A 57,671-nucleotide genomic window follows, 5' to 3' on the forward strand; every position below is an offset into this window, starting at 1 on the left:
TCACTGCCAGCATGCCGCTTTTCTGGAAGCGACCCAGCAGGCGGCTGATGGTTTCGACCGTTAAACCGAGGTAGTTACCGATATCGCCACGGGTCATCGTCAGGCGGAATTCGCGAGGTGAGAATCCACGTTGGGCAAAACGACGAGACAGATTGTAGATGAATGCCGCTAAACGTTCTTCTGCATTCTTCTTCGACAACAGCAGGATCATATCCTGGTCGCCTTTGATCTCGCCGCTCATCAGACGCATCATCTGCTGACGCAGATTCGGCATTTTGCCGGACAAGTCATCCAGGGTCTCGAATGGGATTTCGCATACCATTGAGGTTTCCAGGGCCTGCGCGAAGCTTGGGTGATGACCGCTGCCAATGGCGTCAAAACCAACCAAATCGCCTGCCAGATGAAAACCGGTAATTTGCTCATCACCTTGCTCGGTAATGGTGTAGCTTTTAATCGTTCCGGAGCGGATAGCATAGAGTGATTTAAGCTCATCACCTGCTTTAAAGAGCGTCTGCCCCTTTTGGATAGGCTTTTTGCGCTCAATGATATTATCGAGCTGGTCCAGCTCGTGCTCGTTAAGTGTGAACGGGATGCAAAGCTGGCTGATGCTGCAATCCTGGCAATGGATAGCACAACCGCCAGACTGAATGCGCCGTATAATTCGCTTTTCCGGGATCATAGGTCTGCTCAAGCCGTAATTGATATTTGTCAATTTTAACATCTTTTTGGTGAGCACGTAAGCCTGAGGTACTCCCAATAGAGAATAATTCAGGTATAAATGGGGTGAATGTTTTTTATGTGCCTGATTATCCACATTTTATCTGCGGTTGCTTTATATGGAAGTGTGATCAATAGGGCATTAATTGCCTGGATTCTAGAGCAGCAAATAACCTTCGTGACGCAATAACCACTCTTTTCGCTGCACACCACCCGCATATCCTGTCATGGTACCGTTGCGTCCAATCACACGATGACAGGGAACAACAATGCTAACTGGGTTAGAGCCGTTTGCTGCTCCGACGGCTCTGGCGGCACCGGGACGCCCCAGTTGTTCGGCCAGTTGCCCATAATGCATCACCTGACCACAGGGGATCGTGCGTAGCGCTTGCCAGACTTCCCGCTGAAACGGGGTGCCCGCGGTAGCGGTTTCCAGCGTATTAATAATGCTCAGATTACCCGCAAAATACTCTGACAGTTTATCGCTCAGCCCACCGGGATTTTTGGCGGCAATGCGCTGATAGCCTTCGGCGCGATAGTGAATATTCAGCAGTTGTTCCATGCGATCGCTATGCTGCTCCCACTCGACGGCGCGCAGGCGAAATTGTTCATCGCAGATGATCCAAAGTGGGCCTAGCGGTGTTGCGATGGAGTCTTCAAGTAAATTAAGCATCCGTTTCTCTCAATTCAGGCGGGACAATACCCGCGCTAGTCAGCGGGTTACACCATATCATGCCATGGATATTCGCAGCTATACCCCCTTAGATCCAATAAAGGACGCATTAGATACTCCGGCATATTATTGGAAATAACCGTAAACCGTTGTCGGTATAATAGTGCGCGGTTATGATAATGGCCGTCGCAAAATGCTGGAGGATGAGACATGAACCCTGATGACGCATCGTTGTTTCTGGACGCTATGGGAGATGTTGAACCGCTAAAAGGCCGCTCTGAAATCCATTGGCAGCCTTCACGCAATCTCCGCGCGCCAGCACGTATCGACACGCTGCAGCTGGATAATTTTCTCTCGACGGACTTCCTGGATATTGTACCGCTGAGCGAACCGCTGGCGTTTCATCGCGAAGGTTTACAGCAGGGTGTTACCGACAAATTGCGTAGCGGAAAGTACCCCCAGCAGGCCAGCCTCAATCTCCTGCGCCAGCCGGTTGAAACGTGCCGTCAGATGTTATTCAGTTTTATACATCAGGCCCGGGAGGAGGGGCTGCGCAATGTGCTCATTATTCACGGCAAGGGACGAAACGATAATTCCCATGCCAACATTGTGCGTAGCTATATGGCGCGCTGGTTGACGGAATTTGATGACGTGCAGGCCTACTGTAGTGCACTGCCACACCACGGTGGCAGCGGGGCATGTTACGTTGCGCTACGCAAAACGGCGCAGGCAAAGCAAGAAAACTGGGAGCGACACGCGAAGCGTAGTCGCTAACGAAAGCAACCTCAGGCCGCCAGTACCCGGTTTCTGCCTTCGTTCTTGGCTTTGTATAAGGCATCGTCCACGCGTTTGAATAATTCATCGATGCTTTCATTCGCTTCATGTCGTGCCACGCCAATACTGACGGTAAAGCGGGGCAGTCCAGGCAGGCTGACTCTGGCCACCGTCGCACGTATCGTTTCTGCAAGATTAAGGGCAACGTCGAGAGGCGTACGTGGCAGGAGCAGCACAAACTCTTCACCTCCCCAACGGAACACCAGATCGTCCTTGCGCGCGCAGGCTTCCAGCGTGCGTGCCAGCGCACAAAGCACGTCATCCCCTTTTAAATGACCAAAGAGATCGTTAATGCTTTTAAAACGATCGGTGTCGATCAGTAGCAGGCTGTAGTCCTGGGTCAGCGACATGATGTGCGATTGCTCTGGTTCGGTGACGTGATAAAAATGTCTGCGGTTGAGTAATCCGGTTAACGCGTCATGCAGAGCAGCCCGTTCCAGTTCCTGTTCGAGGCGTTTTTGTTCGGTAATATCATGAACGATGCACAGCATCAGCTTATTACCGTAAATCTCGATTGGGCCTGCGTAGGTTTGCACGTGGCGAGTGGTGCCATCGGCAAGTTTGTGGACAAAATGCAAGGGCTTATGGCCTCCAGGCAGCTGCGCTATTTTATGCATCACCGGCAGGATATGACGCCCCAGCATATTGATTTCCCAGGTATGCTTTTGACACATCATGTCGAGGCTATAGCCATAGAAGTTAAGGGCGCTGAGGTTCGCATCGACAATCAGGCCATCGCGGGACGGATCGATGAGCAGCATTGGCGCCGAGTTTGTCAGGAAAAAACGGGCGTAGAACCCCTGTTTTTTACGCTGATAGTTGGCGGAACGGCTGGCTTTTAGTCCCTGAGCTGCCGGGGTTTCAATGCCTTCAAAAAGGATGACATCACCACACTCTGCCAGCTCCCTGATAGACAGACGACAGGCCTGTGCGATTTCCTCTCCCTCCCGGGAAACCGTAAGAATTTCTACGATATCATGATGATTTTTCAGGTCGCTGAGATACATGGTTAAATCAGCCTGGGCATGGGTCGAGAATAATCCCTTTCTGAGTCGGGAAAAATCCGCAGCCTGCATGATTTCCCGTGCAACGGCATTGGCGAACATCAGTTCTTCGGTATGTGGCGAAACGATCCAGACCGGAATGGTTAATAAATCCAGTGAATGCAGTTCGTTTATGCTCATCGATAATCCCGTTATCTTCATTGGCTGTGTTACCGACTGACTGGCAAATAATAGTCATTATTCAGTCTCACAAGGGTATTGACTGTCGGTGAGACAAAGGTTGTACGGCCAGTTTCGGTTTTACGTTGCTTTCTACGTGCATTAATTCATGGATCTGGTGTGCGGGAAGTGGCTTAGCGAACAGGTAACCTTGTAGTACTCTGCATCCCATTTGGGTTAGCAGCATTTCCTGCTCCTGCGTCTCAATGCCTTCAGCCACAACGCACATATTCATAGAGTGGGCTATGTCAATAATAGTAGACACGATTTTTGTGTTTTTGCTGTTCTCACTAATATCTTTGACAAATAGTCTGTCGATTTTTAATTCCTGCGCCGGGAGCGACTTTAACATCAGTATATTTGAATAACCAGTGCCGAAATCATCAATAGAAATGGTGATGCCGAGAGCAGAAAACGCATTCAACACGTCCACGCTGCGTTTTAAATCTTTAAGGGCTGTAGTTTCCGTCAGTTCCAGCGTTAATTGCGTCGGTGATAGCTGATATTGCGTGAGGGCACTGCAGACAATATCGACAATATCATGCTGTTCAAACTGGACGGATGAAAGATTAACGGCGAGAGTCCACTGGCTATGGCCTTGTGACCTCCATTGGTGTAACTGAAAACAGGCTTGATGAATCACCCAGGTGCCGACGGGAATGATCAGACCCGTCTCTTCGAGCGCAGGAAGAAATTCAGCGGGTAACAATATGCCGCGTTCGGGGTGATGCCAGCGGAGGAGTGCCTCAAATCCGGCCAGCGTATGATCGCCAGCGGTATATTTGGGCTGATACCATAACTCAAATTGATTGCGCTCAAGCGCTTGTGACAGCTCCTGTAAAAACGTGGGGGGCGTATCTGCGATCGTCTCCATTTCAGGGGTATAAATCGCCCAACCGTTTCTGCCTGCCTGTTTGACATGGTACATCGCCATATCGGCCTTCACTTTTAACTCATGCAGCGTTGCGCCATGTTCGGGATAAATACTGCTCCCTGCGCTTAACGAAACCCGAAGGGTATGGCCACATAGCGCAAACGGCTCTTTGATAACATCGGCAATACGGGTCAACAGGGTGGAGACGGCAACTGTGTCGCTGTTAGGGACCAGCAGAATAAATTCATCACCTCCCAGTCTTGCGAGCGTCATCGTGTCATCAAGACAGGTATAGATGCGCTGGGTACTGGCGATCAGCAGTTGATCGCCAATGTGATGACCCCAGGTATCGTTGACAACTTTGAACCGATCGAGGTCGATAAAGACCAGTGCAAATGGGTATTGATGCTGTTTTGAGTACTGCAGGCAGGTCTGTAAGCAGGCATCAATCTGGGTACGGTTGGCCAACCCAGTCAGCGGATCAAAGTGGACCTGATGTTCAAGCTGGCAGTTCAACTGGTGTAAATTATCCGCCAGACGGGACGTGCGCAGTTGGGAATCCACCATCGAAATCACCAGCATAATCCCCAGTATGACCAGAGTGACAGCACTGACCCAGATGGAGAGTTCCAGCGTGCTAATTCCCTCGTGCGTGGTGTGTCCGAAGTGAGTGAAGGTTGCCGCGCCCATCCCGGTGTAATGCATAGAAGCAATAGCCAGCGCCATAATGAGTGCGGCAATAAGGCGGTTAATCAACACGCGACGGGTATTTTGGCGTAAATGAAAGGCCAGCCATAAGCCCACGCCCGACGCCACAATGGCAATGACCATCGAAAGCAGAATCAGCGTGATATCCCAGATAATCGCCACATGCTCAATAATGGCCATCATGCCGACGTAGTGCATCGCCACCACGCCAGTGCTTAATAGACTGGTGGCGGCGACAAGGCGTTTTGTTGATAACGTCTGACCGGAAATGGCGATATTGATGGCCAATGTCGCGCTAACAAGGGCAATAAGGAAAGAGCACGCGGTGAGCAAGAAATGGTAGTTTATCGGCATGCTCATTTTCATGGCCAGCATACCAATAAAATGCATTGACCAGATCCCCATACCCAGTGTTGCACCACCGGATAACCGCCAAAAGGTCGATTCTCGCCGACTGGAGATCGCCACTTTTCCCGCACTGTCGAGAGCAATAAAAGAGGCAATAAAAGCGACCACAAAGGAAATCCCAATCAGTACCGGATCCCACGACACGTGCAACATCGTACTACCTATATATAAAAAACCGTGATGTTAAATCTAGCAGGTTTTGTCAAGTTAACCCGATAAAACCAGGACTGTTCGTATTTTTTAACCTCGGGCATGAGTTTGAGCCGTTATAACATGGAAAATGCCCGATGTTCGCTTGTGTAATCATTCATGAAATTTATCATTTGCCTGTTTTGTGTACGCTGCGTGCTCTTCATCACAATAATCTGCCTGTGGGGGCAGTGAGTGAGGTTACCAGAGTAAAACGCTGCATTAATGGAAATTGTAAGTGCAATGATGTGCCTTAAGTGAAAAGAAAGTAGGGTCGAATTGAATATTCAGGTTTCCGCATAAGCGAATGGTAATCTGCATCACAACTGCTATAAAAATTACTACCCGCATTCGCGTTATTTCTTGGTGAGCAGGATTAAAATGTTAAATAATATTAGCGTCAGGACGTTTATTATTTCATTTCTGATATTAACGCTGTTTGTTCTCAATGTGATGGAGCTATTATTATCAGCAGGGCTTAATATCATTATATATACCAACGTAGTGAGCTTTGTTTCGATATCGTGTCTGTGGTGGTATATGACGAAATATCTCGTCGTACCAATCAATACCGTGAAAAAGAGCATTGAGGAGGTTACTTCAGGGAATCTGGCGATCAGCATTCCTGAGTTTGGTAATAACTGTGCGGGTCGCCTTATCCCCGGCATTAACAGTTTATCGAGTAATATTTCCTCGTTAGTCAGTGAAATCCGCACCTCTTCGCGCACGGCGATGACGCTCTCTGAACAGCTTGCAGAGCGCAGCGCAGAACTCTCGGTTAAAACAGAACAGCAGTCAGGGGCCTTGACGCAAACCGCTGCCAGTATGGATGAGATAGCCATCAGCACGCGAAATAATGCGGAGAATACGCAACTGGCCAGCGCCCAGGCGAATATCGCCACACAATCCGCCCGTCAGGGGGCGAATTAATGGTACAGGTCGCAACCAATATGCACTCGATCACCGAATGCGCACAGCAGATGACGGAAATAATTGCGCTGATTGACGGCATTGCCTTTCAGACGAATATTCTGGCATTGAATGCGGCGGTGGAATCAGCGCGAGCAGGCGAGCACGGTAAGGGATTTTCTGTGGTAGCGGGAGAGGTGAGAACGCTGGCTCATCGCAGTGCAGAAGCAGCAAAGAATATTAAACGGCTGATTGACGAAACGCATTACAACGTCCGCGAAGGGGCGGCCGTTGTCCGTGAAGCAGAAAAAAATATGCAGGATATTGTGGGCGGTGCCGGGCAATTAAACCAGTTGATGGGGGAGATATTAACCACCACGCGGGAGCAGGAGAAAGGTATCGTTAAGATTACCCAGGCCCTGGCTGAGCTGGAAAGCGTGACTCAAAGTAATGCGGCCATGGTCGATGAGTTATCGGGTTCATCAGGCATTCTGAAAAATCAGGTGAATGACCTGCAGTCGCGAACACATAAATTTAATTTAAGTAATGCCTCATCACCTGAATTATTCGCGCAACCACGTGGCGCGGCAACGCCACCGGGTCTAAGTCGACGGGGTAAATACGGTCATTCGTTCTAGCCCTGTTGCCACCAGCGCCGACGTTGTCGGCGTTTTCATTTCATTTAACTTTTCTGAATCATTTCAGCACAATGGGATAAAGAGATATTGCTTAACATATTCTGCAGGCTAGACTAACGAAAAAGCTGAATGACTGTGGAGGCGATGTGGAAGCCATTAAGGGAACGGACGTTAATGTGCCGGATGCCGTGTTTGCCTGGCTACTTGATGGTCAGGGGGGAGTAAAACCGCTGGAAGATAACGATGTTATCGACAGTCAGCATCCCTGCTGGTTGCATCTTAATTATACCCATTCAGATAGCGCGCAGTGGCTGGCGACAACCCCTTTGCTTCCTAATAATGTGCGCGATGCACTGGCAGGTGAAAGTACACGACCGCGCGTCAGCCGGATCGGGGAAGGTACGCTGATTACTCTGCGCTGTATTAATGGCAGCACTGATGAGCGTCCTGACCAGCTGGTAGCGATGCGTTTATATATGGATGAGCGTCTGATTGTCTCGACGCGTCAGCGTAAAGTACTGGCGCTGGATGATGTAGTCAGCGATCTGCAAGAAGGTACGGGGCCAAATGACTGCGGCAGCTGGCTGGTGGATGTCTGTGATGCGTTGACCGATCATGCCAGTGAGTTTATCGAACAGCTGCACGATAAAATTATCGATCTGGAAGATAATTTACTCGATCAGCAAATCCCACCGCGCGGCTTTCTGGCGCTGTTACGTAAGCAACTGATCGTCATGCGCCGTTATATGGCGCCACAGCGGGATGCCTATGCGCGCCTGGCGAGTGAACGACTGCCGTGGATGACTGACGATCAGCGACGCCGGATGCAGGATATCGCCGACAGGCTGGGAAGAGGGCTGGATGAGATAGACGCCTGTATCGCCCGGACCGGTATCATGGCGGATGAAATTGCGCAGGTGATGCAGGAATCTTTGGCTCGCAGAACCTATACCATGTCGTTGATGGCGATGGTTTTTCTGCCCAGCACATTTTTAACCGGATTGTTCGGCGTTAACCTTGGGGGTATTCCCGGCGGTGGCTGGCAGTTTGGTTTCTCATTGTTTTGTATTCTGTTAGTGGTCCTGATTGGCGGTGTTACTTTATGGTTGCATCGTAGTAAATGGTTGTAACAACAACGTTTTTTACCACCTTTTGGGAGTGAAAACGCTTAAAATTTTGAGCGAGGTCAATAAACCATCTACCCATTCGGGGCAATATCTCTCTCGCAGGTGAATGCAACGTCAAGCGATGGGCGTTGCGCTCCATATTGTCTTACTTCCTTTTTTGAATTACTGCATAGCACAATTGATTCGTACGACGCCGACTTAGATTAGTCGGCTTTTTTTTGCCTGCAGGAAATCAGCGTCTACCCTAAAAGAGTCAACCTGAATGACTGGAGGGGATATGACCTGTCTAATGCTATTGCTGCAGTTGCCCACATTCAACACCGACTCTGTACCAACCGACCCGGTACCCATTCCCGACCCGATCCCCCGTCCGCAGCCGATGCCGGATCCTCCACCGGATGAAGAACCGATTAAAATGTCGCATCGCAGGCGCAGATCTGCGAGGATACGCGCCTGCTGATTGTGAGTTTTTACCGCGAGATTAAACTGTGACCGCTTTTTCTACCCTGAATGTTTTACCTGCTGCTCAACTCGAGAATCTTAACGAGCTGGGTTATCTTGAAATGACGCCTGTTCAGGCCGCTGCGCTGCCAGCTATCCTGGCAGGAAAAGATGTTCGCGTGCAGGCAAAAACCGGCAGTGGCAAAACGGCCGCGTTTGGTCTTGGGCTGTTACAGCACATTGATGCCGCGCTGTTCCAGACGCAGTCGCTGGTCCTGTGCCCCACGCGTGAACTTGCCGACCAGGTGGCTGGCGAACTGCGTCGCTTAGCGCGTTTTCTACCGAACACCAAGATTTTAACCTTGTGCGGTGGGCAACCGTTCGGCGCACAACGTGATTCTCTGCAGCATGCGCCGCATATTATTGTCGCCACGCCAGGCCGCTTGCTCGACCATTTGCAAAAAGGCACCGTCTCGCTGGAAGCCCTGAATACGCTGGTAATGGACGAAGCCGATCGCATGCTGGACATGGGTTTTAGCGATGCTATTGATGACGTGATCCGTTTTGCGCCTGCATCACGCCAAACATTACTGTTTTCGGCAACCTGGCCGGAAGCCATTGCCGCGATCAGTGGCCGTGTGCAGCAAAATCCGTTAACCATCGAAATCGATACGGTTGATGCGCTGCCAGCAATTGAACAACAGTTTTTTGAAACGTCCACACACGGCAAAATTTCACTGTTGCAAAAGTTGCTTAGCCAGCATCAGCCCGCATCGTGCGTTGTCTTCTGTAACACCAAAAAGGATTGCCAGGCCGTGTGCGATGCGCTGAATGCTGCGGGGCAAAGTGCGCTGTCATTGCATGGCGATCTGGAGCAGCGCGATCGCGATCAGACGCTGGTCCGTTTTGCTAACGGTAGCGCGCGCGTGCTGGTGGCAACCGATGTTGCGGCGCGTGGTCTTGATATTAAATCGCTCGAACTGGTGGTGAACTACGAACTGGCATGGGATCCGGAAGTACATGTACACCGTATTGGACGCACTGCGCGAGCAGGCAATAGCGGTCTGGCGATCAGCTTCTGTGCGCCAGAAGAGGCCCAGCGAGCTAATATTCTTTCTGAAATGTTGCAATTAAAGCTGAACTGGCTGCCTGCGCCAGGCAACGGTCCGGTCGTGCCGCTTGAGGCCGAAATGGCGACGCTGTGCATTGATGGCGGTAAAAAAGCAAAAATGCGTCCGGGCGATGTTCTGGGTGCATTGACCGGTGATATTGGTCTGGATGGGGCCGACATCGGTAAGATTGCCGTACATCCGGCGCATGTTTACGTGGCGGTTCGTCAGTCTGTTGCGCATAAAGCGTGGAAGCAGCTACAAAGCGGTAAGATTAAAGGTAAAACCTGTCGGGTTCGCCTGTTGAAATAAATGCCAGTTGGAGTGCCTGTTGGCGCTCCGCTGATCTGGCCTACAGGCGCTTAAGCGCGGTGTAGGCCATCCGGCATTATCTGGATTACTTCACTTCCACCACGTTCAGACGTAACTCATCCAGTTGGGTATCATCTTCTTCTGGCTGCCAGCCTGCAGGTTGCAGCGGGATCTCTTCGCGATCGAACGCTAAGTCGCCGCCGTCCACGACTTCTGAACCGTGCTTGATACCTTTAAAGTCGAACAGATTGATATCGCTAAGATGTGAAGGCACCACGTTCTGCATCGCGCTGAACATGGTTTCAATACGACCCGGGTAGCGTTTGTCCCAGTCACGCAGCATGTCGGCAATTACCTGACGTTGCAGGTTCGGCTGTGAACCGCACAGGTTACACGGAATAATCGGGTAGCCTTTGGCTTCGGCAAAACGCTCGATGTCCTTCTCGCGGCAATAGGCCAGCGGACGAATGACGATATGCTTACCGTCATCGCTCATCAACTTCGGCGGCATGCCTTTCATTTTTCCGCCGTAGAACATGTTTAAAAACAGCGTTTGCAGGATATCGTCGCGATGATGTCCCAGCGCAATTTTCGTGGCGCCGAGCTCGGTTGCTGTGCGGTACAGAATGCCGCGACGCAGACGGGAGCAGAGAGAGCAAGTGGTTTTCCCCTCCGGGATTTTGTCTTTGACGATCCCGTAGGTGTTCTCTTCGACAATTTTGTACTCAACGCCCAGCTGTTCCAGATACTCCGGTAAAATATGCTCCGGGAATCCAGGCTGTTTCTGATCCAGGTTAACCGCGATCAGAGAAAAACTGATCGGGGCGCTTTGCTGCAAGTTGCGCAGGATCTCCAGCATGGTGTAGCTGTCTTTCCCACCGGAAAGGCACACCATAATGCGATCGCCATCTTCAATCATGTTGAAGTCGGCAATCGCTTCGCCCACGTTACGGCGCAGACGCTTTTGTAATTTGTTCAGATTGTATTGTTCTTTCTTGCTAATATCTTGATTTTGCGACATTTAATAGAGGCTCAATTCATAGTGTGGCATCAGAAGAGTATGCATCACGCCGGATTGTCCGGCAAAAGAAGTCTGATATAAAAACTGTGGCGTGTATGGTACGGATAAGCGGGAAAAATGTCAGCACATTTAGGTCAGGAATCGCGGGGGAAAAGAGGGATAAATGAAAAGCCCGCAGCGATGTGCGGGCCTGACTGCTTAGCGGACTACCAGAACCGAACACTCCGCATGACGCACCACGGCTGCAGCGTTGGAGCCGAGCAGGTAAGTGGTAATATCAGGTCGGTGCGAGGCAATAATCACCATATCTGCGGGCAATTTCCTGGCAAGCTCCAGAATTTTATCTTTTGGCGAACCTTCAACAACATGAACTTGAATTCTGTCTGCCGGGATATTGAACTTCTTGATCATCTCTTCCAGTTGAGATTTCGCTTCGGCTTTCAGCTCGTCCATGGCCGGTAACTCTGCCGAGTAGGCCAGTCCAAGAGAAGCATAATAGGGCAACGACGGAATAACGGTCAGAAAATGAACCTGTGCATCGTCAATTTTTGCCTCTGCTTCAACATGGGCAATAACGCGTTGAGTTAATTCTGAGTCTGAAATATCGATGGGTACAAGAATCGTTCTGTTCATAAAACCTCCTGTTTAAGTATCCTCCTAAAGCTTACCGCGTAATGGCACTTTATGTACAATGACAAAGATCACATTTTGGCATCACTTTATTTTAATTTCAGGGAACTTGCCTTTTATAACGCCATCGTAAAATCGGCCTTTAGAGACCACAGTAAGGAAATCACGAAAAATACGTGCCGGAACAGGATGGTATTGCAGGGGTTGCAGATGGTGAAAACGAATTTCTAGCGTGCTGGAGGATTCGTCATAACCGACGGATGCAATACGAGATGATTTGACGGGGTGATGATTCATTGCAGGTATCCTCTACCACAGACTTTAATGCAAGATATCATCTATCAGCGGGATGTTTTAACGCAACAGATATAATGTTTTGATCTACATAAAACGGAATTGTGATACGGGGAAACGGGAGTAGCCCGCTGTTTCCAGCGGGCTGACAGATTAGAACTGGTAAACCATACCCAGTGCTACAACGTCATCGGTAGAGATGTCATTTTGGGTGTAGAAGTCTTTGTCTTCATCCAGCAGGTTGATTTTGTAGTCAACGTAGGTAGAGAAGTTTTTGTTGAAGTAGTAAGTCGCACCTACAGAGGCATATTTAACCAGATCCTGGTCGCCATCAGATCCGTTTACACCCAGATCCTTGCCTTTAGACATCAGGAAAGAAACTTCCGGACGCAGGCCAAAATCGAACTGGTATTGCGCGGTCACTTCAAAGTTCTGAGTTTTGTTGGCAATAGTGTTATCACTGCCGTCTGAGCCACCGTAAGGGGTCATATTACGGGTTTCGGAGTACATGGTTGCCAGATAGATGTTGTTCGCATCATATTTCAGACCAGCAGTCCAGGCATCAGCTTTGTCGCCACCAGCGGTAGAATGATTAACCTGCTCATTTGTACGGTCAGAAGAGGTGTATGCTGCACCGAAGCTTACGCCCATACCTAAGTCATAGGTAGAGGAGATACCGAAGCCGTCACCGTTGGAGTTCTTCATGTTACGATCGGCGCCACCGTTGTTAGTGCCTTCCTGCTCTGGTGACTGATTTTCGTTCGTGCCCTGGTACTGCAGAGCCACGTTCAGACCGTTAACCAGACCGAAGAAATCGGTATTACGGTAGGTGGCTACGCCGTTAGCACGACCGGTCATGAAGTTGTCTGCTTTGGTGTAGGAGTCGCCGCCGAATTCCGGCAGCATATCGGTCCACGCTTCAACGTCGTACAGTACGCCGTAGTTACGACCGTAGTCGAATGAACCGTAATCGCCAACTTTAATACCCGCGAAAGCCAGACGCGTCCAGGAATCGCCTTTGTCACCTTCGGTGCCGTTAGCCTGAATCTGATATTCCCACTGGCCATAGCCAGTAATCATATCGTTAACCTGAGTTTCGCCTTTGAAGCCCATACGCATATAAGTCTGATCGCCATCACTGTTAGCGTCATCAGAAAAATAACGCAAGCCATCAACTTTACCGTAAAGGTCTAATTTATTGCCGTCTTTATTATAAATTTCAGCAGCGTGAGTAGCGCCTGCAGCTAACAGGGCAGGAATTACGAGAGCCAGTACTTTTCTGTTCATTGAAATAATCCTTTAGTTTTTATATTTACCTGCAACTACCCATGTAGGGTGTTAAAGCATGCTAAAGGAGAAGTTCCGTAAAGAGATAAATATCAATTGTTACGCCTTAAGTAAAACCTTAAGCAAATAATTCTATGGAAATAGTGATAATTATGGTGAATGGATTGGTTGTTAGATATATAAAATAAAAATTATACAAGTTAATTTCGTTGAGATATTCTGCGCGGGTTATATGCCTTTATTGTCACTTCTTGTTTTTCGTTGGGGTATTCGTCTCAGGACTGATTAGCCAGCGAATAAATTGACAAGCCCGAACAACTGTTCGGGCTTTTTTTTATCCTCGGTTAATACTTAACGACACGTATTAATCGGTACTGCTTTTTTCTGCTTTCCCTGCCAGTTGCGCCAGGAAGTCATAGCGTTTTTGCAAATCAGCGGTCGCATCCTTCCACAATTGCTCAGCTACTTCCGGCTGCTGTGCGTTCAGGCGACGGAAGCGCTGCTCGTTCATCAATGTCTCAGCCAGCGCGTCTGACGGTGGGCGAGAGTCCAGAGCCAGCGGGAGTTTACCTTCGTCAGCGCGACGCGGATCAAAGCGATACAGTGGCCAGAATCCGGTGGCGGTGAGCTGGCGCATCTGATCGTGGCTCAGGGCGAGATCGTAGCCGTGCTCTTCGCAAGGACTGTAGGCAATAATCAGCGATGGGCCAGGGTAAGACTCCGCTTCCTGAATCGCTTTCACCGTCTGGTTCAACTGGGCTCCCAGTGAGATCTGCGCGACGTAAACATGACCGTACATCATCATACTGACGCCAAGATCTTTGCGCGCTTTTCGCTTACCGTGTTCGCCAAATTTAGTGACGGCACCGAGCGGTGTCGCTTTTGATGCCTGTCCGCCGGTGTTGGAATAACACTGGGTATCCAGCACCAGAATGTTGACGTTCTCGGTCAGGCTCAGGACGTGATCCAACCCGCCAAAGCCAATATCGTAAGCCCAGCCATCGCCGCCAATCAGCCAGATTGACTTCTCAACCAGCGCGTCGGCATCGGTTAATAACTGCTGTGCACCGTCAACACCTTGCAGATGCTGGCGCAGTGCCGCGACCTGCTCGCGACGAACCTCTGGGGTAGCTTCTGCGTGCAGGGCGTCATTCAGTTCTGCCGGGATCTTATCGGCAAACTGTTCCAGCAGACGCATGACGCGTACGCGATGTTGATCCACCGTCAGGCGGAAGCCCAGACCAAACTCGGCGTTATCTTCAAACAGTGAGTTTGCCCACGCAGGCCCGCGACCATTGGCGTCGGTGGTATACGGTGTTGAAGGCAGGTTACCGCCATAAATCGACGAACACCCGGTCGCATTAGCGATCAGCATACGGTCGCCATATAACTGGGTGAGCAATTTGATATACGGCGTTTCACCACAACCCGAACAGGCGCCGGAATATTCAAACAGCGGAGTAATCAACTGGGAGGTACGAATATCAATACGTTCCAGTTTAGTGCGATCAATCTCCGGCAGATTGAGGAAGAAGTCATAGTTCACTTTTTCTTCTTCAACATGCTCAAGGCGGGACATCATATTGATGGCCTTGATTTCTGGATTCTGTCTGTCTTTCGCCGGGCAGACTTCGACGCACAGATTACAGCCGGTGCAATCCTCAGGCGCAACCTGTAGAACATATTTCTGACCGCGCATATCGCGTGATTTTACATCCAGAGAATGCAGGCTGGCAGGGGCGTTTTCCATTGCTTCAGGGGAAACCACTTTGGCACGGATAGCCGAGTGCGGGCAGGCGGCAACGCAGTGGTTACACTGCGTACAAAGCTCTTCTTTCCAGATTGGGATCTCTTCGGCGATATTGCGTTTTTCCCAACGCGTAGTGCCCATCGGCCAGGTGCCGTCTGGCGGCAGCGCTGAGACGGGGAGGGCGTCGCCCAGACCTGCAAGCATCGCTGCGGTGACGGTTTTCACGAAATCAGGCGCAGCATCAGAAACCACTGGCGGACGGTTGGCGCTGTGCGGATCAACCGGCTGGAGTGCCACTTCGGCGACCGACTCACGCGCCAGGGCCAGCGCCTGCCAGTTACGTTCAACCAGATCCTGACCTTTGCTGCTGTAGCTTTTGGCGATTGCACCTTGTAGTTCCGCCAGGGCGCTGTCGCCGGGTAGAATTTGCGTCAGGTGGAAGAACGCCATCTGCATCACGGTGTTGATGCGTGCTGCGAGACCGCATTCGCGGGCAATTTTCGCAGCATTGATCACGTAGAATCGCGCTTTCTTCTGGTTCAGAACCGCCTGAACTTCCTGTGGCAGGCGCGACCACACTTCATCCACGCTGTACGGCGTATTGAGCAGGAAGATGCCGCCAGGTTTCAGGCGTTCTGCCATTTGATATTTATCGATAAACTGCAGCTGATGGCAGCCGACAAAATCTGCCTGCGAAACCAGATACGCCGAACGAATAGGCTGCTCGCTGACGCGCAGGTGGGAAACCGTCAGCCCACCGGCTTTTTTCGAGTCATAGACGAAATAGCCCTGCGCATACCACGGTGTAGAGTTACCGATAATCTTGATATTGTTTTTGGTGGCCGACACGCTACCGTCACTACCCAGCCCGTAAAACAGGGCTTCGAGCTTAGCGGTGCCGGGCAGGGTGTTTTCCGGCAGCGGCAGAGACAGATTGGTAACATCATCATAGATACCGACCGTGAAACGTGGTTTAGGCTTAGCGCAATTCAGTTCGTTAAACACCGCCATCACACAGTCCGGGCCAAACTCTTTCGAGGAAAGGCCATAGCGCCCACCAATGACGCGCGGTAACGTTTCACGCTCACCGCAGTTAAACGCTTCGGCCAGCGAGGTCATGACATCCAGATACAACGGCTCAGCCTGTGCGCCAGGCTCTTTGGTGCGATCCAGAACGGCAATACTGCGTGCTGTGTCTGGTAATGCCTGCAGTAAATGTCGGGCAGAGAACGGGCGGAACAGGCGCACTTTCAGGACGCCGACTTTTTCGCCGCGGGTCAGTAACTCTTCCACGACTTCTTCACAGGTGCCAATAGCGGAACCCATTAAAATAATGACGCGTTCCGCCTGTGGATGACCATAGTATTCAAACGGTTGGTACTGGCGGCCTGTCGCCGCAGCGAAATCGTTCATCGCCTGTTCGACGTTTTCGTAAACCGCGTTGTACCACGGGTTAGTGGCTTCGCGTGACTGGAAGTAGGTATCCGGGTTCGCCGAGGTCCCGCGAATAACCGGATGCTCCGGATTCAGCGCGCGCGCGCGATGGGCATCAATTTCCCCCTGCGGCATCAGCCCGAGGATGGTGTCATCGGCCAGCGGCACGATTTTATTGATTTCATGCGAGGTGCGGAAACCATCAAAGAAATGAATAAAAGGGACGCGGCTTTTCAGCGTGGCGATGTGCGAAATCAGAGCGAAATCCTGCGCTTCCTGAACGCTGCTGGCACACAGCATGGCACAACCGGTCTGACGAACGGCCATTACGTCGGAATGATCGCCAAAGATCGATAGCGCGTGGGTAGCGATGGTGCGTGCAGCAACGTGCAATACAAACGGTGTCAGCTGACCGGCCAGTTTGTACAGCGTCGGGATCATCAGCAATAAACCCTGCGATGAGGTAAACGACGTAGAGAGCGCACCGGTTTGCAACGCACCGTGAACGGTCGCTATTGCGCCACCTTCCGACTGCATTTCCACGACGCGTGGGGTATCACCCCAGACGTTTTTTAACCCGTTACCGGCCCAGGCATCAGCCTGCTCTGCCATCGTCGAACTTGGCGTAATCGGGTAGATGGCGATAACCTCGCTGGTACGAAATGCTACCGAAGCAACCGCACCATTACCGTCAATTGTGATCATACTGACACCCTTACATTGCGCAAAAAGAGGGACTCGCCAAATTATGCAAGTCCTGTAGTTATCCTTTTATTTTAGCAAAAGCCCAACATGCTCATTTTCGCTTTTGTGTCCTGGGAATAACCAGAATGAATGTTTTGATCAAAGGAGCGGGCAAAAAATTGCCAGAAAATGTAAACAGGGCGCATAAATGCGCATCTTGCCTCTCGACGTCAGTGTTTCTGCTGCCTATTATTTATGGCTGTGTCGTTGGGTTAATTTTCAGAGGGGAGTGAGATGCGCGCAGCGTTTTGGGTAGGGTGTGCCGCGTTATTATTATCGGCTTGTAGCAGTGAACCCGTTCAGCAGGCAACGGCCGCGCACGTCGCGCCTGGCATGAAGGCCGCAATGTCCAGTACTGGTGAAGCTAATTGCGCCATGATTGGCGGTTCGCTCTCTGTTGCTCGTCAACTGGATGGTTCAGCCATCGGGCTGTGTGCACTACCCAACGGCAAACGCTGCAGTGAGCAGTCGCTTGCCGCCGGAAGTTGTGGAAGCTATTAAGCCACTACGTTTACTACATTAAGTCTGCCAGTTTATACGTCAGCGTTTGCTCTGCTGTCGCCAGTGTTAACTGATCAGCAGTCAGATCTACCTGTGCGCCTTGCTTAAACATGTCGCTGACGATCCCGTCGAGCGCGTTAAGCTGTGGATCGGCGCACATCATACGAGTCATCGCCATATCTTTTACCTTCAACTCGCCGTCTGACAGCTTGCCCTGACCGTGGAATTGATTGCACATCTTTCCCGATACCGTCATGTTTTCGCCAAAACTCAATTCGGGTGGGTTGTTGGCGACAGTAACGGGTTTACCATTCACGCTCTGCAAAACGAAACGGTGATGCTGTAACTGTTCGCGGTTAACGGAAACTTTTCCATTGCTCACACAACCAGCCATCAGCATGCTGAGCGCAATCAACGTGACAACTTTCTTCATTTAATTTCTCTACGTTCGTGACGGGGATACATTCAATATAATAATAATACTGACTGTTTTATCATCGGTGATTATCTGAAAATGCTCCCCAGAAGCCAGGGGAGCACAGATATTAGAAGAGGGCGTTTGGGCAGGCTTCGCCTTTAGCGATTTGTGCCAGGTTCTGCAGCGTTGTTTCAGAAATACTGGTCAATGCTTCAGCCGTCAGGAACGCCTGATGCCCGGTGAACAGCACGTTATGACAGGCAGACAAGCGACGGAAAACGTCATCCTGGATCACATCGTTAGACTTATCTTCAAAGAACAGATCGCGTTCATTTTCATACACGTCCATACCCAGAGAACCAATTTTTTGGTTTTTCAGCGCATCAATAGCGGCCTGTGAGTCAATAAGAGCCCCGCGACTGGTGTTGATGATCATCACGCCGCTTTTCATCTGTTCAAAGGCTTCTTCATTGAGCAGATGATAATTTTCCGGCGTTAACGGGCAGTGCAGGGAAATGACATCCGACTCAGCAAACAGCGTTTTGAGATCGACATATTCAACGCCTAATTCAAGAGCCGCAGCGCTTGGATAAGGATCGAACGCCAGCAGACGCATACCAAAGCCCTTCAGGATCCGCAGTGCGGCAATACCAATTTTACCGGTACCGATCACCCCGGCGGTTTTACCGTACATGGTAAAACCGGTCAGCCCTTCCAGAGAAAAGTTGGCATCACGGGTGCGTTGATACGCACGGTGAATACGACGGTTCAGCGTCATCATCATACCAATCGCATGCTCTGCAACCGCTTCTGGCGAATAGGCCGGTACGCGCACGACCTGTAACCCCAGCTCTTTGGCGGCGTCCAGATCGACGTTATTGAATCCGGCACAACGCAGGGCGATGTATTTCACGCCATGCTTTTTCAGTTCTTCCAGAACTGGTCGGCTGCCATCATCGTTGACGAAAATACACACGGCTTCACAGCCATGGGCTGTTTTGGCTGTTTTCTCCGTCAGCAGAAAGTCAAAGAATTCAAGTTCAAAACCAAAAGCCTCGTTAACCTGTTGCAGGTACTTCTTGTCGTACTGTTTTGTACTGTAGATGGCGAGTTTCATAAGACTTTCTCCAGTGATTTTGACGTCACATTAATTCAATTCAAATTATTTTACAAAATCTAAAAAATTATTGATAGTCATAGACGTAATGAATAATTCGACGCATTTGTTGTTAGTGTGGGCAGGTTACTCGTTTTCAACAAGCGTTTTCATATAAACCAGACGGCATGAGACTTCTGAGTGATTTTTTATCCCCAGTTACGACAAACCGCTTACCGATTATTCATCGTATCAGAACCATATTCTCAGGGAGGAATCTGCACGACTTTCGCGATCGGTTGATAAGGAAAATGCAAGTAAGTGCAGCCATTAACTCTCACTGGAGGATGGTTTTTTATGATACTTACACCAGCAAATAAAAACCTTTGTGAACGGGTTCTGAATGCGTTTGAAACAGGCTCTGCCGAGGGTGACTACTCGGTGATCTCGATATTTCATGATGGCCCGCACGGGATTCGACAAGTGACCTATGGCCGTTCGCAAACCACGGAGTACGGTAAATTACAGGATCTGGTGACCCGATATGTTAACGCGAACGGGTTGTTCAGCGCCGATCTTGCCCCGTTTGCGTCATTGATTGGAAACACGCCGCTGGTCGACAACGATCAGTTTAAGACCTTACTGCGGCGGGCGGGGCGCGACGATCCGCTAATGAAAAAGGTTCAGGATCGGTTTTTTGATGAGCGATATTTCGTTCCCGCACTGAACTGGGCGCAGTCTTTTGGCTTCAAAGATGCGCTTTCTATGCTGGTGATCTATGACTCTTTTGTCCATAGCGGGAGTATTTTATCGTTCCTGCGAGCCCGGTTTCCTGAGATTCCTCCTGCCAGCGGAGGTGATGAACGTACATGGATTTCCCAATATGTTAATGTGAGAAACGAATGGCTGGCCAATCATAGCAACCCTGAGCTTCATCCTACCGTCTACCGGACAAAATGTTTGCGCTTTGAAATTGACCGCGGCAATTGGGATCTCTCACAGGTTCCGATTAATGCGAATGGCATACTGGTTGGGCCGTCACCTGAAATATCAATGAGTCCGACAGCCACACTGCCGACTGAGCAAACCGTTGTACCGTTTCTTGGTGCGGTGACTGAAGACAATGGGAGAACAACGGCAGCAATCATTATGCCTGCCTCTGGTTTCACCGCTAATGCCGCATCAATCGCTATCGACGAATGGCACTTTTTCGGTGAACAGCGCTATAACCGCAGCGGTGGCATTGTCCATTCCGGGAACAAAGAGGGTGAGGATGGTTGGTGGCAACGCGTAGGTCTGTATTGGGCGAAGATTGGTCGGGACGATCTGGATGGACGCGATCATGACTGGCCGTGGTCGGCGGCGTTTATTTCATGGGTGATGCGCCAGGCTGGTGCGGGGGATCGCTTTTCTTACTCAGCTTCCCATGCGACGTATATCAGCAAGTCAATCCGCGACCGAAATCAGGGTAACGCCATGGCGTTGTACTGGGGATACCGATTGAAGGAACGTAAACCGCAGATAGGGGATTTAGTGTGCTGGGACAGGGATCCTGACAAGGTGGTTGATTACGATCATCAGCATCTTGGCAACTACAGCAGCCACACCGACTTAGTTGTTTCTGTTGGTACCGATGAAATTGACGTTATCGGCGGTAATGTCGGGAATTCGGTAACTCGACGCCCGCTGACGCTCACCGCTGAAGGTTTTCTGTCTGACGGTGCGCAAGGCGGCGAAACGCTCTTTGCCATCATGGGATGTCGCGTTAACGTATGATGAGACGGGTAAATGTGAGACTGGTTATCTAAAAGTCAGCTAAACCACATCCAGACAGCTACGCTTATACAGGTATCAGATATCGGGAGGGGTTATGCTAACTCACTCTGAAGCAAAACGTTGGGCCACATTAATGCTTAAGGCAGCATTATGCGATGGTATGAAGTCTGAAGAGATTTCCCGGCAGGTGCATCTTGTCTGTGATCATCATGGCAAGGAGTGTCTTGAAGAACTTATAGAGGAAATTCTGATAGAGGCCGGTCGTATAGGACCTAAACACAGCGATGGACAACTGAGACATCATTGATGTCTACATTTTTCCGCTCCTGTGTTGAAATCATTCCTGACGGCACGCGTAACAGCGTGCCATATCAAACTCTCATCTATCTTATTGAATTAAAAATTATTTTCCGAATAATTCACTGTTTATAAATAATCTGAATGTTTTGGTGGCACCTATTCTTAATGTGGGCATGCTTAGCTAAACATGCCACAATACAAGCCGAAACCGGCTTAAATTTTTGCTAAATCAGGATATTAACTACCCATGAAGGGTAAATATAAAGCCGTATTGGCGCTACTCTTATTGCTGACCCTTGTGCCGCTGACGTTGTTGATGACGCTGGGTCTGTGGGTACCTACGCTGGCGGGCATCTGGTTGCCTGTCGGTACGCGCATTGCGATGGATGAGAGTCCGCGGCTTACCCGGCACGGACTGCATATTCCCGAACTCCGCTACCTGGTCGATGATTGCCCGCTAGCGCGTATCACTCAGGCCGATTTGTCGCATCCCAGCCGTTGGTTACTAAACGTCGGCAGTATTGAACTGGATTCCGCCTGCCTGGCCAAACTGCCGCAGACGGAGCCATCGCCCGCTGCGCCAAAAACGCTGGCAGAATGGCAATCTATGCTGCCCAACACCTGGATTAACATCGATAAACTCATTCTTTCTCCATGGCAGGAGTGGCAGGGCAAGCTGTCGCTCTCGCTGACGTCTGCCATTCAGCAGGTGAGTTATCAGGGTGAAAAGGTCAAATTCCAGGGGCGTCTGCACGGGCAAAATCTTACGGTAAGCGAACTGGCGGTTGCGGCCGTTGAGGGGCAACCGCCGGTGAAACTGGTGGGTGAGTTTACCATGCCGCTGGTGCCCGACGGGCTGCCGGTGGAGGGGCATGCGGTTGCGACCCTTAGCCTGCCGCAGGAGCCAACGCTTGTAGATGCGGAGCTGGAATGGCGCGAAAACAGCGGGCAGTTGATCGTGATGGCGCGGGACAATGCCGATCCGTTGCTGGATCTCCCATGGGAAATCACCCGCCAGCAGCTGACTATCAGCGACGGACGCTGGAACTGGCCCTATCAGGGATTTCCGTTAAGTGGTCGGCTGGGCGTGAAAGTTGAAAACTGGCAGGCCGGAGTGGAAAACGCGGTAGTGAGCGGGCGTTTGAACATTCTGACGCAGGGCGATGCGGGCAAGGGAAACGCGGTGTTAACCCTTGGTCCAGGCACGCTCAGCATGGATAACAGCGATATGCCGCTGCAGTTAACCGGCGAGGCGAAGCAAGGCGACCTGATTTTTTACGCGATGCTACCTGCTAAGCTTAGCGGCAGTCTGAACGATCCGCAGCTGGCTTTTGAGCCAGGCGCGCTGCTGCGTTCCCGTGGACGGATTATTAACTCGCTGGATATTGACGAAATCCGCTGGCCGCTGGCCGGTGTCAAGGTGACCCAGCGTGGAGTGGACGGGCGCTTACAGGCTATTTTACGCGCTCATGAAAACCAGATGGGCGGCTTTGAACTGCATCTCGATGGTCTGGCTAATGATTTCCTGCCTGACGCCGGTCGCTGGCAGTGGCGATATTGGGGCGAAGGCAGTTTTACGCCGATGCATGCCCGCTGGGATGTGGCGGGCAAGGGCGAATGGCACGACAATACCATCAAACTTTTTGATCTTTCTACCGGATTCGATCATCTGCAATACGGCACCATGAAAGTGGAGAATCCGCGTCTGGTAATGGATGAACCGATCGTGTGGGTGCGGGACGCGGCGCAGCCGACCTTTAGTGGCGCGCTGTCGTTGGACGCCGGAAAAACCACCTTCTCCGGGGGCAGTACTCTGCCGCCTTCAACCCTGAAGTTCAGCGTTGAAGGGACCGACCCGACGATATTCCAGTTCAAAGGGCAGCTGCACGCTGGCGCAATTGGCCCGGTCCAGTTGAACGGTCGCTGGGACGGGATCCGCCTGCGTGGTCAGGCCTGGTGGCCAAAACAATCGCTCACCGTCTTCCAGCCGCTGGTGCCACCTGACTGGAAGATGAACCTGCGTGAAGGTGAACTGTATGCCCAGGTTGCTTTCTCCGCCGCCCCGGAACAGGGTTTTGAGGCCGGCGGTCATGGGGTATTAAAAAGCGGTAGCGCCTGGATGCCCGATAACCAGATTAATGGCGTCGATTTTGTGCTGCCGTTCCGTTTTAGTGAAGGGGCATGGCAACTGGGCACGCGTGGGCCGATTTCATTACGCATTGCGGAAGTGGTGAATCAGGTTACGGTGAAAAATATCACCGCCGATCTGCAGGGCGGCTATCCCTGGAGTGAAGATAATCCATTACTGTTGAGCGATGTCAGCGCCGACTTGCTGGGTGGCAAGGTGGTGATGCAACAACTGCGTATGCCGCAGCACGATCCGGCATTGGTGCGGGTGCAGGATATCTCTTCCAGCGAGCTTATCAGCGCGGTTAATCCCAAACAATTTGCCATGTCCGGCCCGGTCAGCGGCGCACTGCCGTTATGGTTAAACAATGAAAAATGGATTATCAAAGACGGCTGGCTGACCAACCCGGGACCGATGACGCTGCGTATCGACAAAGACACAGCGGATGCGGTAGTCAAAGATAATATGGCGGCTGGTGCAGCGATTAACTGGCTCCGCTATATGGAAATTACCCACTCCTGGACAAAAATTAATCTGGATAACCTCGGCGTGTTAACCATGCAGGCTGCCGTCACCGGTAATAGCCGGGTGGATGGCAAAGTGGGAACGGTGAATTTGAATTACACCCATGAAGAAAACGTCTTTACGTTATGGCGCAGTTTGCGTTTTGGCGACAATTTACAGGCATGGCTTGAGCAAAATGCAGCGCTGCCCGAAACCCATTGCCTGGAAGGCAAGGAATGTGAGGAACAACAATGAAAACTATCGCGGCCATGCTGGGATTGCTGGCGTCATCTTTGCTGGTAGGGTGCACCCCGCGCATTGAAGTTGCAGCGCCGAAAGAACCCATCACCATCAATATGAACGTCAAAATCGAGCATGAGATCCATATCAAAGTCGATAAAGACGTCGAGAGCCTGTTGAAATCACGTAGTGATTTATTCTGAGGTGACGATGAAAAAACAGCTAAAAGTGACCATATTGCTGCTGAGCTTGTTGAGCGCTAACGCCTTTGCCCTGACTCTGGCAGACGCCAGAACCCAGGGGCGGGTGGGTGAAACGCTCAACGGCTACCTTGTGGCATTGAAGACAGATGCTGAAACCCAGACGCTGGTGAGTGAGATTAACAAGGCGCGTAGCGCCAGCTACCAACAGCTGGCCGAAAGTAACAATATTCCCGTCGATGAAGTAGCAAAAATGGCAGGTCTTAAGCTGGTGGCTCGCGCTAAACCAGGGGAATACGTACAGGGTATTAACGGGAAGTGGTTGAAAAAGTAATCTGAATTTTAATCAATTGGGACGTATCAGGCAGGCAATGGCTAATTGACCCACTATAATTGAACCAACAAATTATCAAGGAGTGATGATGACGCTTTATCAGATAAAGCCTGCCTTTCAGGCCCTTTTACGCCCGTTCATGTTCTGGTTATACAAAAAAGGCGTCACGGCTAATCACGTTACCCTTGCCGCGATGGCGCTTTCTTTTGTGACCGGCGCGGTGCTGTTTCTTTTCCCCCACCCCGAACTCTTCGTGCTGCTGCCTATCGTATTGTTTGTGCGCATGGCGCTCAATGCGCTGGACGGCATGTTGGCGCGGGAATGCAATCAACAATCCCGCCTGGGAGCGATCCTGAATGAAACCGGGGATATTCTCTCCGACCTCGCGCTGTATCTGCCCTTTATGCTGCTCCCTGGCAGCAACGCGCTGCTGGTGCTGGTCATGCTGTTTTGTGCGCTAATGACGGAGTTCTGCGGCGTGCTGGCGCAAACGATAAATGGCGTACGCAGCTATGCCGGGCCGCTGGGCAAAAGCGACAGGGCGCTGGTGTTCGGTGCATGGGCTCTGGCGCTGGCGCTGTGGCCGCAGCTGGTGCAGTGGAACAATATCGTTTGGGGCATTGCCACAGTATTGCTGCTGTGGACGGTCGTTAACCGCTGCAAGAGTGCATTACGTGAAGAGGGGGCAAAATGATGCTGCTGGAAAAATCGCTGGCGGTGATTTTTGCCCTGCTGCTGATTGCGACGCTGGTGAACGGTCTGCTGGTATGGCGGCGTCCGGATAAAAACTGGCGCGAGCTGACGCTGCGTATTCGCACCTGGTGGGTGATCATTGTTCTGTTTTCACTGGCTATCTTAAGCCCGCATTGGCTGGCGTTGACCTTCTTCGCGCTGGTGAGCTTTATGGCGTTAAAGGAGTTTTTAACGCTGGCCCCGTCGCGCCAGACCGATCGTATGCCGCTATTGTGGATGTTTATTGCTATTCCTGTTAACTACTGGCTGATTGGCATCAACTGGTACGGCATGTTTGTGGTGTTTATCCCGGTATATGCATTTTTATTCTTGCCTGTCCGCATGGCGATCGCCGGCGACACCCAGGGATTTTTACGCTACGCCTCCCAGCATCACTGGAGCCTGATGACCACCGTATTTGCGTTCAGCCACGTGGCATTTTTGCTGGTGCTGCCCGCGGACGGCAAGCAGACCGGCGCGCTGCTGGTGCTTTTCCTCGTCGGCTTAACGGAATTCAACGACATTGCGCAATACCTGTGGGGCAAATCAATGGGCCGCATCAAGGTGATCCCAAAGGTCAGCCCCAACAAAACGCTGGCGGGACTGGTCGGCGGTGTGGCGACCACCACGCTGGCGGCGGCGCTGCTGGGACCGCTAATGACGCCATTAAGCATACCGATGGCGATGCTGGCAGGGTTTATTATCGGGATCAGCGGCTTCTGTGGCGATGTGGTGATGTCGGCTATTAAGCGCGACATTGGCGTGAAAGACAGCGGTACGCTGTTGCCCGGTCATGGCGGTATTCTCGATCGGCTGGATTCACTGATTTTCACCGCCCCGGTGTTTTTCCACTTCATTCGCTACTTTTACTACTAACTTATGATTAATTCATTTCTGCGAACGCTGTTTACGCTGTGCATCGTCTGGCCGGTGATCTGGCTGTGGCTTGGGCTGCGCGTCAAACACCGGGATCGATTGCCGAAGCAAGGGCCGGCGATCGTGGTGGCGAATCATAACAGCCATATGGATGTTTTTGCGCTGCTGTCGCTGTTTCCGCTGCGCCGTCAGGGGGCCATCCATCCGGTGGCGGCGGCTGACTATTTTCTGCGTAATAAATGGATGGCCTGGTTTGCTCTCAATATTCTCAACATTATTCCGATTACGCGTCAGGGGGGCGAAACCAACCCGCTGGCGCAGTGTGAACAAGCATTACGCGACGGCAAAATCTTGATCCTTTTCCCGGAAGGGACGCGTGGTGAACCGGGACTACTGGCCCCGCTGAAATCCGGTGTCTGGCATCTCAGCCAGCGCATGCCGGAAGTGCCGATTATTCCCGTCTGGCTGCGCGGCACGGAGCACGTGATGGCGAAGGGGAATCGTATTCCTCTGCCGCTGTTTATTGACGTCAACATTGGCAGGCCGTTGGCCGCCGATAGCGATAAACACGTTTTCATGAACGATCTCAGGCAGCAGTTGTTGCTGCTTCAGCAACAAATCACAGGACAGCACCCTCATGACTAACACTCGAGTGCCGGATGAACGCCCGTTTTTGACCAGCGACAACACCGCGCTGTTTTTCCGCCACTGGCCGGCATTAGCGGCAGGTTCTGCGCCCAAAGTGATCGTCCTGTTTCATCGCGGGCACGAACATTCCGGGCGTTTGCAGCACATTGTGGATGAACTGGCGATGCCGGACACCGCGTTCTATGCCTGGGATGCGCGTGGTCACGGGCAGTCGCCGGGCCAACGCGGCTATAGCCCGTCGCTGGCGCGTTCGGTGCAGGATGTCGACGAGTTTGTGCGTTTTGCCGCCGCCGACAGCCAGGCCGCAATGGAAGATGTGGTGGTGGTGGCGCAAAGCGTGGGTGCGGTGCTGGCGGCGACCTGGGCTCATGATTATGCGCCTTCTATTCGCGGGCTGGTGCTGGCGTCACCTGCGTTCAAAGTCAAATTGTATGTGCCGTTTGCCCGTCCGGGGCTGGCGTTAATGCATCGCCTGCGCGGCCTGTTTTTCGTCAACTCCTACGTCAAGGGCAAATACCTGACGCACGATCCTGAGCGTGTGGCGAGCTTCAACCAGGATAAACATATCACCCGGGCGATTGCGGTGAATATCTTGCTCGATCTCTATAGCACTGCGGAACGTATTGTCAGCGATGCCAGCGCCATTACCTTGCCGGTACAGCTGTTGGTTTCCGGGGACGATTTTGTGGTACATCGCCAGCCGCAGATTGATTTTTACCAGCGCCTGAGAAACCCGCTCAAAGAACTGCACGTGCTGCCGGGGTTTTATCACGACACGCTGGGCGAGAAGGATCGGCATCTGGCGTTTGACAAAATGCGCGATTTTATCGATACGCTGTACGCGATGCAGCCGCAGCGTTTTGATTACACTCACGAAGACCGCTGGAGCCCCGGTGCGGATAGCTGGCGGATGCTGAGCGGCGGGCCTGCGCCGTATTCGCTCGACGATATTGCCTACCGTGGCCTGCGCTATGGGATGAAATTACTCGGGACGCAATCAACGGGCGTTCGTCTGGGATTTGAGACCGGCTTTGATTCGGGCAGTACGTTGGATTATGTCTATCGCAACCAGCCTCAGGGCAGCAGCGCGCTGGGGCGCTTGATTGACAAAAACTACCTGAACAGCGTCGGCTGGAAGGGGATCCGCCAGCGTAAGGTGCATTTGCAGATGCTGATCCGCCAGGCGGTGGCGCAACTTGCAGAGCAGGAAAGCGCGGTGCATGTGGTCGATATCGCCGCTGGACACGGGCGCTATGTGCTCGACGCACTGGAAGGCGAAGCGGCGGTCAATTCGATTTTGCTGCGTGATTACAGCGAACTGAACGTTAAGAAAGGCAGCGAGATGATCGCCAGCCGCGGCATGGCTGAGATTGCCCGTTTCGAGCAGGGCGATGCCTTCAACCGCGAGCAGCTGGCGTCGCTGGAACCTCGTCCCACGCTGGGTATTGTCTCGGGTTTATATGAACTCTTTCCCGAGAACACGCTGGTACGCAATTCGCTCGCCGGTCTGGCTGACGCGATAGCCCCGGGAGGCGTGCTGATCTACACCGGCCAACCCTGGCATCCGCAGTTAAAAACCATCGCCTGGTCGCTGACCAGCCACAAAGATGGCAAAGCCTGGGTGATGCGCGTGCGTACTCAGGGAGAAATGGATGCGCTGGTGCGAGAAGCCGGTTTTGATAAGTGCACGCAGCTGATTGATGAATGGGGGATTTTCACTGTCTCCATGGCGGTTCGGCGTGGGGACTGAACGTCGTAAGGTGCTGGTACAGGCGGTTGGCTGGTTATTGTTGCTGGCTCCTTTTTTCTTCCTTACCTATGGCAAGGTTAACCAGTTTACGGCCTGGCAGGACGCGCAGCATGATAACGTCGGCAGTATCGTGTTTGACTGGGAGTCCGCCATTCCCTTTCTTCCGTGGACCATTCTTCCTTACTGGAGTCTGGATCTGTTTTACGGGTTGTCGCTGTTTGTTTGCGCTACGCGCTTTGAACAGCGGCGGCTGGTGCTGCGTCTGATACTGGCATCGGTTATCGCCTGCGCCGGTTTTTTGCTGTTCCCGCTTCAGTTTAGTTTTACGCGTCCTGAAGTCAGCGGCGCGGCAGGCTGGCTGTTTGCCCAGCTTGAACAGTTCGACTTGCCCTACAACCAGTCGCCGTCGCTGCATATTATTCTCTGCTGGCTGCTGTGGCGACATTTCAGTCATCGCCTCAACGGCGGCTGGCGCAGGCTGTGCGACGCTTGGTTCTTACTGATTGCCGTGTCGGTACTGACCACTTGGCAGCATCATTTTATCGATATCATCACCGGTCTGGCGGCAGGCATGCTGATTGACTGGATGGTGCCGGAACAACGTCGCTGGCGCTGGAGCAAACCGGATGCGGCGCGATTAAGGCTGATGCGCCGCTATCTGTTGGGGGCCGTGTTGTGCCTTATCGCTGGCATATGGTTGACGCCCTGGCTGCTGTGGCCTGCCATATCGTTGTTGATGGTGAGCTACGGCTATGGTGGATTCGGCGCAGCGACTACGGGGAAAGATGAGCAGGGCCGACTACCGCCCGCCGTGTATGGGTTGACGCTGCCGTGGCGAATCGGAATGTGGCTGTCGATGCGCGGGTTTACCCGCCATCTGCCGCCGGTGAGTCAGATAGCTGCAGGCGTGTTCCTCGGCAGCTTCCCGCGCCGCGCTCCTGAACAAAATGCGCTGCTGGACCTCACCTTTGAGTTTGCGCGTGGGCGTGCTACTGCTATGCGAGCTTACTCTTGCGTACCGATGTTGGATCTGGTGATCCCGGACGACGGCGAATTACAACGGGCTGTGGACAGGCTGGAAACGCTGCGTAAAGAGCAGGGGACGGTGCTGGTTCACTGCGCGCTGGGGCTGTCGCGCAGTGCGATGGTGGTTGGCGCGTGGCTGTTGCAATATGGTCATGTAGCAACGGCGGAGCAGGCGGTGGCGTATATTCGCGCGCGTCGGGCGCAGGTGGTGCTGACGGATAAACATCTGGAGATGCTGCAACAATGGCAACAAAAAGTGACAGTGTAACAAATGATGAGGCGCTGCAACGCGATTTGCTGCGACACACGCTGGCAAGCTGGCGCTTCATTCTGATTTTTAGCATCCCGCCGATGGTGTGGCTGATTTTTGTCGCGCAGTCAGGTGTGCTCCGCGCGGTTATTGCGCTGCTGTGTGCCTGCGTCTGGTTTGGCTGCTGGCGACTGTGGCTTGACGATCGCTACTTCTCGCTGCTCACTGAGCAAAACAACGCGCAGGCCGGAGAGGCTCTTTATGTTATCTGGCGGCGCGACAGGCTGAGGACTCTAACCCTGGTCGAGCGTCAGGCGGGGGCGTTGACGCAGTTTCGGCGCACGCTTTATTGGGTTGTTGCGTTGTGGGTGGCCTGGCTGATAGTGCTGGTATAGCGTTTGCAGCAGCGCAATAGTTGCCACACGACGCAGTGTTGATACTGATATATTCCCCCTCCGGTGTCTCCTGGAGTGAAATCATGTGGCTTCTCAAGTGGTATGTCTGGAATCGTTGGGTATTCAAACTGTTAAGCCGGGATGTCGCGGAGCCGGAACAATTTTTGCGCCATTGTTGGGAAGAGAATGTGGCGAAGTGCAGGGACTATGCAACCATCTGGCGTGATATTAATCGCATTCACGGCAAGCAGATGCGGGCAAAGAAGTAAGTGTGGATAAGAAACCCTCCCACCGGATGGTGAGAGGGTGAATCATCAGGCAGCAACGACGCTGTCGATAGCGGCTTTGGCATCGGACTGCGCTTTGGAAGCCACTTCCGGACCGTAAGCGATACCTTCAGCGAACACGAAGTTCACGTCGGTGATGCCGATAAAGCCCAGGAAAGTAGACAGATACGGAGTCACCAGGTCGGTCGGTGTATCTTTATGGATACCACCACGGCTGGTCACGATCACTGCGCGTTTACCGGTTACCAGACCTTCCGGGCCTTTCTCGGTATAACGGAAGGTAACGCCAGCACGGGCAATCAGGTCGAAGTAGTTCTTCAGCTGCGTCGGGATGTTGAAGTTATACATCGGCGCGGCGATAACAATCACGTCATGGGCTTTCAGCTCAGCAATCAGCTCATCGGACAGCGCCAGCGCTTCCTGTTGACGCGGCGTCAGCGGCGTGTCGCTCGGACGCATCGCACCCACCAGTTCGCCATCCAGCACTGGAACAGGATTTGCCGCCAGGTCACGAACGGTGATTTCGTCAGCAGAGTGCTTTTCACGCCACTGTTCAACAAAATAATCAGACAACTGACCAGACTGAGAGTACCCTGCCAGAATACTGGATTTGAGAACTAATACTTTGCTCATGGGTGTTTCCTTTTATGTGTTTGAAGGGGGATATGCCCCGTTGCTTGTTGACACTCTATTCACAATCCTGCCGCAGTGATAGCGCAATATATCGAATCCTATGTTCGAAATTATTGAACAACACATGAAAAGCGCCGATGTGGTAATCTATACCTATCATCTTAAAGAGATTTAACCCGGCAGAGCACTGCCCTCTAACGCTATGACAGAACAACAAAAAATCACCTTCGCTATGTTGCAGAACCAGCTGGAATCGTTGATGCTGCGCGACAGACAGCGTTTTGCCCGCCGTCTGCACGGCGTGAAGAAGGTTAAAAATCCTGATGCACAACAGGCCATTTACCAGGAGATGGCGAAAGAGATTGAACAGGCAGCCGGTAAAGTTGTGCTGCGCGAAGCGGCGCGACCGGACATTAGCTACCCGGAAAACCTGCCCGTCAGTCAGAAAAAACAGGACATCCTGGAAGCCATTCGCGACCATCAGGTGGTGATTGTTGCCGGGGAAACCGGCTCTGGTAAAACCACCCAGTTACCGAAAATCTGTATGGAACTGGGGCGCGGGGTGAAGGGGCTTATCGGTCATACCCAGCCGCGTCGTCTGGCGGCGCGCACCGTAGCGAATCGTATCGCCGAAGAGTTGCAAACCGAACCGGGCGGCTGTATTGGCTATAAGGTGCGGTTCAGCGACCATGTGAGTGATAACACCATGGTTAAGCTGATGACGGACGGTATTCTGCTGGCTGAAATTCAGCAGGATCGGCTGCTGATGCAGTACGACACCATCATCATCGATGAGGCCCACGAACGCAGCCTGAACATCGACTTTCTGCTCGGCTATCTGAAAGAACTGCTGCCGCGTCGCCCGGATCTCAAAATCATCATCACTTCGGCGACCATCGATCCGGAGCGTTTTTCAAAGCATTTCAATAACGCGCCAATTATCGAAGTGTCCGGGCGAACGTACCCGGTAGAAGTGCGCTATCGCCCGATTGTCGAAGACGCGGACGACACCGAACGCGACCAACTGCAGGCCATTTTCGACGCAGTGGATGAACTGGGACGTGAAAGTCAGGGCGATATCCTGATCTTCATGAGCGGTGAGCGCGAAATTCGCGATACCGCCGATGCGCTGAATAAGCTGGATTTACGTCATACGGAAGTGTTGCCGCTGTATGCGCGCCTCTCTAACAGTGAGCAAAACCGCGTGTTCCAGTCGCACAGCGGACGGCGCATCGTGCTGGCGACTAACGTGGCGGAAACCTCGCTGACCGTGCCTGGCATCAAGTACGTCATTGACCCGGGCACTGCGCGTATCAGCCGCTACAGTTTCCGCACTAAGGTCCAGCGTCTGCCGATCGAGCCGGTGTCACAGGCTTCTGCCAACCAGCGTAAAGGCCGCTGCGGTCGTGTATCGGAAGGGATCTGTATTCGTCTGTATTCCGAAGACGACTTCCTGTCGCGCCCGGAGTTTACCGACCCGGAAATTCTGCGTACCAACCTGGCGTCGGTTATTCTGCAAATGACCGCGCTGGGGTTGGGCGATATTGCCGCGTTCCCGTTCGTTGAAGCGCCGGATAAACGCAATATTCAGGACGGCGTGCGCCTGCTGGAAGAGCTGGGTGCGATCACTACCGATGAGCAGCAAACAGCGTATAAACTGACTCCGTTGGGCCGCCAGCTGTCGCAGCTGCCGGTGGACCCGCGCCTGGCTCGAATGGTGCTGGAAGCGCAAAAACATGGCTGCGTGCGCGAGGCGATGATCATTACCTCGGCGCTGTCCATTCAGGATCCGCGCGAGCGCCCGATGGACAAACAGCAGGCGTCCGACGAAAAGCACCGTCGTTTCCACGACAAAGAGTCCGATTTCCTCGCATTTGTGAATTTGTGGAACTATCTCGGTGAGCAGCAAAAAGCGCTGTCGTCGAATCAGTTCCGCCGTCAGTGCAAGCTCGACTTCCTCAACTATCTGCGCGTGCGTGAGTGGCAGGATGTATACACCCAGTTGCGTCAGGTGGTGAAAGAGCTCGGCATTCCGGTTAACAGCGAACCCGCTGAGTATCGGGAGATCCACGTCGCGCTGCTGACCGGTTTACTGTCGCATATTGGGATGAAAGATGCCGATAAGCAGGAATTTACCGGCGCGCGTAACGCCCGTTTCTCGATCTTCCCTGGTTCCGGCTTATTCAAAAAACCGCCAAAATGGACGATGGTTGCTGAGCTGGTGGAAACTAGCCGACTGTGGGGACGTATTGCCGCGCGCATCGATCCCGAGTGGGTGGAGCCGGTCGCCCAGCATCTGATCAAACGCGCGTACAGTGAACCGCACTGGGAGCGCGCGCAGGGCGCGGTGATGGCGACAGAAAAAGTCACCGTCTACGGTTTGCCGATTGTCGCCGCCCGTAAGGTGAACTACAGCCAGATAGACCCTGCGCTGTCGCGCGAACTGTTTATTCGTCATGCGCTGGTGGAAGGCGACTGGCAAACGCGCCATGCGTTTTTCCGCGATAACCTCAAGCTGCGGGCGGAAGTGGAGGAGTTAGAACACAAATCACGCCGCCGCGATATCCTGGTCGATGATGAAACGTTGTTTGAGTTTTACGACCAGCGCATCAGCCATGATGTGGTTTCTGCCCGTCATTTTGATAACTGGTGGAAAAAGGTCAGCCGCGAGACGCCGGATCTGCTCAACTTTGAAAAGAGCATGCTCATCAAAGAGGGCGCGGAGAAAATCAGCAAGCTGGATTACCCGAACTTTTGGCATCAGGGCAATCTCAAGCTGCGGTTGAGTTATCAGTTTGAACCCGGCGCTGACGCCGACGGTGTGACCGTACATATTCCGCTGCCGCTGTTAAATCAGGTCGAAGAGGCCGGGTTTGAATGGCAAATTCCGGGGCTGCGTCGTGAACTGGTGATCGCCCTGATTAAATCGTTGCCGAAGCCGGTGCGGCGTAACTTTGTGCCCGCGCCAAACTACGCGGAAGCGTTTTTAGGCCGCGTGACGCCGCTGGAACTGCCGTTGCTGGACTCGCTGGAACGTGAACTGCGCCGGATGACCGGCGTTACTGTAGACCGCGACGACTGGCATTGGGATCAGGTGCCCGATCACCTGAAAATCACCTTCCGGGTGGTGGACGATAAAAACAAGAAGCTGCAGGAAGGGCGTTCGTTACAGGCGCTGAAAGACCTGTTGAAGGGCAAAGTTCAGGAGACGCTGTCGGCGGTGGCGGATGACGGTATCGAACAGAGCGGGCTGCACATCTGGAGTTTCGGTCAGTTGCCGGAAAGCTATGAGCAAAAACGCGGCAACTATAAAGTCAAAGCGTGGCCAGCGCTGGTGGATGAACGCGACAGCGTGGCTATCAAATTGTTTGATAACCCGCTGGAACAACAGCAGGCGATGTGGAGCGGTTTACGCCGCCTGTTGTTGCTGAATATTCCGTCGCCGATTAAGTATCTGCACGAGAAGCTGCCGAACAAAGCCAAGCTGGGGTTGTACTTTAACCCGTATGGCAAAGTGCTGGATTTGATTGATGACTGCATTTCCTGCGGTGTGGATCGGCTGATCGACGCCAACGGCGGCCCGGTATGGACGGAAGAAGGTTTTGCCGCGCTGCACGAGAAAGTGCGTGCCGAACTGAACGACACCGTGGTGGAGATTGCCAAACAGGTCGAACAGATCCTGACGGCGGTGTTCAATATTAACAAACGCCTGAAAGGTCGCGTGGATATGACCATGGCGCTGGGGCTTTCGGATATCAAAGCGCAAATGGGCGGGTTGGTCTACCGTGGATTCGTCACCGGTAACGGCTTCAAGCGTTTGGGCGATACGCTGCGTTATTTACAGGCGATTGAAAAACGGCTGGAGAAACTGGCTATCGATCCGCACCGCGATCGCGCGCAGATGCTGAAAGTGGACAGCGTGCAGCAGGCCTGGCAGCAGTGGTTCAATAAACTGCCGCCTGCGCGTCGCGAAGATGACGATGTCAAAGAGATCCGCTGGATGATAGAAGAGCTGCGCGTCAGCTACTTTGCCCAGCAGCTTGGCACGCCGTATCCGATTTCGGATAAGCGAATCCTGCAGGCAATGGAGCAGATTACGGGTTAACGCAGTGCTGGAACGTAGGCCGGATAAGGCGTAGTCGCCATCCGGCATCTGTACCCGGTAAAGAATAAACTCCAGGAGTCATGAACATGAGACAGTTTCCGCCACTTTCCTCTACCACCCTTGCGGCGATTAACACCGTGGGGCAATGGCTGGCGCAAAATGATTTCGCTGAAAATATCACGGTTCAGGCAGATTGCGTGATTCTGGCCGGGAACGCAGTGATCCCGACTATCGATGCAGCCTGTCGGGTAGCGAAAGAGCAACAGGTTCCCTTGCTGATTAGCGGCGGTATCGGTCACTCCACAACCTTTCTGTATGCCGCTATCGCTCAGCATCCACGCTACCACACGATTCGTACTACCGGTCGCGCGGAAGCGGCGATCCTTGCCGATATCGCGCATCAATTCTGGCACATTCCCGGTGAGAAAATTTGGGTGGAGAATCAGTCTACTAACTGTGGGGAGAACGCCCGGTTTAGCTGTGCGTTACTGCGCCAGGCGGCCCAAACCATGGAGACCGTCATCGTGGTGCAGGACCCGACCATGCAGCGCCGCACCATGGCGACATTTGAACGCGTCACGCGTGACGATCCGCAGGCTCCGCGTTGGCTCAGCTTCCCCGGTTTTGTCCCTGAGTTGACTGAGCAGGGCGACGGCGTGGATTTTGCACCGACCGCCGAAGGTCTATGGTCGGTTGATCGTTACCTGTCTCTCATTACTGGTGAGCTTCCGCGTCTGCGTGACGATGAAGCCGGCTATGGGCCCCGTGGCCGTGATTTTATTGCGCATGTGGATATCCCGCAGGTCGTTGAGGATGCGTGGTTACATCTGCAACACGACGTCGCGCTGATTGACTTATTGAACAGCCGTTCTTTGTAATCTCCGCTGCCCGTTTGTGGTTTTTTTTGTGCAAACGGGCATTCATCCCGCCATTTTTTTCCCTTCACGACGACGTTGCCTGACGCTTTTATGAAGCGGCTCACAGAACCACCATCGCAGTGGCAATGTGTTATGCATGATTGATATTAATTAACAATAGTTTTACTTGTTAAAAACAAATCAATCACAGGAGAAGCGCATGTCAGTACCCGTACAGCATCCTATGTATATCGATGGGCAGTTTGTGACCTGGCACGATGACGCCTGGATTGATGTCGTCAATCCGGCGACGGAAGAGGTGATTTCCCGTATCCCTGATGGCCGTGCCGAGGATGCGCGCAAGGCTATCGACGCCGCACATCGCGCCCAGCCTGAATGGGAGGCGCTACCCGCCATTGAACGCGCCGCCTGGTTACGCAAGATTTCGGCCGGGATCCGTGAACGCGCCGGTGAAATCAGCGCGCTGATCGTGGCAGAAGGCGGAAAAATCCAGCAACTGGCGGATGTCGAAGTCTCGTTTACCGCCGACTATATCGATTACATGGCGGAGTGGGCGCGTCGCTATGAAGGTGAGATCCTGCAGAGCGATCGTCCAGGCGAAAACATCCTGCTGTTTAAACGCGCCCTTGGCGTGACCACGGGCATTCTGCCGTGGAATTTCCCGTTTTTCCTGATCGCCCGTAAGCTGGCTCCCGCCTTGCTGACGGGGAATACCATCGTCATTAAGCCGAGCGAGTTTACGCCGAACAACGCCATCGCCTTCGCCAAAATTGTCGATGACATCGGTCTACCGCGCGGGGTGTTTAACCTGGTGCTCGGACGTGGCGAAACGGTGGGGCAAGAGCTGGCCGGGAACCCGAAAGTGGCAATGGTCAGCATGACCGGCAGCGTGGTGGCCGGTGAGAAAATCATGGCGGCAGCGGCGAAAAACATCACCAAAGTGTGTCTGGAGCTGGGCGGCAAAGCCCCGGCGATTGTGATGGATGATGCAGATCTTGAGCTGGCCGTGAAGGCGATTGTTGACTCCCGCGTGATTAATACCGGGCAGGTATGTAACTGCGCCGAACGCGTGTACGTCCAGAAAGGCATTTATGACCAGTTTGTTAATCGCCTGGGCGAGGCGATGAAAGCCGTACAGTTTGGCAATCCGGCGGAACGTAATGACATTTCGATGGGGCCGCTGATTAACGCCGCAGCACGGGAGCGCGTGGAGCAGAAAGTTGCGCGCGCAGTGCAGGAAGGCGCCCGCGTGGTGCTGGGTGGCAAAGCGGTTGAGGGGAAGGGCTATTACTACCCACCAACGTTGCTGCTGGATGTGCGTCAGGAAATGGCGATTATGCACGAAGAGACATTTGGCCCGGTGCTACCGGTGGTGTCGTTTGACTCGCTGGATGAGGCCATTGCGATGGCCAACGACAGCGACTACGGTCTGACCTCATCGATTTACACGCAAAACCTGAACACGGCGATGAAGGCGATTAAGGGGCTGAAATTTGGCGAAACCTACATCAATCGCGAAAATTTCGAGGCGATGCAGGGCTTCCACGCGGGCTGGCGTAAGTCCGGGATTGGCGGGGCAGACGGTAAGCATGGTCTGAACGAATATCTGCAAACGCAGGTGGTTTATCTGCAGTCCTGAGTTTTTCTGCCCTAAATCATTCGCGTTTTATGGCGGAGGTTTCCCTCCGCCAGCGCTTTAGAGCTTGATAAATTTATCCAGTGTACGAATCAGTTGGGTGACAAAACCGTATTCGTTATCGTACCAGGCGACGGTTTTTACCAGTTGCAGATCGCCCACTTCGGTAATCTCAGTTTGAGTGGCATCAAATACCGAACCAAAATGAGATCCAATGACATCGGATGAGACAATTTCCTCATCGGTATAGCCGAATGATTCGTTATTCAGCGTCGCCATTTTCAACGCGTCGTTGATCTCCTCGGCGGTGACTTTTTTGCTTAAAACAGAAACCAGCTCGGTGACGGACCCTGTCTTAACCGGCACGCGCTGGGCATGGCCTTTCAATTTTCCGCTCAGCGCCGGAATAACCAGACCGATGGCCTTCGCCGCTCCGGTGGTGTGCGGAATGATATTCTCTGCCGCCGCGCGTGAGGCGCGTAGATCTTTACCTCGCGGGCCATCAACCAGCGATTGCGTGCCCGTATAGGCGTGAATGGTGGTCATGGTGCCAAGCTGAATACCGAAGTTATCGTGCAGTGCTTTCGCCATCGGTGCCAGGCAGTTAGTGGTGCACGACGCGACAGAGATAATCTGATCGCTTGCATCCATCGTGTCGTCGTTGACGTTAAAGACAATGGTCTTCATATCACCGGCTGGGGCGGAGATCAGGACTTTTTTAGCACCGGCATCCAGGTGGGCTTGCGCTTTTTCTGTCGAGGTATAAAAGCCGGTACATTCGATGATTATCTCTGCGCCCGTGGTTTTCCACGGGATGCTTTTGGCCTCTTTTTCAGCGTAAACGGCAATTTTTTTACCATCGACAATCAACGCGTCTTCGGTAAAGTCGACGCTCCAGGGGAACGGGCCGTAGTTTGAATCGTGTTTTAACAGATAGGCGAGAATTTTTGGCGAGGTCAGATCGTTAATGGCAACAACCTCCACGCTGCTTTTGACTTCCAGCAGTCGACGCAATACCAGACGACCGATACGACCAAAACCGTTAATGCCAATCTTACTCATGGTTTTCTCCTGTCAGGATGAAGCGGTACGACATATTTTCCCTACCAGGCATAGTCCAGTCAGGCTACAGGGGCAATAGCTGTTTTTGCGGTTAAACGTAACTGACTGAAAAGGGATGAACAAAAGTTAATGAATTTTTAACAAAAGCTGGTTATGTTGACGCATTATTGTTTTTACTCAGGAAGTGTTATGGGGAATAAGTATTCAGGCCTGCAAATTGGCATCCACTGGCTGGTCTTTTTGTTGGTCATTGTGGCCTACAGTGCCATGGAGTTTCGTGGGTTTTTCCCGCGCAGCTATCGTCCCTGGTTCAACATGGTGCACGTGTCTTGCGGCATCACAATTTTAACGCTGATGGTGGCGCGTCTGCTGGTCAGACTTAAGTATCCGACCCCGCCAATTGTGCCAAAGCCGAAACCAATGATGACCGGCATGGCGCATCTTGGACATCTGGTTATCTATCTGCTGTTTATCGTACTGCCGATTATTGGTCTGGTGATGATGTACAACCGGGGTAATCCGTGGATCGCCTTTGGCATCGTCATGCCGCATGCGGCAGAAGCCAACTTTGATTTAGTGGATATGCTGAAATCCTGGCACGTGACGCTGGCAAATCTGGGCTATTTTGTCATTGCTCTGCATGCCGCCGCCGCTTTACTTCATCACTATTTCTGGAAAGATAATACGTTGCTACGCATGATGCCGCGCAAGCGCTCCTGACTTCGCGCCCCGCAAAAGCGGGGCATTTTTTTAGCTGATTATTTTAGCAGGGCATTTCTTCCCGTGTGCACTACCTTTGTGTAATACGCTAATCGTTATAATTCAGGTGAATAGCAATAGCGCGACAAAAAGCCGCTTGATCAACTGCGCAGATAAAACTACTGTATATAAATACAGTTAATGTCGGACGAGTAATCATGTTGTTTCTCACGCCTGCGGATCCCCGCGAAATATTTACGATCCCCTTGTTTAGTGACCTTGTTCAGTGCGGGTTTCCCAGCCCGGCTGCGGATTATGTTGAGCGGTGTATCGATCTGAACGAACTGATGATTCAGCATCCCAGCGCTACGTATTTCGTGAAAGCGGCGGGGGATTCGATGATTGAGGGAGGAATTGATAACGGTGATTTACTGGTGGTCGACAGTTCTGTAACGGCTACGCATGGCGATATCATCATCGCGGCAGTCGATGGTGCGTTCACGGTGAAACGCCTTCAGCTCCGTCCAACGGTGCAGCTTCTTCCCATGAACAGCGCGTACGCTCCGATCGTACCTGGCAGTGAAGAGTCACTGAATGTGTTCGGCGTTGTCACGTACGTTGTGAAGGCTCTGCGCTGATGTTTGCTCTGGTTGATGTTAATTCATTTTACGCCAGCTGTGAGACGGTCTTCCGGCCCGATCTCATTGGCAAACCCGTAGTGGTACTCTCAAACAATGATGGCTGCGTCATTGCCAGCAGTGCAGAGGCAAGAGCGCTTGGCGTCCAAATGGGAGCGCCGTATTTCAAACAAAAGGATCTGTTCCGGCGCTACGGTGTGACGTGCTTTAGTTCGAACTACGAGTTGTATGCGGATATGAGCCGCAGGGTGATGTCGATCCTGGAAGAAATGTCCCCGCGCGTGGAGATGTACAGTATTGATGAAGCGTTTTGCGATTTGACGGGAGTACGAAACTGCAGGGATCTTACCGATTTTGGCCGGGATATGAGGACTAGCATTTTACAGAAAGCCCATCTCACGGTGGGGGTCGGCATCGCCCAGACCAAAACCCTGGCAAAGTTAGCAAACCATGCAGCTAAAAAGTGGCAACAGCAGACGGGCGGTGTGGTGGATCTCTCGAACAGTGAGCGCCAGCGTAAACTGATGGCCGCGCTTTCGGTTGAGGAAGTCTGGGGAGTGGGTCGCCGTATCAGCAAGAAACTGGACGCGATGGGCATTAAAACAGTACGCGATCTGGCTGAGGCCGACATTCGTTTTATTCGCAAACATTTCAGCGTAGTGCTGGAGCGCACCGTACGTGAACTACGTGGCGAACCTTGCCTGGGTTTTGATGAGTTTGCGCCGGTGAAACAGGAAATTATCTGCTCACGATCGTTTGGCGAGAGGCTTACGGATTACAACGCCATGCGGGAAGCGATTTGCGCCTATGCCGCACGTGCGGCAGAAAAATTGCGTGGGGAACACCAGTATTGTCGGTTTATCTCTGCATTTATTAAAACCAGCCCGTTTGCACCGAATGAACCTTATTACGCTAATAGCGGATCGGTAAATTTGCTAACCCCCAGCCAGGATAGCCGGGATATTATCAATGCGGCAACGCATTGTCTGGACGCCATCTGGCGAGAAGGTCTGCGTTATCAAAAAGCTGGCGTGATGTTGGGGGACTTTTTCAGTTCTGGCGTGGCGCAGCTGAATCTTTTTGATGAAAATGCCCCCCGGCGCAACTCAGTGGAGCTGATGACGGTGGTGGATCGACTAAATAAGAAAGGACGAGGAACGCTCTGGTTTGCCGGGCAGGGTATACAACAGCCGTGGGCGATGAAGCGAGATATGCTCTCACCGCGTTACACCACGCGTTTTACTGATTTGCTGCGGGTGGGATAATAAATAGGCTTTTTACACGCATTATTGAATGGGGGAGCCTTTTTATTCACCTGATATTCAGGTCACACAGCGCCGCAGCATATCACTGGGCAATTGAGAGAATAAGACCGCTGAATAACAGCGGTCTTATGGTTTTTATTTGGGGCCTAATTCCTGCGATTCTTTTTCAGTAAGTTCAACCTCACGATACCAGCGAGGATGATGTTTCTTCGCCCAACGCCGACTTACTTTCCCTTCGATCATGCCTTTAATTGAACCTTTCACCCAAAACGCCATATACATATGGATCAGAATGGCGTGGATCAGCACAATGGCTGCTGTCGCGTGGATTAACAAACTCCAGCGAACGAAGGCAATCGAAAAATAATGGGCAAAATAAGGCCGCCAGATAATCACTCCGGTAACCAGTAATACCAGAATCAGGCTCATGATGCTCCAGAACATCATTTTCTGACCTGCGTTGTATTTCCCCACGTCAGCAACTTTATGCTCATTGCCTTTAAGCACCTCGACAATCCCTTTAATCCAGGGGAGATCCTGTTTATCGGGAATGTTGTGATGCACAAAGCGGACAAACATAAACATCAGCACGACGAAGATCATCACCCCAAAGAACGGATGCAGAATCCGCCCCATCTGCGGTGTGCCGAAGGTTTCGGTGAGCCATTGCAGCGTCGGGAAGAACAGCGCAATACCGGAGAGCGACACCAGGAAAAAGCTTATCACCACCGTCCAGTGACAGGCACGGTCGATGAATTTAGTGCGCAGAATCATTTTGCTTTTACTCATGACCGTTCTCCTCCTCATCATCATCCGTCTCTTTGTTCGGCCCGACGCCCACGTAGTGGTAAATCAGCCCGGCAAAGGTGGCGATAAATCCAGCGGCGGAGAGTGGTTTTAAGATCCCTTTCCACAGGTTCACCGGTGTGGCAATTTGGGGATCGTCCGGCAGGTTGTGGTACAGCGACGGCTGGTCTGCGTGATGCAGTACGTACATCACGTGAGTGCCGCCAACCCCTTGCGGGTTGTAGATGCCCGCGTTGGCATAGCCGCGTTTTTTCAACTGCGCCACGCGAGTTTCCGCTACATTGAGCATCTCTTTTTTGGTACCAAACTGAATAGCACCTGTCGGGCAGGTTTTCACGCAGGCTGGTTCCTGGCCCACGCTGACCCGATCAACGCACAACGTACATTTGTAGACCCGGTTATCATCAGGATTAAGCCGGGGAATATTGAACGGGCAACCTGCAATGCAGTAGCCGCAGCCAATGCAGTGCTCAGACTGGAAGTCGACAATTCCGTTAGCGTACTGAATGATCGCCCCGGCGGACGGGCAGGCTTTCAGACAGCCTGGATCCGCGCAGTGCATACAGCCATCTTTGCGGATGAGCCACTCGAGTTTGTCGTTCTGGGTCGTTTCGCTAAAGCGCATCACCGTCCAGGACTTGGCGCTGAGATCGGTCGGATTGTCGTACACGCCGTTGCAGTAGCCGACTTCGTCGCGGATATCATTCCACTCTGAGCAGGCCACCTGGCAGCCTTTACAGCCTATACAGGTGGTGACATCAATCAGTTTTGCCACTTCCGCGCGGTAATCCCGGGCCTGGGGCGGCGGCGTAATGCTGTTGGTCGCGGAACGCTTAATAATATCTTGTGATTGCATAGCCATGAGTTCCCTCCCTTACGCTCGCTCAATGTTGACTAAAAACGCTTTATATTCAGGCGTTTGCGAGTTGGCATCGCCCACCGATGGCGTTAACGTGTTGGCAAGGAACCCTTTACGCGTGGCCCCTTCAAAGCCCCAGTGGCAAGGGATACCGATGGTATCGACCTGCTTGCCGTCTATCGTCAACGTTTGCAGACGTTTGGTGACCACCGCTTTAGCTTTGATAAAACCGCGTTTCGATATCACTTTCACGGTATCGCCTGCCGCAATGCCTTTTATGCTGGCCAGCGCTTCACCGATTTCGATGAACTGGTCAGGCTGCGCGATGGCGTTGAGCAACGCATGCTTGGTCCAGTGGCGGAACAGTTCGGTAATGGAGTAAGTGGTGGCAACGTACGGGAAGGCATCCGCTTTACCCATATTGGCGATATCGTTATGGTAGATGCGCGCCACCGGGCTGGAGACGACGTCCGGATGCAGCGGGTTGGTACCGATGGGCGATTCAATCGGTTCATAATGTTCGGGGAACGGCCCGTCGTTCATTTTGTCGATGGAGAACAAACGTGCGACGCCTTCCGGGTTCATGATGAAGGGTCCGACGTTGCTGTCCGGTGCGGCCTGACTGTAGTCAGCCACATCCATACCGGCCCATTTTTTGCCATCCCAGTGCAGCAGCGCACGTTTGGCGTCCCACGGTTTTCCGGATGGATCTGCGGATGCGCGGTTGTAGAGGATACGGCGGTTGGCAGGCCACGACCATGCCCAACCCGGCGTGCAGCCCAGGCCATACGGGTCGCTGTTATCGCGGTTGGCCATCTGGTTGCCTTGCTCTGTCCAGCTTCCGCAGTAAACCCAGCAGAAACTGCTGGTGGAACCATCATCGCGTAGCTGTGCGAAGCTGCTAAGCTGCTGGCCTTTTTTGGCAATGAGCTGGCCTTTGTCGTCATACAGGTCCTCCAGCGCCATACCATTGCCTTCGCGGGCAATTTCTTCCGGATGTGGATCGTAAGGATCTTTGTAATTCCAGGACATGTTCAACAAGGGTTGCGGATTCGCGCCACCTTCCTGCTGGTATAGCTCACGCAGCCGCATGAACAGGCGGCCAAGGATCTTCCCGTCGTGTAAGGCTTCTCCCGGTGGCTCAGCTGCCGCCCAGTGCCACTGCAACCAGCGTCCGGAGTTAGCGATTGAGCCGTTTTCTTCCGCAAAGCAGGAAGAGGGCAGGCGAAATACTTCGGTCTGAATATCTGCCGGGTTTACATCGTTCATCTCGCCATGATTCTGCCAAAAATTGGAAGACTCAGTGACCAGCGGATCGATAACTACCATATACTTCAGTTTTGAAAGCGCGCGGGACGATTTATTTTTATCCGGGAACGCCGCCAACGGGTTGAAACCCTGCACGATATAACCGTTAATTTTCCCTTCGAGCATCAATTCGGCCTGGGTCATCACATCGTACAGACGGTCCCATTTAGGCAGCCAGTCGTAACCCCAGTTATTCTCCACCGTCGCATGGTCGCCCCAGAAACTTTTCATCATGCTGACGAAAAACTTCGGCGTGTTTTGCCAGTAATTGACTTCGTTCACGCCCAGCGCAGGCGGGGTAATTTGCGAGATATAGGTCTGGTAGTCCGGCTGTTTTTCTGACGGCAGCGGCATATAGCCGGGTAGGTTAGTTGACAGCAGACCGAGGTCGGTATAGCCCTGAATATTTGAGTGGCCACGCAGGGCGTTAACGCCGCCGCCCGCCATGCCGATATTGCCCAGCAGCAGCTGGAGCATGGCGGCGGCGCGAATAATCTGCGCCCCGGCAGAGTGGTGCGTCCAGCCCAGCGCATACAGGATAGTCGCGGTGCGGTCAGGCACGCTGGTGCTGGCGAGAATTTCACAGATGCGTGTGAAGTCCGCCACCGAGGTCCCACACAGGCGGTTGACCATTTCCGGGGTATAGCGTTCGACGTGGGCTTTTAACAAATTCCACACGCAGCGCGGGTGGCTGAGTGTTTCATCCCGCAGGGCGTTGCCTTGTTCATCAAGCTGATAGAACCAGCTCGATTTGTCGTACTGGCGTTTTTTGCCGTCATAGCCGCTAAACAGACCATCGTTGAACTGATAGTCATCGCGAATAATCAGGCCGGCGTTGGTGTAGTGACGCACGTATTCGTGCTGCACGCGGTCGTTTTCCAGCAGGTAACGGATTACGCCGAGCAGGAACGTAGTGTCGGAACCGGCACGAATTGGCGCATACAGATCGGCGACGGCGGCGCTACGGTTGAAGCGCGGGTCGACCACCACCACGGTGGCGTCGTTTTTGGTTTGCGCTTCGACTACCCACTTAAAGCCCACCGGGTGCGCTTCAGCGGCGTTACCGCCCATAATCAACACCACATTGGCGTTTTTGATGTCCACCCAGTTGTTGGTCATGGCTCCGCGACCAAAGGTCGGTGCCAGAGCCGAGACGGTTGGCCCGTGACACAGGCGGGCCTGACAATCGATAGCCACCATTCCGAGGCTGCGGGTAAATTTACCGTCGAGAATTCCGGTTTCATTACTTGCCGCTGAGGAGCACAGCATACCGGTGGTGGTCCAGCGGTTGACGGTCAGCCCCTGAGCATTTTTCTCAATAAAGTTAGCGTCGCGGTCATCTTTCATTAATCGCGTAATACGATTAATCGCCTCTTCCCAGCTAATTCGCTGCCATTTATCCGATCCCGGCGCGCGATACTCGGGATACTGCAGGCGCGTTTCGCTATGAATATAATCCAGCACGCCCGCGCCCTTCGGACACAACGAGCCGCGGCTCACTGGATGATCCGGATCGCCCTCAATATGATAGATACTTTCTTTGACGTTTTTGGCCGTATCGCCAAGGCTGTACATCAGCATGCCGCAGCCTACTGAGCAGTACGTACAGTTATTACGCGTCTCTTTTGCTTTTAAGAGTTTGTATTGACGGGTTTCCGCGTGAACGGAAAAAGATGATAAGAATCCGAGAGATGCAACAGTTGTTCCTGCCATACCGCCCGCGCAGATTCGAAAGAACTGCCTCCGGCTGAGCTCCATTTTTTCTCCAGCTTAAACTTAAGACATGAAAAAGTATGGTTATTGTAAGGTTAAATTGTTTTATAAACCATTAACTTTTAGTGGTTATTGACGTGAGGGAGTATTAGTGCTGTAAGCTTGAGGTATTTATATTTTTACAATAATGTAAAAATATTGATGGCAACCCCACTACAGTATCAATGTCAGCTTTTAACTACTTGATTTATAAATATATTTTTCGTTGTTAACGATCTTTAGAGGCATGCTGGGGGCAACGCCGAATTTGCGTTCCCATGTCAGATTGTCTTTCCCGAGTTGATAACGTTCGCACCAGGTGAAGTCGATTTTCCCCTCAGGCGGTAGATCGTCCACAACAGGGAAGTTTGTTGCGACAGCTTTGAAGTAGTTTTTCAATTGCCGTCCAGATGGCTTTCTGTTGATCACCATCTCGTTTCAGAAGATGGAAAATAAGTAAGAAATAAACAAGCTTTAGTAGCTTGATAATAACGCTACCTTTTGAGTAGTTAAAAGTACTGGCAGGAAATATTTATTTTGCATGCGAATAGTTTCTTTGGTTTATTAAAGCACAATAAAAACACATGGCTTCTTTTATTTACGGGTGTTGATATAAGTGTACCGATATTCGTACAGGATATGAATTTTTGTCAATTAAAATATTTATTTTTGCGTTGATGAATCTGAATTTGATGCTTAGGCTCTTTGTTAGCGTTTTTTTACTTTCTTTGCGACTTAAGAAACGGAAAAGGAGTAGTGAAATGTCAGCATTAGATAGACTAGATCCTCTGGAACGTAGAGAAGCAATATTTTTATTAGAGCAGAGCATGGGGTTTGTCTGGCAAGCAGCCCTTCGTACTGTCGCTTTGTTAGGTGTCGCAGATCATCTTGTTGATGGAAATAAAACTATTGAGCAACTGGCTGTCGCCCTTAAAGTTGATAAGGATTTTCTTTATAGAATAATGCGGGTAATGGCATCAAGAGGGATTTTCAGTGAATTATCAGATGGTACTTTTGATTTGACTCAATCAGCTAGATTTTTGTGTACAGAACATCCATATTCATTACGCGCCGCGGTTTTAATGCTGACGGATAAAACCTTCTGGCAACCTGCAGCAGATATGGAGGGGATTTTAAAAGGGAAGCCGGTTTTTAATGATTTATTTGGTATGCCATTTTACGAGTATTGGGAGCAAAACGATACGAATGCACGTGGTAATGTTTTCCACGCGGGCATGGCATCTATGTCTTCTGTAGAAAATGAGGTGCTTGTAGATAGTTATGAATTTCCAAAGAATGCTGTAGTTGCAGATATCGCGGGAGGGCTTGGTAATCTGTTATTATGTGTATTGCGAAGAAATCCATCTATATCAGGCATATTATTTGATCAGGAAAGTGTACTAAATGTTAACCGATTACACTTGTTAAATGATGAAACCCGGTGGCAAACCGTACCTGGCAGTTTCTTTGATACATGCCCGTCTGCTGATATTTATATGCTAAAGTACATTCTGATGGATTGGCCTGATGCGAAATCAGTTCAAATACTTAAAAATTGCCGTCGTGCAATGAAACATAATTCTCGGTTGTTGATTATGGAACCTGTAATTAAAGCTGATAATAATGAACAAGGTCGTTATGAGATAGACCTTCTTTTATTGACAAGCTTTGATGGTGGTAGGGCTCGCACTGAAAAAGAATTCTCTGATATGTTTAACCTGGCAGATTTGAAATTAAATCGTGTGATTCATACCAATACGTATTTGTCTATTGTCGAAGCAATACCTAATACATAACATGTTTAACGTTGATTTTTTAACCCGCCTCGGCGGGTTTTTGTTTTTACCTAAGAAGCAAGTGCAAAGTTGATCGTTTAGCAAGGTTGATATACTAAAAGTTGGATAGTTGTGAACTCAGGAGTAAGATTATTTCTATCCGATAGAATTAGTTATCGAACTGGCTTATACGAGTTGCTTGTTTTTCACTTACTACAAGGCGGTGCTGGTAATGAGTACATTCATCATTCGTTTAATACTTTTTTCTCTCTTATGCGGTTCTTTCTCAATACGTGCTGAAGAGCAGAGCGGTATGAAGCTTGAGCGTGTTGTGATAGTGAGCCGTCATGGAGTAAGAGCACCTACGAAGCTTACTCCAATAATGAAAGATGTCACACCCTATCAATGGCCACAATGGGATGTGCCGTTAGGATGGCTGACGCCTCGTGGGGGGGAGCTTGTTTCTGAATTAGGTCAGTATCAACGTTTATGGCTCACGAGCAAAGGTCTGTTGAATAGTCAAACGTGCCCGTCACCGGGGCAGGTTGCTGTTATTGCGGACACGGATCAACGCACCCGTAAAACGGGTGAGGCGTTTCTGGCTGGGTTAGCACCAAAATGTCAAATTCAGGTGCGTTATCAAAAGGATAAAGAAAAAACCGATCCTCTTTTTAATCCAGTAAAAATGGGGGAGTGTTCGTTTAATACATTGAAAGTTAAAAAAGCTATTCTGGAACGGGCTGGAGGAAATATAGAACTGTATACCCAACGCTATCAACCTTCGTTTCGGACCCTGGAAAATGTTTTAAATTTCTCACAGTCGGAGACATGTAAAACTAAAGAGAAGTCTAAGAAATGCACATTACCAGAGGCTTTACCGTCTGAACTTAAAGTAACTCCTGACAATGTATCATTACCAGGTACCTGGAGCCTTTCTTCCATGCTGACTGAGATATTTCTGTTGCAAGAGGCCCAGGGAATGCCACAGGTAGCCTGGGGGCGTATTACGGGAGATAAAGAATGGAGAGACTTGTTAAGTCTGCATAACGCTCAGTTTGATCTTTTGCAGAGAACTCCAGAAGTTGCCCGTAGTAGAGCCACACCATTACTCGATATGATAGACACTGCACTATTGACAAATGGTGCAACAGAAAACAGGTATGGTATAAAATTACCCGTATCCCTGTTGTTTATTGCTGGTCATGATACCAATCTTGCAAATTTAAGCGGGGCTTTAGATCTTAACTGGTCGCTACCCGGTCAACCCGATAATACCCCTCCTGGTGGGGAGCTTTTATTCGAAAGGTGGAAAAGAACCAGTGATAATACTGATTGGGTTCAGGTTTCATTTGTTTATCAGACGCTGAGAGACATGAGGGATATACAACCGTTATCGTTAAAAAAACCTGCCAGCAAAGTTGGTTTAAAATTAATTGCATGTGAAGAGAAAAATATTCAGGGAATGTGTTCGTTAAACAGTTTTTCCAGGCTCATTAAAGAAATTCGTGTGCCAGAGTGTGCAGTTGCGGAATAAGTAACTAATTATTATATATAGCGTATTCAAAGAAATGGAAGCCCCCGGTTTGTAATCGGGGGTCTTTATATTGATCATAATTACATTCGGTTGTCAATTTTTGGTGCCTGAAAAAGGCTGTATATGTCCACATATGTATGTGCTGTTTGTGCAACTCATTAAAGAATAACAAGTTATTTATTTTACAATGCGTTAATAAAGCTGATAGTATACCCCTCTATAGTATAAGGCTGTGTATTTATCTCATTGATAATTAAGAATTTATTATGGTGTGCGCTGCATCAGGGGGCGTAATGGGGGCAAGTGAAATTTTCAGTTCTTGCCCTATATGATAGCTTTCGTGTAGAAACACCAAGAATAATATCCTAAATAATCCGTGTTTTGGAGTTAGAGCGATACTTAACACCATTTATTGCTGATATATAGATATCTGAGTCAAGGAAGCTAAGTAATAATTTTATATCTCTTTTGTTGTTTGGGAGTTTTATTTTGTCTTTTTCTTCAAAACGCATAATATCTAGTGGATGATTTAACACACTTGCAGCTTCTTGTAAGGTCGCTATTGTATGTTCTTTTAAAACGCCAGACATGTTAAGTAAAGTAACCTTCCTGCGTATAACAGTATCGTCAAAATCAGAAAGTTTGAACCCATTCTCACAATGAAATACATCACTTTCTTGAAACGCATCGAGTTCACTATCAGTAGCGGATCGATAATATTCATCCATATTGAATATACGTCTGAGGTTATTGAAATTTCTGAATAATAATATGTTACTGTCTATTATTGCTGTTATTTTTGGCCCAATAGTTAAACCGTTGTGCTCAGGGGCTGAAAATGTTTTTGTATTATCGAAAAAGAAAAAACTATTTGTAGCTGTTATCACTTGTCCTTTATCAAACTTTTGAATGTAAATGCGCTGACCATCTGTAGAACCTGTAAATAGAGCTTTAATTTTGTCTAGCCCAATATCATTAATATCTAAGGCTGTAATTGCTTTAGGAGAGATAAGGGCTTCTCCTAATGGTATATGTTGCTTAAAGCTAGGTATGATAAAATGTTCATTTTTATCAAGCTTATAGTCGGCAGAGTAATCCATCGGGTCAGGAGATGTTTCATAAAATGCCGCTATCATTTTCTCGAAGATCTGGTTAACTGTGTCCGACGTTTTTTTGTCTAAACATATTTTAACAACATCAGGAGTAATATCATCTTCTGTAAGGGCAAATAGTTCCATAATTAAACCTTTATGAATGTATGATCAGTAAGCTGTACAACCTTCAATCCTTTAACATTACCTTTTTGCAATACCTTCTTAGATATTAAAACAAAAGAAACATTTGTATCATCTTCTGCCTCATAAAATTTATACCCTAAGAAAGATAAGATAGGATTAAAAGAGTAACTACCAGAAAAACCTATATAAACAAATAAACTGATATAGAAAAACACTGCCAGCCAAATATTTTCAATCAGTTTATCATCAGTAATCAGAGGGAATAAATATGCTAGGAAATAATTAGTGATCTCCTTATTTGCAGGAGTAAGAGATGTTAAGTTAACATGGGTTTCGCTTACTCTTTTCTTAGCGATATGTAATGTCAACCAGCATAGCAAAAAACTTAAAATTGCCAGGCTAAGACTAAAAAAACAATAAACCTTGCTTCCGTTAAGCCAGGCAACAAATGATAGCGTAATGCATACAGGGGCAACAGCGCTGGCTGTAAGTATATATTTTGCGATAAAGCTCAGCATAGAACCCTCCTTGCACTGTATTTGTATACAGTATACGCATTTCCTTTTCAACTAGTAACCTTTAGTTTTGTAATTTACAATTTTAACATGATTCTCCCTAAGATTCAATCACATGGTCCAATATCTGAGAGTATTACAATTAACCCTATGGAGCAATGATGAACGGTTACAGTAGTGATAACTGGGCTGTATGATGAAGTTTGAGAGTTTATGTTTTTACAGACCTTCTTTTTGTATACTTGAATTCGATTTAAAACCCAGTTTCTCGTTCAGCATCTCCACCTGCTCTCCATCGAGCTCTTTAATCCACGACGAGTAGACCCGGTAAACCATTTGGGCGTCCTCATGCCCCAACTGGCTGGCGATGAATGACGGAATAGCTCCAGCGGATAATGCCCAACATGCGTAAGTGTGACGCGTCTGATAGGGTGCTCTGCGGCGATTCCGGCCTTTTTAACAGCGGCATCCCATCGATCACTTATCGACTGATTAGAAAAATACTTACCAGGTGCTTTTTGTTTTAACCCCGGCAGGAAAACAAATCTGTGATGCTGTGGCTCACTGCTGCCGTATCAAAGCGATACTCCTGTTGTGGCGATAAGCCACGCTATACCGTGAAAATTATTAAATGTGAAAAATGTGATTAATGTAACATAATGAATTCTGGTAGTTTTATTTTAATCTTTTAGGAGTATTCTGAATTTTTTTCATTTTATAGGTAGATGGACTCAATGTGTGACAACAGCATCACCGATCAAGATCTCATGGGCCAGATTGCAAGCAAACTCACTGACTATAGATATCCGCCACAAGGCGGTATGAATATTGCGCATGTAAATCGCTGGATTCAACAATTCGATCCAGCCGATAGGCGGTTTGTTTTAGAAGAAACTGATCGGTTATTGGGGCTAGCTTATATTCGCGAGAGCGATTATCACAACGTAGCGAGTCAAACAGCTAATAATCCTGGGAATGAACAAATTTTCAGTGACGCAGCTTTTCTCGATATCCAAGTGCAGGGCTCAAGTCAGCATGAATATTTGGATATGCTTCAATTTTTGCGAGAAGATGATGTCAACATCGTATATAGGAATTCCAACGAACAATGGGTTCACTCTTTTCGCGAATTTGTGTATATAGATGATGTTTCCTTCTCAGGAGCAAAAGCGATCAATGATTTAACTTGGTTTATAGAGCATTTCAATTTAGAAAATATAATAATATATGTTTCTTTTATGGCGATGCACACATTTGCCGAATGGAAAATTAAAGATCAACTCGAAAGTGATTTTTCCAATAGGAATATCCGGATTGGTGTCGTTGGCGCGGATTTCGTATGCATAGAGAATCAGCTTCGTAACTCCTATCGGTCGGGAGTTTTTTGGCCAAAAGCAGAAAGTGTTTCTATGCCTTTATGGGCAACACAAACACTAAATTATACAGGGACCTATCGGAATGGATATGAAGCAAATAATGTCTTTCCAGATGAAAATCGACGTGACAGGTTTGAAGCTATTCTAACTAGAATTGGATTTACGATCCTTGGATACAGCCAAAATCCAAGTCCTGTGATAAAACCTTTAGGTTTTTCAACATTTAGAGGTGTTGGGTTTGGCGGCACAATATTTACTTTCAGAAATTGTCCAAACAATGCACCGCTGGCTTTTTGGTGGGGTACTTATCAAGAAACCCGGCAACCAGCATTAGATTGCTGGTATCCACTTATGAGCCGTAATGGGTATAATGTGTGACATGAGCTATAGATTATATCCACTTAAGAATACAGTTGCTTTTAGGAAAACCACCGAAAAATGGGGTGGCCTTTCTAACATGGCTAAAGGTTACCCATTGTTAATCAATGGGTTGCCAATCCAATCGAGTGAAATCCTGTACCAAGCATGCCGGTACCCTGACTACCCTGAGATACAAAAGGCCATCATTACTCAAGGCAACCCCTACGAAGCCAAACAGACTGCCAGATCATTTGAAGCAAAGACCCGTTCAGGCTGGGAAAAGAATCGAGTTTCGATTATGAAATGGTGCGTGTGCGTAAAACTTTGCCAGAACTGGGATACGTTCTTTGCATTGTTAGATAGTACTGGCGACTATGACATCGTTGAACACTCTGAGAAAGATCAATTCTGGGGGGCAAGTAAAGACTCGGAAGGTAATTTTTATGGTATGAATGTGTTAGGAAGAATCCTCATGGATGCAAGAGGAATGGCTAGGAAGAAGGGGATGAAAGGGTTTACAACGATTCCTCCATTACACTTGGACAATTTTCTTCTCCTTGGTGAGAAAATTCGGGATGTAACATACGTCACACCACAACCTAAAACAGGGCAAAGCTTATCTCTGTTTTAGGTAGTTCAGATATTATCGATGGATAAGTCAAAATTAGCCCGCTACGGCGGGTTTTCAGTTTGGTTTTCATTCTCAAAATATTCGTGGATTTGAGATCATTTTCCTTACCAATGAGGGTGATATGCAAGACTATATTATTTTCGGTCATGGTTATGAAGGCGAAGTCAGAGAATATGACGATAATCTTGATGTCATCAGGGTTGTGTCAAAGCCCGTATTGATAAAAGCCGGTGATCCTACGCCTGCTAGTGCTGTACTGAGAACTTTCGATCTTCAGGTGGTTGTTATGTCCTGCCTGGGAAAGTTTTATAATGTAGCAGCGGAAAGTTTGCCTACAGAAGACGAATTGAAAATAGCAATCATGCAAGAGAATCCATCTCCAGTGCCTCAGAGGTAATTTAATTTCATAAGGTATTAATTGAAGATGGTTTTAATGTCAAAATATCTTATCTGAACCAAATAAAAACCCCGGCATATGCCGGGGGAATTATCAGGTTTTTTCTTCGCAATTACATACCGGAATAGGGAACACTCGGGAGTTTTTAGGGTGAATGGTGTAACGTCCCTGCGATCTGACCCATTAAATATGAGGCCGCGTCCCTGTGTCGGGAGCACTTAACTATATAAACCAACATGAAATGACTCGCTTCGGCAGGTTTTCCCTTTTGGGACTATCTTCAGTGTTTAAAATGTAGCACTTATAAATAAATCAACAATTTAGCAACATTTCTTAATGATTTGTTTTTTATATTGTTCGCATACGATTAATAATTAATTAAATATAATTTAAGTAAAACTATAACTAATATTAATCTTTTTTAATTTATCCTAGGGTCACTTACCTATATATACTGTTTTTATATACAGTTATTAATCCTGATGGATGGGAGATTGTATGCATATTTCAGATAACCTCGTACCCGGTGCCGCTATCACGTTCAACATGGTGCGAGGTTTACTCAGGGCACTGGCAAGGGTTGAAGGCTGCTGTTGAGTCGCTCGATAAGCGTGCACTTGAAGAAGTTTTGAAACGGAAGCAATGTCGCATTTTTGACGAAGATAGCGACTAACTATTGCAAATCCGAACAAAATAGGCGATATTTAACGCTAATTTGATATGTTGTCAAAATTGTAAAACCCGCTTAATTGCGGGTTTTTGCTTTTGGGCGATCCGACAGGGGTATTCGCGAGGTGCATTGCACCAGTACCCCTGTCATATCGTCTGATAGGCAGTGATTAAACAGCGTTAAGTTATACTTAGCTAAAAATTTGGGTTCTATCATTCCAACTTCTCGTTTCTTGGTGATACATTGCTGTTTTATTCTCAAGATTAAGAGGTCAGCTATGCCGTGGCAGGGGGTTCCATTCAAATTTCTTGAAGCTGGTAATGTAGAGCAGCTTTTTTTATCTTTACACTCTCTTCCTAAACTTACTATCGATTCACCGACAGACTACAGTCAACTATGGCTTACTGTAGGCGCTACATTTCTCGGTGGGATAATCCCTGCATTAATTGCATGGCGTACGTTTTATATTAATTCAAAAAATACTAAGAAAGAACAGCAAGAACAAAGACGTTTTTTACAGGCTGAACGTGCAAAGCAACATATTTTTATGATGGGAGAAAGATCTTCTCAGTTCGCTTCATTAAAAGAAGAGCGAGAATTACAAAGTAAAATTGCCGAGAAAACAATAAATGCTCAAGTAATTTCTGCTAATAGACAAAACTGGATCATTGATTTACGTAAAAGTATTGCCGATTTTTGTGCTGCTTTTTTCGTTTTATATGATGCTCGTTCTGATTTTTTAATTCATAGTGATATTCACTCAAAAGCTATGGAGTCATATTCTAAATCGAGAAGCAATCCCTCTAGTAAAGAATGGCTAGATAGAGCTAGCGTTGATTTTAATATACATCTTGAAGTCTCTAGAAAAGCTAGAAATTCTGTGGATAGCATTATGTATAATGTTTTATTGATGATAAACACAAGTGAACCAGATGGTGCAGCTATAAAAATACTTATGAATAATTTAAATCTTTGCGCTTTGACCCTAAAAACAAATGAAGAAGGTGTAGTGGCGAATTTTCAGGAGAATTATGTGGAAGCGCTTAAGCATAGTAACGAGTTAATAGAAGCATCAAAAAGATTATTGAAAAATGAATGGACTAGGGTTAAATCTGGTGACTGATTGATATATTTACGGGTGTGTAATGTTGACACCCGTTTGATTATATTCCACATGAATTATACGCAGTGATCGAGGACGGTTATATTTGTGGTGGATTTGTCAGTTACTAGTATTTTTTGTCTTTTCAACATCATTCTTTCTATGAAAAATACAGTGTGCAATTCATTAGGTTATTTCACTGCTCAAGGGTTACATTATATTGTTTTTTATTTTAAGGTGGGGGTTATTTATGCCACATACTCCAAATTGGTGGGGGTTAATGATCGAAATATACCGATCACATAAAACGTTGTTTGATATTTTTCTGTTAGTTGTCCTCGGCGTAATTGTTCGAGTGTTTTACTGGGGAGGGAAGCTGCGAGAATGTTGCGGAGATATTCTCATTGGCACAACAATAATGGCGTTTGCGGCTGCGCACTTGCCTAACATCACTCTTCCTGTTTAGGAATTTAGGGTGGAGATTTTGGGGGCAAATTTGGGGGCAAAAATGTTCTTGGGGGCATGAATGGGGGCATCGAAAAGGCTGCATATGTCTGCATATGGCTGTTAGTGATTCCCCCTAACTCTCTGATATTAAATAAAACTTATATTTTACAATTACATAAAAAATTTGATAGTATACCCCCCTATAGTATCTGGAGGGCGTATGCCGCATTCACCTGAAGATAAAAAACGCATTCTCACGCGTGTTCGTCGTATTCGCGGGCAGGTTGATGCGCTGGAACGCGCACTGGAATCCGGCGAACCCTGTCTGGCGATCTTGCAACAAATTGCTGCCGTGCGCGGCGCATCCAACGGCCTGATGGGCGAAATGGTTGAGATCCACCTGAAAGATGAGCTGGTCAGCGGGGAGACCACCCCGGACCAGCGTGCCGTGCGCATGGCTGAAATCGGCCATCTTCTGCGCGCTTATCTAAAATAACAGCATCACCTCGCAATAATGGGAAGAGACAAATGAAATCACGTGCAGCAGTCGCATTTGGCCCCGGCCAACCGTTAAAAATTGTCGAAATCGACGTCGCACCGCCGAAGAAAGGGGAAGTGCTGGTTAAAATTACCCACACTGGCGTGTGCCATACTGACGCATTTACGCTCTCAGGTGACGATCCGGAAGGCGTGTTCCCGGCGGTGCTCGGCCATGAAGGTGGCGGCATTGTGGTTGAAGTGGGGGAAGGCGTCACCAGCCTGCAACCGGGCGATCATGTGATCCCGCTGTACACTGCCGAATGTGGTGAGTGTAAGTTCTGTAAGTCTGGCAAAACCAACCTGTGTCAGGCTGTACGTGCGACCCAGGGGAAAGGTCTGATGCCAGACGGCACGACGCGTTTTTCTTACAACGGCGAGCCGATTTATCACTACATGGGCACCAGCACCTTCAGTGAATACACCGTTTGTGCGGAGATCTCGCTGGCGAAGGTCAACCCACAGGCGCCGCTGGATAAAGTCTGTCTGCTGGGCTGCGGCGTAACCACCGGGATAGGAGCCGTGCATAACACGGCGAAAGTGAAAGAAGGCGACACCGTGGCGGTGTTCGGTCTGGGTGGCATCGGTCTGGCAGTTATTCAGGGAGCAGTACAGGCGAAAGCCGGGCGTATTCTGGCGGTTGATACTAACCCGGAGAAATTCA

The 57,671-nt window shown here is 50.1% G+C and carries 48 protein-coding genes and 2 pseudogenes (2 of these 50 running past the window's edge); 31 read left to right on the forward strand and 19 right to left on the reverse strand.

Going from position 1 to position 57,671, the window contains the following annotated elements; all coding sequences use genetic code 11:
• Positions 1–679: the 5' portion of a fumarate/nitrate reduction transcriptional regulator Fnr gene (gene fnr, locus JQ822_RS06170; RefSeq protein WP_003020397.1), read on the reverse strand. It extends 74 nt beyond the left edge of the window; 679 of the gene's 753 nt are visible here — the first part of the coding sequence; it begins with the start codon at positions 677–679; its stop codon lies off the left edge, out of view.
• A gap of 195 nt (positions 680–874) precedes the next feature.
• Positions 875–1,390 (reverse strand): methylated-DNA--[protein]-cysteine S-methyltransferase, encoded by a 516-nt coding sequence (gene ogt, locus JQ822_RS06175; RefSeq protein WP_213132698.1) that lies wholly within the window; start codon positions 1,388–1,390, stop codon positions 875–877.
• A 210-nt stretch (positions 1,391–1,600) separates the two neighbouring features.
• Here ogt and smrA point away from each other — a divergent pair, with 210 nt between their 5' ends.
• Complete coding sequence (gene smrA / locus JQ822_RS06180) at positions 1,601–2,164, forward strand: DNA endonuclease SmrA (RefSeq protein WP_213132699.1); 564 nt, start codon at positions 1,601–1,603, stop codon at positions 2,162–2,164.
• A gap of 11 nt (positions 2,165–2,175) precedes the next feature.
• Here smrA and JQ822_RS06185 read toward each other — a convergent pair whose 3' ends face one another.
• Positions 2,176–3,408 carry a GGDEF domain-containing protein gene (locus tag JQ822_RS06185; protein ID WP_213132700.1) on the reverse strand — a complete coding sequence of 411 codons (1,233 nt, stop codon included), beginning with the start codon at positions 3,406–3,408 and terminating at the stop codon, positions 2,176–2,178.
• A 67-nt stretch (positions 3,409–3,475) separates the two neighbouring features.
• Positions 3,476–5,590, reverse strand: coding sequence for a putative bifunctional diguanylate cyclase/phosphodiesterase (locus JQ822_RS06190; protein ID WP_213132701.1), 2,115 nt, complete (start codon positions 5,588–5,590; stop codon positions 3,476–3,478).
• A gap of 417 nt (positions 5,591–6,007) precedes the next feature.
• Here JQ822_RS06190 and JQ822_RS06195 point away from each other — a divergent pair.
• The 4 genes and pseudogenes from JQ822_RS06195 to dbpA all read left to right on the forward strand — a co-directional run bounded on the left by JQ822_RS06195 (position 6,008) and on the right by dbpA (position 10,162).
• Positions 6,008–7,173: pseudogene (locus JQ822_RS06195) on the forward strand (methyl-accepting chemotaxis protein).
• Positions 7,174–7,319: 146 nt separating this feature from the next.
• Positions 7,320–8,303 carry a zinc transporter ZntB gene (zntB, locus tag JQ822_RS06200; protein ID WP_213132702.1) on the forward strand — a complete coding sequence of 328 codons (984 nt, stop codon included), beginning with the start codon at positions 7,320–7,322 and terminating at the stop codon, positions 8,301–8,303.
• Between the two features lie 274 nt (positions 8,304–8,577).
• The gene (ynaL, locus tag JQ822_RS24515) at positions 8,578–8,760 is read left to right on the forward strand and encodes a proline-rich small protein YnaL (RefSeq protein ID WP_274608441.1); all 183 of its coding nucleotides are present in this window, start codon (positions 8,578–8,580) and stop codon (positions 8,758–8,760) included.
• A gap of 28 nt (positions 8,761–8,788) precedes the next feature.
• Positions 8,789–10,162 carry an ATP-dependent RNA helicase DbpA gene (gene dbpA / locus JQ822_RS06205; RefSeq protein WP_213132703.1) on the forward strand — a complete coding sequence of 458 codons (1,374 nt, stop codon included), beginning with the start codon at positions 8,789–8,791 and terminating at the stop codon, positions 10,160–10,162.
• Between the two features lie 85 nt (positions 10,163–10,247).
• Here the strand turns inward: dbpA and ttcA are convergent, their stop codons facing one another.
• From ttcA to nifJ, 5 genes are all read right to left on the reverse strand, one after another.
• Positions 10,248–11,183: a tRNA 2-thiocytidine(32) synthetase TtcA gene (ttcA, locus tag JQ822_RS06210; RefSeq protein ID WP_213132704.1), complete on the reverse strand. Its 936-nt coding sequence runs from the start codon at positions 11,181–11,183 to the stop codon at positions 10,248–10,250.
• A gap of 198 nt (positions 11,184–11,381) precedes the next feature.
• Positions 11,382–11,816 carry a universal stress protein UspF gene (gene uspF / locus JQ822_RS06215; protein ID WP_213132705.1) on the reverse strand — a complete coding sequence of 145 codons (435 nt, stop codon included), beginning with the start codon at positions 11,814–11,816 and terminating at the stop codon, positions 11,382–11,384.
• Between the two features lie 81 nt (positions 11,817–11,897).
• Positions 11,898–12,110 (reverse strand): KTSC domain-containing protein, encoded by a 213-nt coding sequence (locus tag JQ822_RS06220; RefSeq protein WP_213132706.1) that lies wholly within the window; start codon positions 12,108–12,110, stop codon positions 11,898–11,900.
• 150 nt (positions 12,111–12,260) lie between these two features.
• Entirely contained in the window at positions 12,261–13,394 is a 1,134-nt protein-coding gene (gene ompC / locus JQ822_RS06225; RefSeq protein WP_213132707.1) for a porin OmpC, read from the reverse strand.
• A gap of 364 nt (positions 13,395–13,758) precedes the next feature.
• Positions 13,759–17,283: a pyruvate:ferredoxin (flavodoxin) oxidoreductase gene (gene nifJ, locus JQ822_RS06230; protein WP_213132708.1), complete on the reverse strand. Its 3,525-nt coding sequence runs from the start codon at positions 17,281–17,283 to the stop codon at positions 13,759–13,761.
• 273 nt (positions 17,284–17,556) lie between these two features.
• Between nifJ and JQ822_RS06235 the strand changes: the two genes are divergently transcribed.
• Entirely contained in the window at positions 17,557–17,823 is a 267-nt protein-coding gene (locus tag JQ822_RS06235) for a putative hemolysin (protein WP_135321928.1), read from the forward strand.
• Positions 17,824–17,836: 13 nt separating this feature from the next.
• On the opposite strand, the gene hslJ is transcribed toward JQ822_RS06235, so the two are convergent.
• Both hslJ and JQ822_RS06245 read right to left on the reverse strand, forming a co-directional pair.
• The gene (gene hslJ / locus JQ822_RS06240) at positions 17,837–18,256 is read right to left on the reverse strand and encodes a heat shock protein HslJ (protein ID WP_213132709.1); all 420 of its coding nucleotides are present in this window, start codon (positions 18,254–18,256) and stop codon (positions 17,837–17,839) included.
• 112 nt (positions 18,257–18,368) lie between these two features.
• On the reverse strand, positions 18,369–19,358 hold the full coding sequence (locus JQ822_RS06245) for a 2-hydroxyacid dehydrogenase (protein ID WP_213132710.1): 990 nt from the start codon (positions 19,356–19,358) through the stop codon (positions 18,369–18,371).
• Positions 19,359–19,694: 336 nt separating this feature from the next.
• Between JQ822_RS06245 and JQ822_RS06250 the strand changes: the two genes are divergently transcribed.
• The 11 genes from JQ822_RS06250 (at position 19,695) to JQ822_RS06300 (ending at position 30,765) form a co-directional block, all read left to right on the forward strand.
• Positions 19,695–21,113: a DUF2272 domain-containing protein gene (locus JQ822_RS06250; RefSeq protein ID WP_213132711.1), complete on the forward strand. Its 1,419-nt coding sequence runs from the start codon at positions 19,695–19,697 to the stop codon at positions 21,111–21,113.
• Between the two features lie 547 nt (positions 21,114–21,660).
• Positions 21,661–24,300 carry a YdbH family protein gene (locus JQ822_RS06255; RefSeq protein ID WP_213132712.1) on the forward strand — a complete coding sequence of 880 codons (2,640 nt, stop codon included), beginning with the start codon at positions 21,661–21,663 and terminating at the stop codon, positions 24,298–24,300.
• Positions 24,297–24,488, forward strand: a complete 192-nt coding sequence (locus tag JQ822_RS06260) for a YnbE family lipoprotein (RefSeq protein WP_003020350.1) — start codon at positions 24,297–24,299, stop codon at positions 24,486–24,488. The genes JQ822_RS06255 and JQ822_RS06260 overlap by 4 nt, the downstream gene beginning before the upstream one ends.
• A gap of 7 nt (positions 24,489–24,495) precedes the next feature.
• Positions 24,496–24,819 (forward strand): YdbL family protein, encoded by a 324-nt coding sequence (locus JQ822_RS06265; RefSeq protein ID WP_213132713.1) that lies wholly within the window; start codon positions 24,496–24,498, stop codon positions 24,817–24,819.
• Between the two features lie 88 nt (positions 24,820–24,907).
• Entirely contained in the window at positions 24,908–25,513 is a 606-nt protein-coding gene (locus JQ822_RS06270) for a CDP-alcohol phosphatidyltransferase family protein (protein WP_213132983.1), read from the forward strand.
• A complete protein-coding gene (locus tag JQ822_RS06275; RefSeq protein WP_213132714.1) occupies positions 25,510–26,427 on the forward strand; it encodes a phosphatidate cytidylyltransferase in 918 nt (305 codons plus the stop codon). Before JQ822_RS06270 ends, JQ822_RS06275 begins: the two co-directional genes overlap by 4 nt.
• 6 nt (positions 26,428–26,433) lie before the next feature.
• Positions 26,434–27,072, forward strand: coding sequence for a lysophospholipid acyltransferase family protein (locus JQ822_RS06280; protein ID WP_446715006.1), 639 nt, complete (start codon positions 26,434–26,436; stop codon positions 27,070–27,072).
• Positions 27,065–28,825 (forward strand): bifunctional alpha/beta hydrolase/class I SAM-dependent methyltransferase, encoded by a 1,761-nt coding sequence (locus JQ822_RS06285; protein ID WP_213132716.1) that lies wholly within the window; start codon positions 27,065–27,067, stop codon positions 28,823–28,825. The genes JQ822_RS06280 and JQ822_RS06285 overlap by 8 nt, the downstream gene beginning before the upstream one ends.
• On the forward strand, positions 28,815–30,119 hold the full coding sequence (locus JQ822_RS06290) for a phosphatase PAP2/dual specificity phosphatase family protein (protein WP_342344229.1): 1,305 nt from the start codon (positions 28,815–28,817) through the stop codon (positions 30,117–30,119). The genes JQ822_RS06285 and JQ822_RS06290 overlap by 11 nt, the downstream gene beginning before the upstream one ends.
• Positions 30,095–30,496 carry a hypothetical protein gene (locus tag JQ822_RS06295; RefSeq protein WP_213132718.1) on the forward strand — a complete coding sequence of 134 codons (402 nt, stop codon included), beginning with the start codon at positions 30,095–30,097 and terminating at the stop codon, positions 30,494–30,496. The genes JQ822_RS06290 and JQ822_RS06295 overlap by 25 nt, the downstream gene beginning before the upstream one ends.
• Before the next feature lie 83 nt (positions 30,497–30,579).
• Positions 30,580–30,765 carry a hypothetical protein gene (locus JQ822_RS06300; protein ID WP_213132719.1) on the forward strand — a complete coding sequence of 62 codons (186 nt, stop codon included), beginning with the start codon at positions 30,580–30,582 and terminating at the stop codon, positions 30,763–30,765.
• A gap of 45 nt (positions 30,766–30,810) precedes the next feature.
• Here JQ822_RS06300 and azoR read toward each other — a convergent pair whose 3' ends face one another.
• A complete protein-coding gene (gene azoR, locus JQ822_RS06305; RefSeq protein WP_135321916.1) occupies positions 30,811–31,416 on the reverse strand; it encodes an FMN-dependent NADH-azoreductase in 606 nt (201 codons plus the stop codon).
• A 202-nt stretch (positions 31,417–31,618) separates the two neighbouring features.
• Here azoR and hrpA point away from each other — a divergent pair, with 202 nt between their 5' ends.
• The 3 genes from hrpA (at position 31,619) to aldA (ending at position 38,038) form a co-directional block, all read left to right on the forward strand.
• Entirely contained in the window at positions 31,619–35,521 is a 3,903-nt protein-coding gene (gene hrpA, locus JQ822_RS06310) for an ATP-dependent RNA helicase HrpA (protein WP_213132720.1), read from the forward strand.
• Between the two features lie 86 nt (positions 35,522–35,607).
• Entirely contained in the window at positions 35,608–36,399 is a 792-nt protein-coding gene (locus JQ822_RS06315) for a YdcF family protein (RefSeq protein ID WP_274608434.1), read from the forward strand.
• A 199-nt stretch (positions 36,400–36,598) separates the two neighbouring features.
• Positions 36,599–38,038, forward strand: coding sequence for an aldehyde dehydrogenase (gene aldA / locus JQ822_RS06320; RefSeq protein WP_213132722.1), 1,440 nt, complete (start codon positions 36,599–36,601; stop codon positions 38,036–38,038).
• A gap of 57 nt (positions 38,039–38,095) precedes the next feature.
• Here the strand turns inward: aldA and gap are convergent, their stop codons facing one another.
• The gene (gene gap, locus JQ822_RS06325) at positions 38,096–39,097 is read right to left on the reverse strand and encodes a type I glyceraldehyde-3-phosphate dehydrogenase (RefSeq protein WP_213132723.1); all 1,002 of its coding nucleotides are present in this window, start codon (positions 39,095–39,097) and stop codon (positions 38,096–38,098) included.
• 189 nt (positions 39,098–39,286) lie between these two features.
• On the opposite strand from gap, the gene cybB reads away from it, so the two are divergent.
• The 3 genes from cybB to JQ822_RS06340 all read left to right on the forward strand — a co-directional run bounded on the left by cybB (position 39,287) and on the right by JQ822_RS06340 (position 41,699).
• Entirely contained in the window at positions 39,287–39,817 is a 531-nt protein-coding gene (gene cybB / locus JQ822_RS06330; RefSeq protein ID WP_213132724.1) for a cytochrome b561, read from the forward strand.
• A gap of 197 nt (positions 39,818–40,014) precedes the next feature.
• Positions 40,015–40,434 carry a translesion error-prone DNA polymerase V autoproteolytic subunit gene (locus JQ822_RS06335; RefSeq protein ID WP_213132725.1) on the forward strand — a complete coding sequence of 140 codons (420 nt, stop codon included), beginning with the start codon at positions 40,015–40,017 and terminating at the stop codon, positions 40,432–40,434.
• Positions 40,434–41,699, forward strand: a complete 1,266-nt coding sequence (locus JQ822_RS06340) for a Y-family DNA polymerase (protein ID WP_213132726.1) — start codon at positions 40,434–40,436, stop codon at positions 41,697–41,699. Before JQ822_RS06335 ends, JQ822_RS06340 begins: the two co-directional genes overlap by 1 nt.
• 135 nt (positions 41,700–41,834) lie before the next feature.
• Here the strand turns inward: JQ822_RS06340 and fdnI are convergent, their stop codons facing one another.
• The 4 genes and pseudogenes from fdnI to JQ822_RS06360 all read right to left on the reverse strand — a co-directional run.
• Positions 41,835–42,488 carry a formate dehydrogenase-N subunit gamma gene (gene fdnI / locus JQ822_RS06345; protein WP_213132727.1) on the reverse strand — a complete coding sequence of 218 codons (654 nt, stop codon included), beginning with the start codon at positions 42,486–42,488 and terminating at the stop codon, positions 41,835–41,837.
• On the reverse strand, positions 42,481–43,368 hold the full coding sequence (gene fdxH, locus JQ822_RS06350; RefSeq protein ID WP_213132728.1) for a formate dehydrogenase subunit beta: 888 nt from the start codon (positions 43,366–43,368) through the stop codon (positions 42,481–42,483). Before fdxH ends, fdnI begins: the two co-directional genes overlap by 8 nt.
• A 12-nt stretch (positions 43,369–43,380) precedes the next feature.
• Positions 43,381–46,431, reverse strand: coding sequence for a formate dehydrogenase-N subunit alpha (fdnG, locus tag JQ822_RS06355; protein ID WP_213132729.1), 3,051 nt, complete (start codon positions 46,429–46,431; stop codon positions 43,381–43,383).
• 246 nt (positions 46,432–46,677) lie between these two features.
• Positions 46,678–46,836, reverse strand: a pseudogene (locus JQ822_RS06360) (RecE family exodeoxyribonuclease); the annotation flags it as partial.
• A 350-nt stretch (positions 46,837–47,186) separates the two neighbouring features.
• Between JQ822_RS06360 and JQ822_RS06365 the strand changes: the two are divergent.
• A complete protein-coding gene (locus tag JQ822_RS06365; protein WP_213132731.1) occupies positions 47,187–48,221 on the forward strand; it encodes a methyltransferase in 1,035 nt (344 codons plus the stop codon).
• 211 nt (positions 48,222–48,432) lie between these two features.
• Positions 48,433–49,734: an AppA family phytase/histidine-type acid phosphatase gene (locus tag JQ822_RS06370; RefSeq protein ID WP_213132732.1), complete on the forward strand. Its 1,302-nt coding sequence runs from the start codon at positions 48,433–48,435 to the stop codon at positions 49,732–49,734.
• A gap of 365 nt (positions 49,735–50,099) precedes the next feature.
• On the opposite strand, the gene JQ822_RS06375 is transcribed toward JQ822_RS06370, so the two are convergent.
• The gene (locus JQ822_RS06375; RefSeq protein ID WP_213132733.1) at positions 50,100–50,972 is read right to left on the reverse strand and encodes a Kiwa anti-phage protein KwaB-like domain-containing protein; all 873 of its coding nucleotides are present in this window, start codon (positions 50,970–50,972) and stop codon (positions 50,100–50,102) included.
• Between the two features lie 2 nt (positions 50,973–50,974).
• Positions 50,975–51,490, reverse strand: coding sequence for a hypothetical protein (locus JQ822_RS06380; protein ID WP_213132734.1), 516 nt, complete (start codon positions 51,488–51,490; stop codon positions 50,975–50,977).
• Positions 51,491–52,221: 731 nt separating this feature from the next.
• Here JQ822_RS06380 and JQ822_RS06385 point away from each other — a divergent pair.
• The 6 genes from JQ822_RS06385 to JQ822_RS06410 form a co-directional block, all read left to right on the forward strand.
• Complete coding sequence (locus tag JQ822_RS06385) at positions 52,222–53,241, forward strand: phosphoribosyltransferase-like protein (protein ID WP_213132735.1); 1,020 nt, start codon at positions 52,222–52,224, stop codon at positions 53,239–53,241.
• A 1-nt stretch (position 53,242) separates the two neighbouring features.
• A complete protein-coding gene (locus JQ822_RS06390; protein ID WP_213132736.1) occupies positions 53,243–53,854 on the forward strand; it encodes an NADAR family protein in 612 nt (203 codons plus the stop codon).
• Positions 53,855–53,975: 121 nt separating this feature from the next.
• Complete coding sequence (locus tag JQ822_RS06395; protein ID WP_213132737.1) at positions 53,976–54,251, forward strand: hypothetical protein; 276 nt, start codon at positions 53,976–53,978, stop codon at positions 54,249–54,251.
• 947 nt (positions 54,252–55,198) lie between these two features.
• Positions 55,199–56,044 carry a hypothetical protein gene (locus tag JQ822_RS06400; RefSeq protein WP_213132738.1) on the forward strand — a complete coding sequence of 282 codons (846 nt, stop codon included), beginning with the start codon at positions 55,199–55,201 and terminating at the stop codon, positions 56,042–56,044.
• A 646-nt stretch (positions 56,045–56,690) separates the two neighbouring features.
• On the forward strand, positions 56,691–56,966 hold the full coding sequence (locus JQ822_RS06405) for a metal/formaldehyde-sensitive transcriptional repressor (RefSeq protein ID WP_003833178.1): 276 nt from the start codon (positions 56,691–56,693) through the stop codon (positions 56,964–56,966).
• A 32-nt stretch (positions 56,967–56,998) separates the two neighbouring features.
• Positions 56,999–57,671: the 5' portion of an S-(hydroxymethyl)glutathione dehydrogenase/class III alcohol dehydrogenase gene (locus JQ822_RS06410; RefSeq protein WP_135321901.1), read on the forward strand. Its footprint extends 446 nt past the window's final position; the window shows 673 of its 1,119 coding nt (coding positions 1–673); it begins with the start codon at positions 56,999–57,001; its stop codon lies beyond the right edge, outside the window.

It is taken from the genome of Citrobacter sp. FP75, assembly GCF_018342065.1.
In the GTDB taxonomy this organism is placed as follows: domain Bacteria; phylum Pseudomonadota; class Gammaproteobacteria; order Enterobacterales; family Enterobacteriaceae; genus Citrobacter.

What these genes read in the sequence shown, in the direction of transcription:
- JQ822_RS06295 (WP_213132718.1), top strand. Translation starts at nt 30,095, where the DNA reads ATGGCAACAAAAAGTGACAGTGTAACAAATGATGAGGCGCTGCAACGC.
- JQ822_RS06220 (WP_213132706.1), bottom strand. Translation starts at nt 12,110, where the DNA reads ATGAATCATCACCCCGTCAAATCATCTCGTATTGCATCCGTCGGTTAT.
- hrpA (WP_213132720.1), top strand. Translation starts at nt 31,619, where the DNA reads ATGACAGAACAACAAAAAATCACCTTCGCTATGTTGCAGAACCAGCTG.
- JQ822_RS06405 (WP_003833178.1), top strand. Translation starts at nt 56,691, where the DNA reads ATGCCGCATTCACCTGAAGATAAAAAACGCATTCTCACGCGTGTTCGT.
- JQ822_RS06390 (WP_213132736.1), top strand. Translation starts at nt 53,243, where the DNA reads ATGAGCTATAGATTATATCCACTTAAGAATACAGTTGCTTTTAGGAAA.
- JQ822_RS06340 (WP_213132726.1), top strand. Translation starts at nt 40,434, where the DNA reads ATGTTTGCTCTGGTTGATGTTAATTCATTTTACGCCAGCTGTGAGACG.
- gap (WP_213132723.1), bottom strand. Translation starts at nt 39,097, where the DNA reads ATGAGTAAGATTGGCATTAACGGTTTTGGTCGTATCGGTCGTCTGGTA.
- JQ822_RS06400 (WP_213132738.1), top strand. Translation starts at nt 55,199, where the DNA reads ATGCCGTGGCAGGGGGTTCCATTCAAATTTCTTGAAGCTGGTAATGTA.
- JQ822_RS06250 (WP_213132711.1), top strand. Translation starts at nt 19,695, where the DNA reads ATGATACTTACACCAGCAAATAAAAACCTTTGTGAACGGGTTCTGAAT.
- JQ822_RS06255 (WP_213132712.1), top strand. Translation starts at nt 21,661, where the DNA reads ATGAAGGGTAAATATAAAGCCGTATTGGCGCTACTCTTATTGCTGACC.
- azoR (WP_135321916.1), bottom strand. Translation starts at nt 31,416, where the DNA reads ATGAGCAAAGTATTAGTTCTCAAATCCAGTATTCTGGCAGGGTACTCT.
- JQ822_RS06260 (WP_003020350.1), top strand. Translation starts at nt 24,297, where the DNA reads ATGAAAACTATCGCGGCCATGCTGGGATTGCTGGCGTCATCTTTGCTG.
- JQ822_RS06375 (WP_213132733.1), bottom strand. Translation starts at nt 50,972, where the DNA reads ATGGAACTATTTGCCCTTACAGAAGATGATATTACTCCTGATGTTGTT.
- hslJ (WP_213132709.1), bottom strand. Translation starts at nt 18,256, where the DNA reads ATGAAGAAAGTTGTCACGTTGATTGCGCTCAGCATGCTGATGGCTGGT.
- ompC (WP_213132707.1), bottom strand. Translation starts at nt 13,394, where the DNA reads ATGAACAGAAAAGTACTGGCTCTCGTAATTCCTGCCCTGTTAGCTGCA.
- JQ822_RS06380 (WP_213132734.1), bottom strand. Translation starts at nt 51,490, where the DNA reads ATGCTGAGCTTTATCGCAAAATATATACTTACAGCCAGCGCTGTTGCC.
- JQ822_RS06265 (WP_213132713.1), top strand. Translation starts at nt 24,496, where the DNA reads ATGAAAAAACAGCTAAAAGTGACCATATTGCTGCTGAGCTTGTTGAGC.
- JQ822_RS06185 (WP_213132700.1), bottom strand. Translation starts at nt 3,408, where the DNA reads ATGAGCATAAACGAACTGCATTCACTGGATTTATTAACCATTCCGGTC.
- uspF (WP_213132705.1), bottom strand. Translation starts at nt 11,816, where the DNA reads ATGAACAGAACGATTCTTGTACCCATCGATATTTCAGACTCAGAATTA.
- fdnI (WP_213132727.1), bottom strand. Translation starts at nt 42,488, where the DNA reads ATGAGTAAAAGCAAAATGATTCTGCGCACTAAATTCATCGACCGTGCC.
- JQ822_RS06365 (WP_213132731.1), top strand. Translation starts at nt 47,187, where the DNA reads ATGTCAGCATTAGATAGACTAGATCCTCTGGAACGTAGAGAAGCAATA.
- JQ822_RS06335 (WP_213132725.1), top strand. Translation starts at nt 40,015, where the DNA reads ATGTTGTTTCTCACGCCTGCGGATCCCCGCGAAATATTTACGATCCCC.
- JQ822_RS06245 (WP_213132710.1), bottom strand. Translation starts at nt 19,358, where the DNA reads ATGAAACTCGCCATCTACAGTACAAAACAGTACGACAAGAAGTACCTG.
- nifJ (WP_213132708.1), bottom strand. Translation starts at nt 17,283, where the DNA reads ATGATCACAATTGACGGTAATGGTGCGGTTGCTTCGGTAGCATTTCGT.
- fdxH (WP_213132728.1), bottom strand. Translation starts at nt 43,368, where the DNA reads ATGGCTATGCAATCACAAGATATTATTAAGCGTTCCGCGACCAACAGC.
- JQ822_RS06370 (WP_213132732.1), top strand. Translation starts at nt 48,433, where the DNA reads ATGAGTACATTCATCATTCGTTTAATACTTTTTTCTCTCTTATGCGGT.
- JQ822_RS06235 (WP_135321928.1), top strand. Translation starts at nt 17,557, where the DNA reads ATGCGCGCAGCGTTTTGGGTAGGGTGTGCCGCGTTATTATTATCGGCT.
- cybB (WP_213132724.1), top strand. Translation starts at nt 39,287, where the DNA reads ATGGGGAATAAGTATTCAGGCCTGCAAATTGGCATCCACTGGCTGGTC.
- JQ822_RS06285 (WP_213132716.1), top strand. Translation starts at nt 27,065, where the DNA reads ATGACTAACACTCGAGTGCCGGATGAACGCCCGTTTTTGACCAGCGAC.
- JQ822_RS06385 (WP_213132735.1), top strand. Translation starts at nt 52,222, where the DNA reads ATGTGTGACAACAGCATCACCGATCAAGATCTCATGGGCCAGATTGCA.
- smrA (WP_213132699.1), top strand. Translation starts at nt 1,601, where the DNA reads ATGAACCCTGATGACGCATCGTTGTTTCTGGACGCTATGGGAGATGTT.
- ogt (WP_213132698.1), bottom strand. Translation starts at nt 1,390, where the DNA reads ATGCTTAATTTACTTGAAGACTCCATCGCAACACCGCTAGGCCCACTT.
- aldA (WP_213132722.1), top strand. Translation starts at nt 36,599, where the DNA reads ATGTCAGTACCCGTACAGCATCCTATGTATATCGATGGGCAGTTTGTG.
- ynaL (WP_274608441.1), top strand. Translation starts at nt 8,578, where the DNA reads ATGACCTGTCTAATGCTATTGCTGCAGTTGCCCACATTCAACACCGAC.
- fdnG (WP_213132729.1), bottom strand. Translation starts at nt 46,431, where the DNA reads ATGGAGCTCAGCCGGAGGCAGTTCTTTCGAATCTGCGCGGGCGGTATG.
- JQ822_RS06300 (WP_213132719.1), top strand. Translation starts at nt 30,580, where the DNA reads ATGTGGCTTCTCAAGTGGTATGTCTGGAATCGTTGGGTATTCAAACTG.
- ttcA (WP_213132704.1), bottom strand. Translation starts at nt 11,183, where the DNA reads ATGTCGCAAAATCAAGATATTAGCAAGAAAGAACAATACAATCTGAAC.
- JQ822_RS06270 (WP_213132983.1), top strand. Translation starts at nt 24,908, where the DNA reads ATGACGCTTTATCAGATAAAGCCTGCCTTTCAGGCCCTTTTACGCCCG.
- JQ822_RS06395 (WP_213132737.1), top strand. Translation starts at nt 53,976, where the DNA reads ATGCAAGACTATATTATTTTCGGTCATGGTTATGAAGGCGAAGTCAGA.
- JQ822_RS06315 (WP_274608434.1), top strand. Translation starts at nt 35,608, where the DNA reads ATGAGACAGTTTCCGCCACTTTCCTCTACCACCCTTGCGGCGATTAAC.
- JQ822_RS06275 (WP_213132714.1), top strand. Translation starts at nt 25,510, where the DNA reads ATGATGCTGCTGGAAAAATCGCTGGCGGTGATTTTTGCCCTGCTGCTG.
- JQ822_RS06190 (WP_213132701.1), bottom strand. Translation starts at nt 5,590, where the DNA reads ATGTTGCACGTGTCGTGGGATCCGGTACTGATTGGGATTTCCTTTGTG.